This is a genomic window from Demequina mangrovi, from assembly GCF_000759715.1.
GTDB lineage: Bacteria > Actinomycetota > Actinomycetes > Actinomycetales > Demequinaceae > Demequina > Demequina mangrovi.
Genome location: NZ_BBLU01000002.1, coordinates 223049 through 280719 on the forward strand (window position 1 = coordinate 223049; position 57671 = coordinate 280719).

Sequence of the window (57671 nt, forward strand, 5' to 3'; positions counted from 1 at the left end):
GCCGCCGCCCGACGTCCTGCCGCGTAGCCGACCAGGAAGGTCGTGAGCGGCGCCGCCGGCCTCACCACCGAGTGCGCCGCGTCGCGTGCCACATCCAGCAGCGCCTGCACATCGACCTCGCCGAGGTCGAGTTCGAGCTCATCGGCGAGCGCGGCCACCCAACGCTCGAGGTTGCTCTCCGTCATCCCAGCCGCTCCTTCCAGAACCGCACGTCGTCCCAGGTGTCGACGTCCTTCGCAAGCCCATCGCCGTCCGTGATCTCTCGCATGTCGAGGCCCGCGACCAGCCTACGCAGCGAGGCCCCGCCCAGATCCTCACCGCACCGCGCCGACAGCGCCCCCGTCGGATACGCCGCGACCAAGTACTGCGGGATGCCCTCGAGGTCGACCAGCCATGCTCCCTGCGACGGGCCGGCGGCCGCGATGAGCCTCGGCACCGCCACCGCCGCGAGAGGGGTGTCCACGCCGAGCACCACGGTGACGGAGGCCGGCTCCCGGTCGCGCGCGAGCTCGGCGAGCCCCGCCGCGAGCGCCGCCGCGGGTCCCGAGCCTGGCGGATTCTCGACCGTCCACCGCGCGCCCTCGCGGCGCGGACCGCCCACAACCACCGCCGCATCGGCCCCCGCGACCGCGGCGAGCGTCCGGTCGAGCAGCGGCTCTCCCCCGACCACCAGGTCCGGCTTCGACTCCCCGTCCAGGCGCGAGCCGCGGCCGCCCGCGACGATCACCGCATCCCACCGCGCGTGAGGAGCGGACTCTGCCGGGACGCCGGAACGGTCGCCAGGCTCAGCGGAGGTCACGCGCTCACTCCGCGTCACGCCTCCACGACCCCGACTTGCCGCCCTCCTTGGCAAGCAGGCGGATGTCACGGATCGTCGTGCCCTTGTCGAGCGCCTTCACCATGTCGACCACGTTGAGCGCCGCGACGGACACCGCGGTGAACGCCTCCATCTCGACCCCGGTCCTGTCCGCGGTCGAGACGGTCGCCGTGATGCGCACGCCCTCGTCCTCGACCGCCACGTCGACCACCGCGCCGTGGACGCCGATGACGTGCGCCAACGGGAGCAGCTCCGGCGTGCGCTTGGCCGCCGCGATACCCGCGATCCGCGCGAGCGCGAGCGCGTCGCCCTTGGGGACCGTCCCGTCCCTCAGCGCCGCCACCACGTGGGCCGCGCACGCGACGAAGCCTTCGGCCGTCGCCGAGCGGACCGTCGGCTGCTTCCGGGTGACGTCGACCATGCGGACCTCGCCGCGGGCGTCGAGGTGGGTGAAGGTGGGCGGAGTGGGGACAGTCATACGGTGAACCTCCTGACGGCGACGATATCGCCCGCCGCCACGGCATCGGCCTCGGCTCGCACCCGCGCGAGCCCGTCCGCGGACGCGAGTCGCGCCGCGAGATGCGAGCCCGAGCCACCGGAGGTCGCCGGTCGCACCCCTTCGGAGTCGATCGTCACGGGCATCACCTGCTCGCGCCCCGGCGGGCATCGCCAGGCCTCGAGCGCCCGCATCGGCGTCCACGGGGGCTCCGCCACGCCACGCATCGCGCGCACCGCGGGCGCCACGAAGACCTCGACGCACACCGCGACCGCGACCGGGTTGCCCGGCAGGCACACCACCGGCACCCCACCGATCCGTCCGAGCCCCTGCGGCTTCCCCGGCTGGATCGCCACCGTGAGGAACGACACCCCCGCCGGGGCGAGCCCTGCCTTCACCGGATCGTGCTCGCCGACGCTCGCGCCGCCGGTGGTGACCACGAGGTCGGCGTCGGCGCCGGAGACGGCCGCGAGCACCGCGTCCGGGCTGTCGCCGACCGCGCCGAGGTCCACCGGCACCGCGCCGAGCGCCCGCAGCGCGGCCTCGAGGTACACCGCGTTCGACTCGAAGATCTGCCCCGGCGCGAGCGTGCCGCCGGGTGCGACCAGCTCGTCACCGGTGACGAGGAAGGCCACCCGCGGCGCCGGCACCACCACGACCTCGCCCACCCCGGCGGCCGCCGCGGCCGCGAGATGACGCGGCCGGAGCCGGACCCCGGGCGGCACCACCAGGTCGCCATGTTGGGCGTCCTCGCCGCGGCGCCGCACATGCGCGCTGAGAGCGGCGGGTGCAGGGAGGAGGACCGCGTCCCCGGCGGCGGAGTCTCCGGCGGCGGCATCCCCGGCGGCTGCACCCCCAGCCACGGCACTCCCGGCGACGGCGCTCCCGGCGGCGGCATCCCCGGCCACGACACTCCCGGCGGCGGCATCCCCGGCGACAGCACCTCGGTCCACCACGACCCGCTCCTGCGGCACCACCGCATCGGCCCCGGAAGGCATCGGCGCACCCGTCATGATCCGCACCGCCTCGCCCGCAGCGAGGGTGCCGGGCCACGGATGCCCCGCGGCAGACTCCCCCACCACCGCGAGCCGCACCGGCGCACCCTCGCGGGCCTCGGCGGCATCGGCGGCGCGCACGGCGTAACCGTCCATCGCCGAGTTGTCGAAGGGCGGCAGGTCGGTGGCCGCACGGACCTCGACCGCGAGAACAGCATCGAGGGCGTCGGCGAGCGGCACCCGCCGCGGCTCGGGCGGCTCCACAAGGGCGAGCACCTGCGCGAGGTGCTCGGCGGCGCTACGCACGTGCCCCGCCGGCCACCGGGAGGCTCCGCCACTCGCCGTCGCGCGCGTCGATCACCTGCAGCGTCCCCGCCAGACCACGGCCCGCACCCGAGAGCAGCACCACGGCCTGCGACGCCATCGCCGCCCCCACCTGCCCGCACAAGGGGCCGAGGACGCCCCCCGCGTCGCAGACCCCGAAGTCCGGTGCCGGCTCCGTCGGGAAGATGTCGCGCAGCGAGCGGCCGTCCGCGAACACCGTCACCTGCCCGAACCAGCCCTGCACCGCGCCCCACACGAGGGGCACCCCGAGCGCGACCGCGGCATCGTCCACCGCGAGCCGCGAGGGCCAGGTGTCGGTGCAGTCCAGGATGAGGTCGTGCCCCGCGAGCGTGGACGCTGCGGACGCCGCGGTGAGGCGCGACGGCACGGCTTCAATGGCCGTGCCCGGCGCGATCCGCGCGAGCGCCTCCGTCGCCGCCGACACCTTGAGGCGGCCCACGTCGGACGGCCCGAAGAGCACCTGCCGGTGGAGGTTCGACACCGCGACGATGTCGCCGTCGATGAGGGTCAGCGCGCCGACGCCGGCGGCGGCGAGCTGCAGCGCGGCCGGGCAGCCGAGACCGCCGACGCCGACGATCGCGACCCGCGCGCCCGCGAGCGCGTCCTGTCCGGCGGCACCGAAGCCCGGCAGGGCGCGCTGCCGGACGAATGCGTCAGCTCCCACCCGCGTCACGGTACCGGTCGAGCACGATCTCCACGAGACGAGGATGCGGCGCGAGCGGCGCAGTCACGTAGTCGGCCCCGGCCTCGCCCAGGCGCTTCTGGAAGAAGCCCGGTGCCAGGAGGAACGATGCGACCGCCACCACCCCGTCCTCGCCGTACGCACGCGCCTCGGTCACCGCATCGGCGACGGTCGGGTGGATCCCCGCCGCGTAGCCGATGCGGACCGGGCCGCCCCAGCGCGCCCGCAGCATCTCCGCCGCGGCTGCGGTGTCCGCCTCGCTGCGCGGGTCCGAGGAGCCGGCGGCGGCGAGCACCAGGGTCGCCGTCTCCGGCACATGCGCCTCGTGGATGCGGTCCATGACGATGTCGATGAGGCGCGGATCCGGACCGAGCGCGGGCGCGGCCACCACGTCGCTGCGGCCGTCGACGGCCTCGGCGATGTCGTGATAGACGTGATAGCCGCCCGCGAGCAGCAGCGGCACCACCACCGCGGACGTGCCGTCCGCCTCGGCGACGTCGGCGACCACGTCCTTGCAGTAGGGCCCGTGGACGTCGACGTACGCGTCGCGCACCTCGTGCTGCGGCAGCGCCGCGCGGACGTCGTCGACCACCTGGAGGATGGTCGCCTGACCGTCCTCGTCCCGTGTGCCATGGGCGCAGGCGATGAGCATGCTCATGCGGCGCTCACCGCCAGCGCGTAGCCCCTCTTCACGACCGTTCGAACCAGCATGGGTGCCCCCGAGTTCTCCCTCAGCCTGTTGATCGCCGCCTCGACCGCGTGCGGCCCCGCCTGCGCTCCGGGGAGCACCGCGGCGAGCTGCTCGCGCGTGAGGACGTTTCCCTTCGCGGCCGCGAGGGCGCGCAGGATCTCGAGGCCGGTCGGCGTGAGCGGCAGCACCCGCCCCGCGAGCACGGCCGTCGTCGCGCGCATCACCAGGGGCCCGTCGGGCGTGGTGATGCCTACCGCGGTCTCGGTGAACTCCTGCACCAGCAGCCGCACGAGCGCACCGAGGCGCCAGCGGTCGGGATGCCTGACCTCGAGCCCCGCCGAGATGAGCGGCCCCGCGGTGACCGGCCCGACCGCCGCGATCACCAGCTCGCCGCTCGCGGCGCGGGCCGCGATCGCGTCGAGCGCACCCCGCTCGCGCGCCGTGGCGAGCCAGGACTCCGCCGCGGGCGCCGAGGTGAAGAGCACCGCATCGGCCCCGCCGCAGGCCGCCTGGTCGATCCATTCGACGTGGCTCGCGGGGCTGAGCGGCTCGCCCCAGCCGTAGACCAGCAGGCTCTGCACGCGCGCTCCCGCCGCCGTGAAGGCCTCGTCGAGCCCGTCGGAGCCGTTGCCGTGATGCTGCACCGCGACCCGGAGCCCCTCCACGCCCTCGGCGAGCAGGTAGTCGCGGAGCTCCGCCGCGGTCTCCGACTCCGCGACCCAGTCGGCCTCGAGGCCGGCCTGCTGGATCGCGCCGCGCGCCTTCGGTCCCCGCGCGATGAAGCGCGCGTCACGGAAGGCGTCGAGCAGGTCGTCCAGCAGCCCGGCGGCGTCGGCCGCCTCGATCCAGCCGCGGAAGCCGATGCCCGTGGTGGCGACGACCACGTCCGGCGGGTCCTCGATGAGGGCCCGGGTGTCGGCGATGAGCTGCGCGTCGTCGAGGTGAGGGATGGTGCTGAGCGCGGCCGCGTGCTTGATGATCGCGCCCCGCCGCTCGAGGGCCGAGGCGAGCTCGCGCTTGCGACGGTCCGCGGTGATGACCATCACGCAGCCCGTGAGCGGCTCCCCCACCACTGACAACTCGGCCTCCTCGTCACCCGGACCGCGGCGGCGTCGCCGCGATCTGCGAGGCCAGCAGATCCGGCCTCGCCACGTTTCCGACGACGATAACGGCGGGAGGTTTCACCCCTGTTTCACCTGCGAAACGAACGATGTCCGCGAGGGTGCCGCGTGTCACGCGCTCCTCGACGGTGGTGCCGCTCTCGACGATCGCGACCGGGGTCGCCGGATCGGCACCCCCGGCCAGACCAGCGGTGACGATGTCAGGCAGGGCCGCGACGCCCATGAGGACCACCACCGTGGTCCCCTCGGCCATGGCCGTCACCGCGGTCGCATCGGCCCCCGCGTGACCGCTGGTGACGAGGACCGCGGTCGACAGCCCGCGCTGCGTCACGGGGATGCCCGCGCGCGCCGGCACCGACAGCGCCGAGGTCACCCCCGGCACCACCTCGACGGGCACGCCCGCGGCGATGCAGGCGTGCGCCTCCTCGCCTCCGCGCCCCAGCACGAACGGGTCGCCGCCCTTGAGCCGGACCACCGTCCGTCCCGCGAGCGCATGCTCGACGAGGATCGCGTTGATCCGGTCCTGCGGGACGGGGTGGGTGTCGGGCGACTTGCCGACGTTGATCACCTCGACGTCGTAGGGCACCGAGACGAGCAGCTCGGCGGTGCCGAGGCGGTCGGCGACCACCACATCGGCCTCCGCGAGCGCCTGCCGGCCGCGGACCGTGACGAGGCCCGGATCGCCCGGGCCTGCGCCCACGAGGATGACGCGCCCGTGTCCCTCGCGCCGCCGGCGCAGGTCCACCTCCCCGGCGTCGACATGCGCCGCGAGCGCGTCGCGCACCGCGCGGATGCGCCGCGGGTCGGGCGTGCCCGTCGAGATCACGCCGATCGCGAGGTCGCCGTGGCGCGACAGCGCCGCCTGGCGCGCGGAGCCGTGCGAGGCGTCCGAGGCGTCGATGCAGAACACGCGACGCGCCTCGGCCCACGCGGCGACACGGTCGTTGACCTCGGGCGCGTCCGTCGCGGCGAGCACGAACCACGCCTCGGCGAGGTCGGCCTCCTCGATCCCGCGCTCGTGCCACACGAGGTCGCCGTGCTGCGCGTGCTGCCGGATGTCCGCCGTCGCCACAGGGGCGACGACCACGAGGTCGGCCCCCTCGGCGAGGAAGCGCCGCACGCGCCGCGACGCGACGTTGCCCGCGCCCGCGACGACGACGCGCCGGTCCTTGAGGTCGATGCCGAAGAGCGCGGTCACGCGCGGCCTGCCAGGTTGCTCATCACGGCGCCATTGTCGTGGGGAACGCCGCTCGCGACCAACTCCCGTCGCGCCGGCCGCCCCGGATGGCCGCTCAGGTCGGGCCGTCCGTCGGGCCGTCCGTCGGGCCGTCCGTCGGGCCGTCCGTCACGCCGACCGTCACGCCGACCGTCGAGCCGACCGTCACGACCACCGCCCCGTCGATCACGTCGACCGGGTAGACCCGCAGGTCGGGTGCGAGCCCGTCCTTGGGCGCCTTGTCCATCGTCACCAGGCACGAGCCGTCGAGGAGCGAGAACACCTGCTTGTAGATCGGCGAGGCGATCGTCGGCACGTCACCCTTGGAGCCGGTGATCCCGCGCGACAGCACCGATGCGCCCGAGAACGGGTCGAGGTTCTGGACCGCGTGCACGCTCCCGTCGGCGAGGCGGAAGATCGCGACCTGGACCCCACCGACGAGCGCCGCGACGCCGAGCTCCGGCGTGAGCCTCTCGTACGCGCACACGGCCGCCGTGACGGTGGAGGATGCGGTGACGGCGGACGATGCGCGGGCCGCGGACGCCTCGGGCGCGGCGGACGATGCGGCGGTCGTGGTCATGAGCGGACCTCCAGGGTGGTCGGGGCGATGAGGACCGCGCCGTCGGCGCGCTCGGCGGGGGTGGCCGGGCGGCGCTGGCCGCGCTGCTCGACATAGGCGAGGGTCGGGTCGGCCTGGTCGGGCGCGTTGACGAAGCTGGTGAACTGCTGGAGCCGCACCGGGTCGTTCAGCACCGCCTTCCACTCGTCCTCGTAGCTGTCGATGTGGCGCGCCATGTGCGCGTCGAGCTCCTCGCCCAGGCCCAGCGAGTCGTCGACCACGATCTGGCGGATCCGGTCGAGCCCGCCCTCGTGCTCCTGCTGCCACGGCGCCGTCCGCTGCAGACGGTCCGCGGTGCGGATGTAGTACATGAGGTAGCGGTCGATCACGCGGAACACCTCCTCGTCGGGGACGTCCTCGACCAGCAGCTGCGCGTGGACCGGCGTGAAGCCGCCGTTGCCGCCCACGTAGACGTTCCAGCCCTTGTCCGTCGCGATGACGCCCACGTCCTTGCCACGCGCCTCCGCGCACTCGCGCGCGCAGCCCGACACGCCAAGCTTGAGCTTGTGAGGGCTGCGCAGGCCGCGGTACCGGAGCTCGAGCGCGATCGCCATGCCCACCGAGTCCTGCACGCCGTAGCGGCACCAGGTCGACCCGACACAGGACTTCACCGTGCGCAGCGACTTGCCGTACGCGTGGCCCGACTCCATGCCCGCGTCCACCAGCCGCTTCCAGATCGACGGCAGCTGCTCGAGCCGCGCGCCGAACATGTCGATCCGCTGCCCGCCGGTGATCTTCGTGTAGAGCCCGAAGTCCTGAGCGATCTGCCCGATGAGGATGAGGTGCTCGGGGAGGATCTCTCCGCCCGGCACGCGCGGCACCACCGAGTACGTGCCGTCCTTCTGCATGTTCGCCATGACGCGGTCGTTGGTGTCCTGCAGCGCCGCGCGGTCGCCCGTGAGGACGTGCTCGTTGTAGAGGCTCGCGAGGATCGAGCCGATCGTCGGCTTGCAGATGTCGCAGCCGCGGCCCGTGCCGAAGCGCTCGATCACCTCGGAGAAGGTGGTGACCTCGGACACCTTGATCGCGTTGAACAGGCCCGCACGCGACAGCTCGAAGTGCTCGCACAGCGCGTTCGAGACCTCGATGCCCGACTTCTCGAGCTCGGTGCCCATGATCTTCTTCACCAGCGGCAGGCACGAGCCGCACGAGGTGCCCGCCTTGGTGCAGCCCTTGACCGCGCCGAGATCGTGGCAGGCCTCCTCGTTGACCGCGTGACGGATCGCGCCGGCCGACACGTTGTTGCACGAGCAGACGCCCGCATCGTCCGGCAGCTCGATCTCGCCCTTCTCGACCGAGCCCTCGGGGAGGATCCACGCGGCGGGGTCGCCCGGCAGCTCCGCGCCGACCATCGGCCGCAGCGAGGCGTAGGCGCTCGCGTCTCCCACCAGGACGCCGCCGAGCAGCGTGCGCGCGTCGTCGGTGAGCACCAGCTTCTTGTAGACACCGTTGACCGGGTCCGCGTAGACCATCTCGAGCGCGCCCGGGGTGGTGGCGAAGGCGTCGCCGAAGGACGCGACGTCGACCCCGAGAAGCTTGAGCTTGGTCGCGGTGTCCGCGCCGGGGAAGGTCGACTCCCCGCCGAGCAGCCGGTCGACGGCGATCTCCGCCATCGTGTTGCCCGGGGCGATCAGGCCGATGCACGCGCCCTGGATGCACGCGACCTCGCCGATCGCGCTCACGGCCGGGTCCGCGGTGAGGCAGGTGTCGTCGACCACGACGCCACCGCGAGCGCCCATCTCGAGGCCCGCCTGCGAGCCGAGCTCGTCCCGCGGCCGCACGCCGGTGGCGAAGACGACGACGTCGACCAGCTGCTCGGCGCCGTCCGCGAAGGCCATCGAGCCCACGTGCCCGTCCTTGCCCGCGCGGATCTCCTTGGTGGCGGTGTTGCAGCGCACTCCGACGCCCATGCCCTCGATGAGGCGCTTGAGCGCCTCGCCGCCGCCCGCATCGACCTGGAGGTTCATGAGGCGGTCGTTGAACTGGATCACCGTGCTGTGCGCGCCGAGGCCCTGGAGCGCGCCCGCGGCCTCGAGACCCAGCAGACCGCCGCCGATGACCGCGCCGCGCACCGGGCGGCCGAGCGTCGCGCGGCGCTCCTCGACGTAGCCGCGCAGCGCGGCGACATCGTCGAGCGTGCGGTAGACGAAGACCCCGGGGAGGTCCGCGCCGGGCGTGGGCGGCGTCCACGCGTAGGACCCGGTCGCGAGGACCAGGTGGTCGTAGGCGACCTCGCGGCCGCCCTCGACCGTGACGATGCGGCGGTCGCGGTCCACGCCGACGGCGCGGGAGTCGCGGTGCAGCGTCACCAGCGGGTCCTCCCACAGCGCGGGGTCGCCCAGCTGGAGGTCCTCGGGGGCGCGGCCGGTGAAGTAGCTGGTGAGCGCGACGCGGTCGTACGGCGCGCGCGGCTCCTCGGCGATCACCTCGACGGAGTACCTCCCGTCCGCGTCACGGGCGCGCAGCGCCTCGGTGAACCGGTGGGCGACCATGCCGCCGCCCACGACGACGATGTGCTCGGTGGTCATCATGCCTCCCCCATCCCCGCCAGGGCGGGGACCTTGGTGTCGCTCGCGGCGCTCGCCGCGAGCAGCTCCTTCACCTGCGGCTTGCAGTCACCGCAGCCGGTCGACGCGCGGGTCGCGCGTGACACGTCCTGCAGGGAGTCGCAGCCGTCCGCGATCGCGGCGCAGATGCGTCCCTTCGAGACCCCGTTGCACTGGCAGACGGTGTCGTCGTCGTCCATCTCGGTCACGTTCTTCCGCGCGGGCCCCGCGCCCGGCACGGGCCGGACGATGAGATGAGCCGGGTCGGACGGCACCGGGAGCATGCGCGTGTAGAGCGCCTGCAGCTCGGTCGCGCACGCCTTGTCGCCCACGACCGTCGCCCCGACCAGCAGCCCGTGCGACACCACCACCTCGACGAAGCGTCCGATGGCCGGGTCGGAGAGGCGCACCGCGCGGAGATCGCGCTCGCCGTGATCGAACTTCCCGGACAGGCCCATCGTCACCACGTCGAGACCGGTCGCCTTGACCCGCACCACGTTGGTGGTGTCGGTGTCCTCGCCCCGCGGCCGCGACGTGGTCTCACCGGACCCGGTGCCCGACGCCGCCCACGCGTCCACGAGCCGCGCCGCCTGATCCCAGCCCTGCGCGACCAGCCCGCTGCCGCCCTCGGGCGGCTGCGCGCAGTCGCCGATCGCGAAGACGGTCCCGTCCTCGGGCGAGGCGAGCGCATCGTCCACCACGACGCCCCGCTCGCACGGCAGCCCGGCGCGACGCGCGAGCGCGGTCTCGGGGATGGTCCCCGCGCACATGACGAGCAGGTCCGTGAGCACCTCGGCGCCGTTGCCGAGCAGGACCGCGCTGATGCGGCCGCGCTTCTCGATCACGCGCGTGACGGAGGTGGTGGTGACGACCGAGATGCCGAGCCGCCCGAGCGAGCCCTCCGCGACGGCCGAGGCGGCGCTCCCGAGCTGACGCTCCATGAGGCGGTCCGCGTGATGCACCAGCGTGACGGACAGCCCGCGCGCGGCGAGGCCCGTCGCCACCTCGAGGCCCAGCACGCCGGCGCCCAGCACCACGGCGCGGCGCGCCTTGGGGAGCGCGCCGAGGATCTGCTGCGCGTCGGCGAGGTCCTTGAGGACGCTCACGCCGGGCACCAGCCCGTCGGGGGTGGCGACGTGCTGGATCTGCGGGATGCGGGCCGCCGAGCCGGTCGCGAGGACCAGCCGGTCGTAGCGGTGAAGCGAGCCGTCCGACGCGGTGACGATGCGCCGGTCGCGGTCGATCTCCGTGGCGGAGACCCCCTGGCGGACGTCGATGCGCTCGTGCGGGGGCGCGTCGAGCGCGATCCCGTCGGCGGCGGCCTTGCCCGCGACCACGCTCGACAGCAGCACCCTGTTGTAGGGCTCGTGCGGCTCGCGGCCGAGCACCGTGACGTGCGCGTCGGGGATGCGGGTCGCGGCGTCCTGCGCGAAGCGCGAGCCCACCATCCCGTGGCCAATCACGACGATCCTCATGACAGCGCCCCTTCCTTCTCGCGGATCCCGTCGCGCAGCGCGGCGCGGATGTGGACGGCGGTGACCTTGAACTCGGGCATCGACGAGGTCGGATCCGTGACGTCGTTGGTGAGCCGGTTGGCGCTGCCCTCGCCCGCCCAGTGGAACGGCATGAACACGGTGTCGACGCGGATGTCCTCGGTGAGCCGCACCGGTGCGCTCGCCTCTCCCCGCGCCGTCGTGAGGATCGCGACGTCGCCCGCGGCGAGGCCGAGCCGGTCGGCGAGCAGCGGGTGCATCTCGACGAAGGACTCGGGCTGGGCCTCGGCGAGCTCCGCGACGCGGCGGGTCTGCGCGCCCGACTGGTAGTGCTGCAGCACGCGGCCCGTCACCAGGTAGGTCGTGGCGCCGTGGCGCACCTCGTCGACCGGGCCGCGGTGCGCCACGGCGATCATGCGTGCGCGTCCCGACGGCGTGGGGAAGCGCTCGAGGAACGGCCGGGGCGTGCCCGGGTGGGCCGGCTCCCCCGGGGACGATGCGGGGCACGGCCAGAACAGCTCCTCGCCGGCGTCGAGGCGCGCGTACGTGATGCCGCTGTAGTCGGCCTTGCCTCCGGCGGAGGCGCGCGCCATCTCGTCGAACATCGTCTCCGCGTCCTCGCTGAAGACCGCGTCGCAGCCGAGGCGCCGCGCCAGCTCGCCCAGGATCCACAGCTCGCTGCGCGCCTCGCCGGGGGCCTCGACGGCGGCGCGGCGGCGGATGATGCGGCCCTCGAGGTTGGTCATGGTGCCGTCCTCCTCGGCCCACTGGGTCACGGGGAGGATGACGTCGGCGAGCATCGCGGTCTCGGACGGCACGAGGTCGCACACCACGAGCAGGTCGAGCGCCCGCAGGCGCTCCTCGACGCGCGTCGCGTTCGGCGCGCTCACCACCACGTTGCTGCCGTGCACCAGCAGGGCGCGAGGGCCGTCCGGCGTGCCGAGCGACGTGAGCAGCTGCACCGCGGGCACCCCGGGGCCGGGGATCACCGCCGGGTCGACGCCCCACACCGAGGCGACGTGGGCACGCGCGGCGGGGTCCGTGATCATCCGGTAGCCGGGAAGCTGATCCGACTTCTGACCGTGCTCGCGGCCGCCCTGACCGTTGCCCTGCCCGGTGACGGGCCCGTAGCCCGAGCCCTCGCGGCCGACGAGCCCCAGCGCGAGCGCAAGGTTGATCGCGGCGTTGACGCAGTCGGTGCCCTGAGCCATCTGCTCGACGCCGCGCCCGGTGAGGAGGTACGCGCCCCGGCCCTCGCGAGATGGGGACGCAGCGGCCAGGAGGCGCGCGACGTCGCGGAGCGTGTCCGCGGGGATGCCGGTGACGGCCTCGGCGCGCTCGGGCCACCACTGCGCCACCGAGCGGCGAACCTCGTCGAGGCCCTCGACGCGGGCGGCGAGGTAGGCCGCGTCCTGCATGCCCTCGGCGAGCACGATGTGCAGCAGAGCGAGCAGCACCACCATGTCGGATCCGGGGACCGGGGCGAGGTGGATGCCCGCGCCGCCGTCCGTGAGCTTCGCGGTCACGGTCGCCCGAGGGTCGACCACGACCAGGCCGCCGCGCGACCGCACCCCCGCAAGGTGCTGGACGAACGGGGGCATCGTCGTGCCCATGTTCGATCCCAGGACGAGCACCGCATCGGCGCCGCCGAGGTCCGCGAGCGGGAACGCGAGCCCGCGGTCCATGCCGAGCGAGCGGTTCGAGGCCGCCGCGGCCGACGACATGCAGAAGCGGCCGTTGTAGTCGATGAGACGCGTGCCGAGCGCGAGCCGCGCGAACTTGCCGAGCGCGTACGCCTTCTCGTTGGTGAGGCCCCCACCGCCGAACACCGCCACCGCATCGTTCCCCGACTCGGCCTGCAGCGCCGAGACGCGGTCGGCGACCAGGCCGAGCGCCTCGTCCCACGAGGCCTCACGGAAGCCGCCGTCCGCCGTGCGGATCATCGGCGCCGTGATGCGGTCGGCGGCGCGGAGCACCTCGGCCGAGGTCCAGCCCTTCTGGCACAGGCCCCCGCGGTTGGTGGGGAACTCGCGCCCCGCGACCGCGACGGGGAGCCGCTCCCCCGCCGTCACGGTGAGCGTCTGCGCGCACTGGAGCGCGCAGTAGGGGCAGTGGGTGGCCACGGAGGCGGCGGCGTGGGGAGCCGCCGCCACCGTGGCCGGCTGGGGGGCCGTCATGTCAGACGTTCCTCATCGTCGCGCCCTTGCGCAGGTAGAACACCCAGGTGAGGGCCGCCATCACCAGGAAGACGACGACGTAGATCTGGAGGGCCGGGACGATGGTGCCCGACTGCTCCTTGGCGATCTTGTAGATGAACGGGATCGCGAAGCCGCCGAAGGCGCCCACCGCGGAGATGATGCCGACCGCGCCGGCCGCCTGACGCTTGTAGTCGAGGCGGCTCTCGTCGGTGTCGGCGCCCTTCGCCTGGTGGAGGCGCCCGAAGATCGACGGGATCATCCGGTACGTCGACCCGTTGCCGATACCGGTGGCGAAGAAGAGCACCATGAAGCTCGCGAAGAACAGCCCGAGCGACTCGTTCTGGACGCCGATCACCGCGGTCAGGCCGGCGATCGCCATCACCACGAACGCGCCGACGGTGATGATCGCGCCGCCCACGCGGTCCGCCAGCTTGCCGCCGTACGGACGCGACAGCGAGCCGATGAGCGCGCCGAGGAAGCCCCAGCTGAGGGCGATGTCCGAGCGCTCGAAGACCACGGTGAGGAGCGTGGGGAACGCCGCCGAGTAGCCGATGAACGAGCCGAACGTGCCGATGTAGAGGAAGGCCATGAGCCAGGTGTGGCCGTGCTGGAGCGAGGCGGCCGTGGGCCGCGGGTCCGCCTTGGCCTCGCGCAGGTTGTCCATGAAGAGGAACGCGAGGATCGCCGCGGCGACCGCGAGCGGGACGTAGACGAGGCCGGCGGCCGAGAGCCCGAGCGCGCCGATGCCGATGACGAGCGGCACCAGCTTCTGCGCCACGGCCACGCCGATGTTGCCGCCCGCGGCGTTGAGGCCGAGCGCCCAGCCCTTCTCCTTGTCGGGGTAGAAGAACGAGATGTTGGCCATGGACGAGGCGAAGTTGCCGCCGCCGAAGCCCGCGGTCGCGGCGATCGCGACGAGGACCCCGAACGAGGTCTCGGGGTGCTGGACCACCCAGGCGAGGCCGAGGGTCGGGATCAGCAGCAGCAGCGCCGAGATCACGGTCCAGTTGCGGCCGCCGAAGATCGGCACCGCGAAGGTGTAGGGGACGCGCAGGAACGCGCCGACGCCGGAGGCGACGGCCAGGAGCGTGAACCCCTGACCCGCGGTGAGGGCCCAGCCGTTGGCGCCGGCGGTGACGAGCGCACCCGCGTCGTCGTACGTGCCGTACATGCGGACGACCACGATCGACCACAGCAGCCAGACGGAGAAGCCGATGTGCTCGGCGACGATGGAGAACACGAGGTTGCGGAACGCGATGGACTTGCCGCGGGCCTCCCAGAACAGAGTGTTCTCAGGCTCCCAACGCTCGATCCACCGGCCCTTGCCGATCACGCCGGGCTCGAGAGCCTCGACGGCGGCCTTGTCGGATACGGTCATTGCCCCTCCCAGGACTTGTGTCCGACCGGGGCGGGGACCCCGAGTGAACCGGACACTCCTGAAGGTAGGAGCCGTGTGTTTCGCCTGACGGCGCGGATTGTGAACCCTGCGGCAACTCTTCCTCACCCGCGCGGGCCGCGCGCTGTGAGGTGTTTCACCGACCTCGACCGAGGGTGTGAGATCGGCGATCTGCCAGGCGTGTTGCTACGCGCCGCGCGAATCCCTCTCGGACTGCGCCCACGCGGCGACGGTGGCGACGATGTGGTCGACGTCGGACGCGGTGTGGGCCGCGGAGACGAACCAGGCCTCGTACGCGCTCGGCGGCAGCGCGACGCCCTCCCGGCGCAGCGCGTGGAACAGCCGCGCGAACGCCGCCGTGTCCTGCCCCGCGACCTGCTCGAAGGTCACGGGCGCCGACTCGAGGCCGAGGAAGATCGAGAAGAGCGTCCCGGCGCTCCCGACCGCGTGGGTGATCCCGGCCGCGGTGAGCGCCCCGGACACACCGTCGCGCAGCGAGGTCGCGGCCTCCGCGACCCGGCCGTGGACCTCGTCGGTGAGCAGGCGCATCGTCGCGAGGCCCGCCGCCACCGCGACGGGGTTACCCGACAGCGTGCCCGCCTGGTAGACCGGCCCGAGCGGCGCGAGCTGCTCCATGAGGTCGCGGCGTCCGCCGAGCGCGGCGACGGGCAGGCCGCCGCCGATGACCTTGCCGAAGGTCACGAGGTCCGGCGTCCAGGGGTCGAGATCCGCGGCGACGTCGTGATCGCGCTCGACGCCCCAGTACCCGGCCGGGCCGGCGCGGAAGCCGGTGAGGACCTCGTCGAGGATCATCACGGCGCCCTCGTTGCGGCAGAGCGTCGAGATCAGGCGGTTGAAGCCCGCCGGAGGGGCGACGACGCCCATGTTGGCGGGCGCCGCCTCGGTGATGACAGCCGCGACCTCCGAGCCGTGCTCGGCGAAGGCCGCGGTGAGCGCGGCCTCGTCCCCGTACGGCAGCACGATGGTGTCCTGCGCCGCCCCGGGCGTGACGCCGGCGGAGTCGGGCACGCCCGAGGTCGCGAGGCCCGAGCCCGCCGCGACCAGCAGCGCGTCGGAGTGGCCGTGGTAGCAGCCGGCGAACTTGATGAACTTGTGACGGCCGGTGGCGGCGCGCGCGAGGCGGATCGCGGTCATCGTCGCCTCGGTACCGGTGGAGACCAGGCGGACCCGCTCGGCGGGCGCGTAGCGCTCGCGGATGAGCTCGGCGAGCTCGACCTCGGCCTCGGTGGTGGCGCCGAAGCTCAGGCCCCGCGCCGCGGCCTCCTTGACCGCGGCGACCACGGTCGGGTGCGCGTGCCCGAGGATGGCCGGACCCCACGAGGCGACCAGATCGATCATCTCTCGACCCTCGGCGTCGACGATGCGGCTGCCGTGCGCCTCGACGATCGGCACCGGCTCTCCCCCGACGCCGTTCCACGCGCGCACGGGCGAGTTCACGCCGCCGGGCAGGATGGCGCGGGCGCGCTCCGAGTACGAGGACATTCAGTTCTCCTTGAGCCAGGCGGCGAGCTCGAGCGCCGCGTAGGTGACGATGATGTCGGCGCCGGCGCGGCGCATCGAGGTGAGCGCCTCGAGGTGCGCGGCGCGGCGATCCAGCCAGCCGTTCGCCGCGGCCGCCTCGATCTGCGCGTACTCCCCCGACACGTGGTACGCGGCGACGGGCACGCGCGACTGCGCGGCGACCTCGGCCACGACGTCGAGGTACGGCAGCGCGGGCTTCACCATGACGATGTCGGCGCCCTCGAGCTCGTCGAGCTCGGCCTCGCGCAGCCCCTCGCGACCGTTGGCCGGGTCGAGCTGATACGTGCGGCGGTCGCCCTGGAGCTGACTGTCGACGGCCTCGCGGAACGGGCCGTAGAAGGCCGAGGCGTACTTCGCGGCGTAGGCGAGCAGGGCGACGTCGGTGAAGCCCTCGGCCTCGAGCGCGCCGCGCACCGCGGCCACCTGGCCGTCCATCATCCCGCTGAGCCCCAGCACGTGAGCGCCAGCGCGGGCCTGTGCGAGGGCCATCTCCGCGTAGATCTCGAGCGTCGCGTCGTTGTCGACCCGGCCGGTGCCGTCGAGCACGCCGCAGTGGCCGTGGTCGGTGAACTCGTCCAGGCAGAGGTCCGCCATGACGACCAGCCGGTCGCCCGCCGACTGCGCCGCGGACGCGATCGCGCGGTTGAGGATGCCGTCGGGGTCGACCGCCCCGGAGCCCTGCGCGTCGCGGACGGACGGGATCGCGAAGATCATGAGGCCGCCCACGCCCGCCTCGATCGCGCGGTCGACCAGCGCCGGCACCGCGGCGAGCGGATGCTGCGAGACGCCGGGCAGCGAGCCGATGGGCCGCTCCTCGGCGAGGTCCTCGTGCACGAAGATCCCCCACACCAGCTCGGAGGCGTGCGGTCGCACCTCGCGCACGAGGCGTCGCATCGCGGGCGTGGCGCGCAGGCGGCGCGGGCGGTGGCTGATCATGCTGTCCCTCAGGCTTCCGTGACGGGCTCGAGCGCCGCGTCGAGCGCGGCGCGGATCCCAGCGTAGGTGGGCGTCTCGGCGACCGCATCCACGCGCAGACCGGCGGCGCGCGCCCCCGCCTGCGTGGTGCGACCGATCGCGATGACGCGGACGGAGGGCGCCACCTCGGGGCAGGCCGCGGCGAAGCGCTCGGCCACGGATCCCGAGGTGAGCAGCACGGCGTCGAGCTCCCCCGCCGCGACGCCCGCGACGGTCGCCTCGTCCGGGCCCGGGCCGTCCACCGTGCGGTAGGCCTCGACCGTGTCAACCGCCCAGCCCTTGCGCGCCAGCCCGCGCGCGAGCACCGGGGAGGCGAGGTTGCCGAGCGGGACCAGCACGCGGCCCCCTGGATCCGGAGCCTCGGGGAAGTCGGCGACGATGCCGCGCGCGTCGTGGCGCTCGGTCGGCACGAGGTCGATCGCGAGCCCGACGGACGCGCACACGCCGCGCGTCGCCTCGCCGACCGTGGCGACGCGCGCGCCCGGCTGCGGCTCGCCCAGCGTCCGACCGGCCGCCCGGGCCAGGCGGTCCATCGCGAGCACGGCGTTGCGGCTCGTCACCGCCATCCAGCCGTAGGCGCCGTCGCACCACGCGGCCGTGGCCTCCTCGAGCGCGGCCTCATCGGAAGGCCCGGCGATCGCGATGAAGGCGACGGGGGTGACCTGGGCGCCCTCGGCGACGAGCTCGTCCGCGAAGGCGGTTCGCTCGGCCGTGACGGGGACCAGGAGGCGGCGCCCGGCGAGGCTCATGCGCGGCCCATGAGGCGCTCGGCGCCGCGGCCGAGCAGCGAGAAGCCGCTCGACCGTCCGACCGAGGCGGCTTCCTCGAGCACGTCGGAGTTGCGCTCGTTGAGCGCGAGCGTGCCGTCGTGGCCGATGACCCGCGTGTGGAGCGTGAGGCGGCCGCGCGACACGGTCGCGTGCGCGGCGACGGGGGCGGCGCAGCCGGCGTCGAGCACCCGCAGCGCCTCGCGCTCGGCGGTCACGCACGCGCGGGTCTCCGCGTGGTCGAGCGTCGCGAGGAGCGTGCGCAGCTCGTCGGGCGCATCGTCCCTGATCTCGATCGCGAGCGCGCCCTGGCCGGGAGCGGGGACCATCGCGGTGACGTTCAGCGGCTCGGTGGCGTCCGCGGCCCGGCCCAGGCGGTTGAGGCCGGCGGCGGCGAGCAGGACGCCGTCGAGCCCGTCGCCGATGCGCCCGAGGCGCGTGTCGACGTTGCCGCGCAGCGGCCGGATGTCGAGGTCGGGGCGCATCGCGAGCATCTGCGCGGCGCGGCGCGGCGAGCCGGTCCCGATCGCGGCTCCCTGGGGCAGCTCCTCGAGCGAGCGCCCGTCCGTGCACAGCACGTCGCGGGGATCCTCACGCTCGGGGATCGCGACGACCTCGAGCCCCGGATAGGGCTGCGTGGGGACGTCCTTGAGCGAGTGGACGATGAAGTCGCACTCCCCCGCGAGCAGCGCCTCGCGCAGCGCGGTGACGAACACGCCGGTCTGCGACAGCCCGACCAGCGAGCCGCGGTCGACGTCGCCCTTGGTGGTGACCTTGTGGAGCTCGACCGTCGCCTCGACGCCCGCGGCGGAGGCCGCGGCGACCACCGCGTCGGCGAACTGCCCCGACTGGGCCGTCGCGAGCGCGGATCCACGGGTGCCGAGGCGAAGATTCATGCGCACCAGGGTAACGAAGCGGTGGCGCGGGGCCGAACGGTCATCGGCGGTAGCCGGGCCCGACGAACACGAGCACCACGGCGACGAGCGCGAGGACCAGCGCGACCCAGGCCGGCGCGACGAAGCCCCAGCCGAGCCCGATGACGATCGCGCCGAGGCCCGTGCCCACCACCGTCGCGGCGTTGAGCGCGGAATGCGCGATCGCCGCGCCCAGCGACGGCGACGTGTGCGTCGCGTCCATGAGGTGCGCCTGCGCGGACTGCGAGAACACCTGGATGCACGCGCCGAGCACCACGAGCGCGATGACCACCGGCCACCCGAGGGTGCCCACGAGGCCGAGAGCGAGAAGCATCGCGGCCACACCGATGATGCCGATGCGCGCGGTCAGCACCGGCGAGCGGTCGGTGAGCCGCCCGCCCGCGAAGGCACCCGCGGTCATGCCGAGCCCGAAGATCATGAGGATCACGGTGACCGCGTCGCTCGAGAAGCCGTTGGTGTCCTCGAGCAGCGGCACGATGTACGACTGGACCGCGCCGAGGCCCGCGAAGCCGACGGTGACCGTCCCGATCGCGGTCCAGAGCACGCGCCCGCGCAGCGCCGCGAGCTCGGTGCGGAATCCGACGCCGCGCGTGCCCTGCGCGGACGGGACGAAGGCCCACATGAGCACGAAGCCGGCCGCGCCGACCAGCGTGACCACGAGGTACGAGGCGCGCCAGCCGGCCTGCTCGGACAGCCACTGCATACCGGGCACGCCGATGACCGCGGCCCCCGTGAGCCCGTACATCAGCGTCGCGATCGCCTGGCCGCGGCGCTCGGCACCGAGCGCGAGGACGCCGATGTACGTCGCCGAGCCCAGCAGCGCGCCGTGCGGCAGCCCGGCGAGGAAGCGGATCCCCAGCAGCGCCTCGACCGAGGGCGCGACGACGGTGAGCGCCGAGGTGACGACGAAGACCGCGGACATCGTCAGCAGCAGGCGCCTGCGGTTCCACGCCGCGAGACCCACCATGATGACGGGCGCGCCGACCACGACCCCGAGCGCGTACGCGACGATGGTCCAGCCGATCATGTCCACGGTGGTGTCGAGCGAGCGGACCTGGTCCTGGATGACGCCTGCGGCGCCCTGCTGGGACAGGCCGATCGCGAAGGCCGCCACCACGAAGCCCGCGAGCACCAGCCCGGGATGCGCGGCGTGAGCGGTGCGGGGCATGCGCCAGCGCGGAGTGCCGGCCTCGGAGGTCGGGGGCAGAGCGGTCATCAGGAGCCTTGCGGGACGAGCCACACCGCGTCGGCGGTGGCGGGCGGGACGGTGAGCGCGGTCGCCTCCGCGGTCTCCACCCGGATCCCGCCGGAGCCATCGGGGCCCAGCACCCGTATCGAGGCGTCCAGGTTCAATCCTAGGGTCGCGAGGTCGCGCAGCACCGCGGGATCCGCATCGGACAGCCGCACGACCACCCAGTCGCCCTGCTCGGCCTCGGCGAGGTTGGTGCCGGGGACCAGGTCGATGCGGCCGCTCGCGGACGGGATGGGGTCGCCGTGGGGGTCGCGCGTGGGGTGGCCGAGGCGCGCGTCGATCGCGTCGATCATGCGCGACGAGCAGGCGTGCTCGAGCACCTCGGCCTCGTCGTGGACCTCGTCCCAGCCGTAGCCCAGCTGCGTCACCAGGAAGGTCTCGATGAGGCGGTGCCGGCGCACCATGTCGAGCGCGCGCCGCTCCCCCTCCGCCGTCAGCGTGATCGCGCCGTAGGGCTCGTGGTCCAGCAGCCCCGCCGCGACGAGCTTGCGGACGTTCTCCGACACCGTGGGCGCGGAGACGCCGAGGCGCTCCGCGAGCGCCTTGGTGGTGACGCGGGCATCGGACCACTCGGTGGCGTTCCAGACGATCTTGACGTAGTCCTGCGCGGTCGGCGTCAGCGGGGTCTCGGTCATGAGGTCAGTCCTCCCGGCCGCGGCGCAGCGCGATGGTGAGGGCGACGGCCGCCGCAGCGACGGCGCCGATGATGACGTAGACCGCCGGATTGGGGCCCACCTCCTCGTACACCGTGACGTGCGGGTCGGGGCTCGTGGTGATCGCCGGTCCCGCCTCCGCCGTGGCGGTGATGGTGACCGAGACGCTCGTCTCGGGGCTCGCGGTCGAAGACGCGGCGGGCTCCTCCGGGGCGTACGTGAAGGTCACCTCGCCCTCGATGGGATGGCCGTCCGATGCGACCACGCGGAAGACCAGCGTGTTCTCCCCCGCCGCCAGCGCCTCGTCCGGCACCGCCGCGCTGATGGTCTCGGTGACCGGCTCGTCGACCACCAGCGCGGTACGCGTGCCGTCGGGGGCCACGATCGCGAGCTCGTTGCCGATCTCGAGCAGCTCCTCGGTGAACTCGAGCGAGACCTCCGCGAGCTCGGACACGGTCGCCCCCTCCTCGGGGTCGGAGCCGACGAGCGCGGTGTGCGCGGTCGCGGGCGCGGCGACCGCGAGGGCCGCCGCGAGGGCGGCGAGGAGCGAGAGGACGACGCGGGGCATGGCTCGATCCTCCCACGCGGCCCCGATGAGCCTTCACGGAACCGTCATACGACCGTCATGCGACATCAAGCACCACGCAACCGATGGTTCGCCCGGGCCCCGAAGACTGACGCATGTGAAGGTCGCGCTGGTAGCCGAATCATTCCTGCCGCACACGAACGGCGTCACCCACTCGCTGCTCCGGGTGCTCGATCATCTCGCCGACCGCGGCGACGAGGCGGTCGTCATCGCCCCCGAGGCCCCCGGTGCCCCCGACGAGGTCGCGGGCGCGCCCATCGTCCATGTGCCGGCGGTCGGCTGGCCGGGCTACCGCGACGTCCGCGTCGCGCTGTCGAGCGTGCGTCGCCTCAGCCGCCTGCTCGAGGAGCTCGCGCCCGACGTGGTGCACCTCGCCTCGCCCTTCATGCTCGGGTGGGCGGCGGTGCGCGCCGCCGCGGACCTCGGGCTGCCGACCGTGGCGATCTATCAGACGGACGTGCCCTCGTACGCGGCCGCGTACGGGATGCCGTGGGGCGAGCCTCTCCTGTGGGCCCGCGTGCGCCACATCCACACGGCGGCGGACGTCACGCTCGCGCCCTCGACCGCGGCGATGGAGCAGCTCGCGGCGCTCGGCGTCGACCGGCTGCAGCTGTGGCCGCGCGGCGTCGACACCGCACGCTTCAACCCCGCGCACCGGGACGATGCGCTGCGCGCCTCCTGGGCGCCGCACGGCGAGGTGGTGGTCGGCTACGTCGGGCGGCTGGCGCCTGAGAAGCGCGTCGGCGACCTCGCGGGGATCGCCGCGATGCCCGGCGTGCGGCTCGTCATCATCGGCGAGGGCCCGGAGGGGGCGCGCCTGCGCCGGCTCATGCCGCGCGCGGAGTTCGCCGGCTTCCTGGGCGGCGGGGAGCTCGCGCGGGCCGTCGCGAGCCTCGACGTCATGGTCCACCCCGGCGAGCTCGAGACGTTCGGCCAGTCGGTCCAGGAGGCGCTCGCCTCCGGGGTGCCGGTGGTCGCGCCCCGGCGCGGCGGTCCGGTGGACCTCATCGCGCACGGCTCGAACGGCCACCTCTACTCCCCTGGCCGCATCGACCACCTCGAGGCTGCCGTCGAGGAGCTCGTCGCGCTCGAGGACCTGCGCCTGCTCCAGGGCGCCCACGCGCGCATCTCGGTCGAGGGACGCACGTGGCCGCGCGTGTGCGCCTCGCTCATCGGGTACTACGAGGCGGCGATCGCCGCGAGGGCGGTGTCGCCATGAGGATCGCGCAGGTCGCCAACTTCTACGGGCCGCGCTCGGGCGGGCTGCGGACGGCTCTCCACCACCTCGGGCGGGGCTACATCGACAGCGGCGACGAGGTGCTGCTCATCGTCCCCGGCGCCTGCGACGACGAGCGGGAGACCGCGCACGGCCGCGTCCTCACGCTCCACAGCCCCGTGCTCCCGGTCACGGGCGGGTACCGCGTCATCACGCGGCTCGCGGCGGTCACCGACGCGCTCGCCGCCTTCTCCCCCGACGTGCTCGAGGTCTCGGACCGCACCACGCTCGCCGGGCTCGGACCCTGGGCGCGCGAGCACCGCGTGCCCGCGGCCTTCCTCGCGCACGAGCGCGTCGACGGCGTGCTCTCGACCGTGCTGCGGGGTCGCATCCCCGGGGTCACGGAGATGCTCACCGACGCGCACTCGCGATGGATCGCGGAGCGCTTCGACACGGTCGTCGCGACCACCGCCTACGCGGGCGCCGAGCTCGCGGGGGTCGGTGCGCGTGTCGAGACCGTGCCGCTGGGCGTCGACCTCGACCGTTTCCACCCGGGCCGCGCGAGCGCCGAGGTGCGCCGCCGCCACGCCCCCGACGACGTGCCGCTGCTGGTGATGGCCTCGCGGCTGTCCCGCGAGAAGCGCCCCGAGCTCGCGATCGAGGCGGTGCGCGAGCTCGGCCGCCGCGGGCGTCCCGTCCGGCTGGTCGTCGCGGGCACGGGACCGCTCGAGAGGCGCATCCGCCGCGCGGCCGCCGGGCTCCCGGTCGAGATGCTGGGCTTCGTCAGCGATCGCGACCGCTTTGCCTCGCTGCTCGCCTCGGCCGACGCGGTGATCGCCCCGGGGCCGATCGAGACGTTCGGGCTCGCCGCGCTCGAGGCGCTCGCCTCCGGCACCCCGACCATCGTCAACGCGGCGTCCGCGCTCCCCGAGGTGGTGGGCTCCGCGGGGATCGCGGCCGATGGAACCCCGGCGGCCTTCGCCGATGCGATCGGGACGATGCTCGCCCGGGACGGTCGCGCGCGTCGGGTCGCCGCGCGCGAGCGCGCGGTGCTCTTCCCGTGGTCGGCCTCCGTCGCGCGGATGCGCGCCGTGCACGCGCGATCCCTGGCGGCCGCGCGATGACCGGGCCGCGCATCGTCGCCCTCGGGGACTCGATCACCCTGGGGATCGGCGACGGCGTCCAGCGCTCGAACGGCGACGTCGGGTGGGCCGCGCACACCGCGGCCGCGCTCGGGGCCTCCTCGTTCGCGAACCTCGCGGCGAACGGCGTCCGCGCCCGGGACATGCTCGCGTCGCAGGTCCCTCGCGCGCTCGCCGAACGTCCCGACGTGGTGCTCCTCACGGTGGGCGGCAACGACGTGCTGCGCGGCGACTTCTCGCCGCTCGAGGTCGAGCTCGCGCTGGGCGAGGCGGTCGATCGTCTCGAGCGCCCCGGTCGACGAATCCTCACGGTGTCGCTCGACCGCATCGGCCTGTTCGACCTCGCGCCTCGCCGCATCGCCGACGCGATGGCCCGCCGGGTCGGCGAGGTCAACGCGGCGATCGCGCGCGCCGTGGCGCACACGGACGTCGAGGTGATCGACGGTGCGACGCTGCTCGCCTCGCTCGGCCGGCACGCGTGGCACATCGACCGCATCCACCCGTCGCCCCTCGGGCATCGTGCGCTCGCCCGCGCCGCCGCGACGATGCTCGTCGACGACTGGGCGTGCCGCGCCGCCGTCCCGGACCCGCCCGCGCCGCCGGGACGCGCCGCCGTGGCCGCCTGGCTCGCCGTCAACGGCCTCCCCTGGGCCGTCAAGCGCAGCCGCGACCTCATCCCTCAGGTGACGATGGTCGTCGCGCGCGAGCTCCGCGACGAGCGCCGGGCGACGCGCGGCCCGCTCGACGGACGCGCCCAGGCCTCCGACGCCTGAGGGATGGCGGCACGACGAAGGGGCGAGGCCCCGCGGCCCCGCCCCTCCTGTCAGCCGGTCAGACCAGCCAGCTCTTCTCTCCCACGAGGCCGCGCCACCATCGCCCGAGGCCGATGCTCTGGTGCTCGAGCTCGACCCACACGACGGCGAAGATCGTGAGGATGTAGATGATGTGCTCGTCGAGGATCGGGTTGGTCGACGGCAGCATCTGCGTCATGTACATGAACAGCAGCATGAGGCCGCCGGCCCACGCTGCGACCTTGGTGCCGATGCCCAGCATGAGCGCGAGACCCACGCCCAGGAGGCCGAGCATGAACGGCCAGTCCGTCCAGCGCTGACCGCCCAGATCGACGAAGAAGTCGTGGAACGGGCTGTTGACGTTGCCCGCGTAGACCAGGTAGCCCTCGGTGATCGGGGCGCCGTTGATCCATGCGCTGTCGCAGAACGAGTCGATGGTGAAGCTCCCGTCCTCCGCCGTGGTGCGGCAGGTCGAGAATCCGAGCCCCAGGAACTTGTCGAGGAAGGCCCAGAGGAAGTAGAAGCCGAGCGCGATGCGGGTGATGCTCAGCATCACCCAGCCGAAGCCGCTGCGCGTGCTCGTGCTGCTCGTCGTCGTCGATTCGGTCGTGTCCATCTCTGCCTCCCGGGGGTGCGATCAGGTGCGTGCCAGGGCTCGGGCGCCCTGAGGACGCCGTCGTCCGTGATCCCCACGCTACTCCCGGAACCTCACATCCGCGCTGGAAGCGGACGAAAAGCGCATGAGCGCACGAGGGCCCCGCGCGTCGCGCGGGGCCCTCGTGCGGCGGGCGGTCAGACCAGCCAGGCGTTCTTCTTCACGACCTCGAGGCTCCTCCACCACGAGCCGAGCCCGATCGCCTGCCGGCTCAGCTCCACCCACACGATGCCGAAGATCGCGAGGATGTAGACGATGTGGTCGTCGAGGATCGGGTTGGTGCTGGGGAGCATCTGCGTCAGGTACATGAACAGCAGCATGAGGCCGCCCGACCAGGCCGCGATCTTGGTGCCGATGCCGAGCATGAGCGCGAGCCCGACGCCCGCCAGTCCGAGCATGAACGGCCAGTCCGTCCAGCGCTCGGCGCCGAGGTTCACGAAGAAGTCGTGGAACGGGCTGTTGACGTTGCCGCCGTACACCAGATAGCCCTCCGTGACGTGGCCGCCGTTGACCCACGCCTTGTCGCAGAGCGCGTCGATGGTGAAGCTGCCGTCCTCTGCGGTGGTGCGGCAGGTGGAGAATCCGAGCCCCAGGAGCTTGTCGATGAACGCCCACAGGAACACGAATCCGAGCGCGATGCGGGTGACGCTCAGCATCGCGAGGCCGAACTTGCTGACGGTTGCGGTCGCCGTGTCGGCGACCTCCGAGTTGACTGCCATTGTCATTCTCCTTCGTCGCGGGCCTCGTGGGCCCTGAGCGCCGGGGTAGCGCCTGTTCCGAACCTAGGGAGCAGATGATCCCCCTGGTAGGGACCGAGGTCCCGACCGGTGACGCATCAACGTTATGGCGCTGGATGTCAGGCGAGCTGCGTGTCGAGGTAGGCCTCGAGCAGGCCCGCCATGTCGACCTCGGGGTCGAGCAGCCACTGGACCTGGAGCCCATCCATGAGCGCGACGAGCTGACGCGCGGCGACCGACGGATCCGTGCGGGCGGCGAGCTGCCCGCCTGCCGCGAGCTCCGCGAACCCGCGCGTGAGGTCGGCGACCAGCGACGCGTAGCGGCGGCGGAAGTACTCGTGCGCGGGATGGTCCCGGCCCGTCGCCTCGGCGGACAGGGTCGCGTACAGCTCCACCACGCCCCGCTGCGTCGCGTTGAGCCGCGCGGTCGCAACCAGGTGCTCGAGCATCGCGTGCGCGCCGAGGTCGCCGAACCCGTCGCCCCCGTCCGCCTGGTCGCGCCGCGAGAGCACCGCCATGAGCAGGTCGGCCTTGGTCGGGAAGTGGTAGAGCAACGCGGGATGCGTGAGGCCGCACCTCGCGGCGATCTCGCGCACCGAGGTGCCCCGGAAGCCCGCCTCGGCGAAGGCCTCGAGGGCGGTGTCCAGGATGAGGGTGCGCGTCTCCGCGCCCCGGTCCGAGAGCTCGCGCGTCGCCTTCACGCCAGGCGTCCCCGCCATCGCCACGCCCTTGACACCCCGCGTCCCCGCCATCGCCACCCCTTTCATCCCGACGCATCCCGGCTCATCCCGACGCGCCGGCGCTATCGGTTGCAACGTTTCGACAGTCGTTTTTACCATGTGGTAGAACTCGCATCAGGATATCTCCCGCATCGCGCGAAAGGAACCGTCGTGACCTCCCCCTACCTCGACCCGAGCCTCCCGACCGCGGACCGCGTCGCCGACCTGGTCGCGCGCATGACGCTGCCCGAGAAGGTCGGCCAGATGATGCAGATGCACACCTACGACGGCGTGCCTCACCTCATCGAGGAGATGCATGTCGGCTCGATCCTCCACGCCTCGCCCGAGCGCCTCGACGTCGCTCACGCGCTCGCCGCCCGGTCACGCCTCGGGATCCCGCTGCTCATCGGCGAGGACTGCATCCACGGGCACTCGTTCTTCGAGGGCGCGGAGATCTACCCTACGCAGCTGGGCATGGCGGCGACGTTCGACCCCGCCCTGCTCGAGCGCGTGGCCCGCGCCACCGCGGTCGAGGTCGCGGCGACCGGCATCCACTGGACGTTCTCCCCCGTGCTCTGCATCGCACGCGACCTGCGGTGGGGTCGCGTGTCGGAGACCTTCGGCGAGGACCCGTACCTCCTCGGCGAGCTCGGTGCCGCGATGGTGCGCGGCTACCAGGGCGAGGGCCTCGCGGACCGCACCGCGATCCTCGCGACCGCGAAGCACTTCGCCGGATACTCGGAGACCCAGGGCGGGCGCGACGCGTCGGAGGCGGACATCTCGCGCCGCAAGCTCCGCTCCTGGTACCTGCCCCCGTTCGAGCGGATGGCGCGCGCGGGTTGCGCGACCTTCATGCTCGGCTACCAGTCGACGGACGGCGTGCCGATCACCATCAACGACTGGCTCCTCAACGACGTCCTGCGCGACGAGTGGGGCTACGAGGGCACCCTCATCACCGACTGGGACAACGTGGGCAACCTCGTCCGCGAGCAGCGTCTGTTCCCGGACTACGCGCAGGCCGCCGCCGCCGCGGTGAACGCCGGCAACGACATGATCATGACGACGCCCGCGTTCTTCCAGGGCGCGCAGGACGCCGTCGCGCAGGGCCTGCTCGACGAGTCGCGCATCGACGAGGCGGTCGCGCGCATCCTCACCCTCAAATTCGACCTCGGACTGTTCGAGGACCGCCGCCTGCCCGACCCCGAGCGACAGCGCGAGGTGATCGCGAGCCCCGCGCACCGCGCCCTCAACCTCGAGGTCGCCCGCCGGTCGCTGGTGCTGCTCGAGAACGACGGGACGCTGCCGCTCCCCTCCGACCGCCCGCTGCGCCTCGCGGTGGTGGGCCCCAACGCGGACGACGCGGACACCGCCCTGGGCGACTGGGCCGGCGCGTCCGGCCAGGCCGACTGGCTCATGCACGGCCACCCCCGCGACCTGACCACCACCGTGCTCGACGGCGTGCGCGCGCACGCGCCCGCCGGCTCCGAGGTGACCTACGCCAAGGGCGCCGAGATCATCACGACGGGCCCGGACCCCAAGGGCGCCTACTTCCCCGACGGGCAGCCGCGCCCCCACATCGCCTTCCCGGTCGAGCCCGACGCCGGCATGATCGCCGAGGCCGTCGCCGCCGCCGAGGGCGCCGATGCGGTGGTCGCCGTGCTGGGCGACCGCATCGAGCTCGTCGGCGAGGGCAAGTCGACGGCGACCCTCGAGCTCCTCGGAGGGCAGGTCGCGCTGCTCGACGCGCTCGTGGAGACCGGCACGCCCGTGGTGCTCGTGGTGCTCGCGTCGAAGCCTCACGTGCTGCCGCCGTCGGCGGACCGCGCGGCGGCCGTGATCTGGGCCGCGAACCCCGGCATGGCCGGCGGGCACGCGGTGGCCGAGCTGCTGCTCGGCGCGATCGAGCCGAGCGGACGTCTGCCGATCTCGTGGCCCCGCCACGTGGGCCAGCAGCCGACGTTCTACAACCAGATCGACGCGCAGCACGGCTACCGCTACGCGGACCTCACGCAGGAGCCGCGCTGGGTGTTCGGCGACGGGCTGTCGTACTCGAGCGTCGCGTACGCGGACCTGCGCCTCGCATCGTCCGCCCTGGGCCTCGCCGACACGATCGAGGCGACCGTCACGGTCACCAACACCGGATCGCGTCCCGTGCTCGAGACCGTGCAGGCCTACGTGCGCGACGTCAACACCTCGGCCACGTGGGCCGACCGCGAGCTCAAGGGCGTGACGCACGTCGCGGTGGACCCCGGCGAGTCGGTCGACGCGACCGTGCGGATCCCCGTCGCGGACTGCAGCATCGTGAACGCGCGCGGCGAGCGCGTGGTCGAGCCCGGCGCGTTCCAGGTGCTGGTCGGCCCGACCTCGCGACTGGACGACCTCCTGGTCGCGGACCTCTCGGTAGCGTGAGCGCATGACGTCCAGCCCCGCGCGCGCCACGACTCCGCCGCACCTCAGGCGCGCGCGCCTCGGCGTGTCGGTGATCTTCTTCACCAACGGCATCGTGCTCGGCGGATTCGCACCGCGCGTGCCGGAGATGCGCGACCAGCTGGGCGTCTCGTACGGCACGCTCGGCGCGGCGATGGCGATGTGGTCGGTCGGCGCGCTGCTGCTCGGGCTGCTGGCGGCGCCGCTGATCCGCCGCTTCCGCTCGTCGCGCGTAGCCACCCTCTCGATGGTCGCCTCGGCGACGGCGCTGCTCGCGGCCGGGCTGTCGCAGAACGTCTGGCTCTTCGGGGCCGCGCTGTTCGTCGTGGGCGCGACGGACGCGTTCGTCGACGTCGCGCAGAACGCCCACGGGTTGCGCGTCCAGCGCCTGTACAAGCGCTCGATCTTCAACGCGTTCCACGCGCTGTGGTCGGCGGGCGCGGTCTCGGGCGGCCTCATCGGCGGCCTCTCCGCGGGGCTGGGCGTCTCGGTGGGATGGCAGTTCGCGCTCCTTCTCGCCGTCGTCGCGGTCGCGAACGCGGCCGTGTACCCGATGCTGCTGCCCGGACCCGAGCCGCAGCACGCCGGCGAGGAGGGCGCCGACGAGGCCGCGATCCCCCATGCGCAGCACCTGCCGCTGCGCCACGTGCCGGTGCGCACGTGGGCGCTGCTCGGCGCGCTCACCGTGATCGCGATCGCGGGTGGTTGGGCCGAGGACGCCGCATCCACGTGGTCCGCCAGCTACATGCGCGACGAGCTCCTCGCGGGCGCGACGCTCGCGTCGCTCGCCTTCGTCGCGATGCAGGGCTGCCAGTTCGTCGGGCGCCTCCTGGGGGACGGGATGGTCGACCGCTGGGGCCAGCGCACGGTCGCGCGGTGGGGAGGCGCGCTCGTCGCGGTCGGGATGGGGCTCGCGCTCGCCTTCCCGTCGCCCTGGGGCACGATCGCGGGCTTCGGCGCCGCGGGCTTCGGCGTCGCGACCCTCATCCCCGGCGCGATGCACGCCGCCGACGAGCTTCCCGGGCTCCGCACGGGCACGGGGCTCACCATCCTGTCGTGGCTGCTGCGCCTCGCGTTCCTCCTGTCGCCTCCGGTGGTGGGCTGGATCGCCGACGCGACCAGCCTGCGGGTGGGCCTCACGCTCGTGCCGGTCTTCGGCCTGCTCGTGGTGCTGCTCGCGGGCGCGATGGCGACCCGCAAGGCGCCCGCCGCCCACCAGGACGCCTGACCCCGACACCCCTCTCCCCACCCCCACCCCCTCCCACCACAACCCGAACCCGAACCCGCTCGGGACACTCGGTACCGGTCGTGGCGCTGCCGGCGGCGCTCGCGGGACACTGAGGTCCGATGACCCACGTCAAGACCAGCCGCACCGCCCCTCCCGGCTTCTACGAGGCCGAGGCGGCGGGCCTGCGCTGGCTCGCGGCCGCGGGCGGCGCGCGGGTGGCGCGGGTGCTGGACGTCGGCCCCGGCCGCATCGTCCTCGAGCGCATCGAGCACGCTCCCCCGACCGCGAGCGCGGCCCGCGCCTTCGGCCGCGACCTCGCCGGAACCCACGCCGCCGGCGCGCCCGCGTTCGGTGCGCGCCCGGGGGGCTGGGAGGGCCCGCTGTTCATCGGCAGCCGCGAGATGCCGGCGCTCGTCCACGAGAGTTGGGGCGCGTTCTACGCCGAGGCACGCGTGCGACCGTTCCTCGCCCCCGCGCTCGAGGCGCGATTCCTGCGCGAGGACGAGGCCCGCATCGTCCACGAGGCCTGCGACGTCATCGCGGGCGGCGTCTTCGACGACGATGCCCCGCCCGCCCGGATCCACGGCGACCTGTGGGCCGGCAACGTGCTCTTCTCGCCCGACGGCGCGGTGCTCATCGACCCCGCCGCGCATGGCGGTCATCCCGAGACCGACCTCGCGATGCTCGCGCTCTTCGGGCTGCCGTTCCTGGACGATGCTCTGGCCGGCTACCAGGAGGCGTCGCCGCTGCGGCCCGGCTGGCGGGCGCGCGTGCCGCTGCATCAGCTCCATCCGCTCGCGGTCCACGCCGCGGGCCACGGGCGCGGCTACGGGGTCGCGCTCGCCGAGGCCGCACAGGCGGTCCTGCGCCTGGCCTAGATCTCCACGGACTCCCCCGGCGCGAGGTGCTCGACGTCGACCTTCACGAGCGCGCCCGCGCTGAGGAACCGCGTGGCGGACGCGATCCCGATCTCGGAGAGCATCGCGTCGTGGATCTGGATCGCGCGCGCGGGCGCGACCGCCCGCACGAGGTCCGCGGCGTCGCCGAAACGGGCCCACGGCCCGCTGACCGGCACCAGCAGCACCTCGACCCCGACGCCCGGCGCCTCGTACGAATCGCCCGGGTGATAGATCCGGCCGTCCACGAGGTACCCCACGTTGACGAAGCGCGGGAGGTCCGGATGGATGACCGCGTGAAGCCCGCCGTGCACCGTCACGTCGAGCCCGCCCGCTCCGAAGGCGTCGCCCGGGGCCACCGCGACGACCTGCGCCGGGAACCGCGCGACCCACTCCCCGACCACCGCCGCGGGGCCCCAGACGCGCAGACCGGGGCGCGCCGCCAGCGCGGCGAGGATCGCCTCGGCATGGACATGGTCGGGATGCTCGTGGGTGAGGAGGATCGCGTCGGTCTCGGCGATGAGCTCGGCCGCCTTCGGCGCGTAGACGCCCGGGTCGATGAGCACGTGGCCGTCGTCCGTGGAGATCTCGACGCAGGCGTGGGCGTGCTTGGTGAGGCGCATGGGCCCAGTCCATCACAACGGTCCACCAGACCTGAGCGTCCCGCCGGGCTGCGGAAGGGACGCAGGACCAGTACTGGGCGTCCCGACCGGGGAGGTGGAGGGACAGACGGGAATGAATCCCGCACGGTCGCGTTAGTTACATGCGTACGCATATAATCGGCGGCAGCGACCGGAACCCTTCCGGCACGAGCAGCCCTCAATCCCCCACGGAGGCACACCATGCAGTTCGGCATCATGTCCGTCTCGGACATCACCCGCGACCCGGTCAGCGGCCGCACGCCCTCCGAGGCGGAGCGCATCGAGAACATCGTCAAGATCGCCGTCCACGCCGAGGAGGTGGGGCTGGACGTCTTCGCGATCGGCGAGCACCACAACCCGCCGTTCTTCAGCTCCTCCCCCACCACGCTGCTCGCGCACATCGCGGCGCTCACGAAGACCCTCACGGTCACCACCTCCACCACGCTCATCACCACCAACGACCCGGTTCGCCTGGCCGAGGAGTATGCGATGCTCCAGCACCTCGCCAAGGGCCGCATGGACCTCATGCTCGGCCGCGGCAACACCGCGCCGGTGTACCCGTGGTTCGGTCAGGACATCCGTCAGGGGCTCCCGCTCGCGCTCGAGAACTACAACCTGCTCCACCGCCTGTGGCGCGAGGACGTGGTCGACTGGGAGGGCCAGTTCCGCACCCCGCTGCAGGGCTTCACCTCGACCCCGCGCCCGCTCGACGACGTCCCGCCGTTCGTGTGGCACGGCTCGATCCGCACCCCCGAGATCGCCGAGCAGGCCGCCTTCTACGGCAACGGCTACTTCGCGAACAACATCTTCTGGCCCAAGGAGCACTACAAGCGGCTCATCACCTTCTACCGCCAGCGCTTCGAGCACTACGGCCACGGCACGCGCAAGCAGGCCGTCGTCGGCCTCGGCGGCCAGGCCTTCATCGCGAAGAACAGCCAGGAGGCCCACGACCAGTTCCGCCCCTACTTCGACGAGGCGCCCGTCTACGGCAACGGCCCGCGCATGGAGGACTTCGAGGAGATGACGCCGCTCAGCGTCGGCAGCCCGCAGGAGGTCATCGACAAGACCCTCACCTTCCGCGAGGCCTTCGGCGACTACCAGCGCCAGCTGTTCCTCATCGACCACGCCGGCCTCCCCGTCGACATGGTCCTGCACCAGCTCGACATGCTGGGCGAGCACGTGGTGCCGGTCCTGCGCGAGGAGCTCGAGTCGCGCCGCGACCCCGAGGCCCCGTCGAACCCGCCGTCGCACGCCGACCTCGTCAAGGCCAAGTACGGCGACGCGACCCCGCGCCAGCCGCGCCCCAACGCCAACCGCGGCGACAACGTCACGGGCGGCTCGCCCTACCAGGACTCGGAGTCGGCCGTCGACTCCTACCCCACTCTCTAGGCCATGGAGACCCGGACCCGCGGCCGCACGCGGCTCGCGAACGATGCGTGGGAGGCCGCGCTGGGCGCGCACGGCGTGCTCATGCGGCGCTTCACCGCGGAGGACGTCTGGCACGGCCTCACGATGCGCGAGTACGACGTCCTCTACACGCTGTCCAAGTGCGACAGCCCGCAGCGGCTCGGCGACCTCGGCGGCCACGTGCTGCTGAGCCAGCCGGGGCTGTCACGGCTGGTCGACCGCCTGGTCGAGCGGGGGCTTGTCTCCCGCTGCGCGGACCCCCGCGACGCGCGGGCCGCCAACCTCACGCTCACCGACGAGGGCCGCGCCCTCCAGCGGCGCATCGGCCGCGCGCACGGGGCCTCCGTCGCCGCGGCCCTCACGTCCCGCCTCACCGACGAGGAGCTCGCGCTCCTCGAGTCCCTCTCCCTCAAGCTCACGATCGACCCCGAGGAGCTCCCGTGACCGACTTCCGACTCGTGGTGGTGAGCGCCGGCGTCTCCGACCCGTCGTCCACCCGCCTGCTCGCCGATCGCGCCACCCAGCGCGTCACCACCCTCGCGAAGGAGCGCGGCCACGCCGTCTCCGTGACCACCATCGACCTCCGCGAGCTGCTCCAGGAGCTGCCCGCGGCGCTGTCGAGCCAGCTGCTGGGCCCGCGCTTCGCGCGCGCGGTCGACGCCCTGCTCGCAGCCGACGCGGTCATCGCCGCGGCGCCGGTCTACAAGGCGGGCGCCTCGGGGCTGTTCACCAGCTTCTTCCAGGTGCTCGACAACGACCTCCTCATCGGCAAGCCCGTGATCCTCGCCGCGACCGCGGGGACGGCGCGCCACGCGCTCGTGGTCGACGAGGAGATGCGCGCGCTCTTCGCCTACCTCCGTGCGCTGCCGGTCCCGACCAGCCTGTTCGCCTCCACGGAGGACTGGACGGACACCGCGCTCGCGACGCGCATCGACCGCGCCGCGCGCGAGCTGGTCCTCCTCATGGAGTCGGGCTTCGCCCGGGCCGTGAGGGACGACGCCTGGGGCGCGTACCAGCACTCCTACGGCTCGGGCGGCGGCACGGAGCTCGGCATCGACCTCGGCTCGGACCTCATGAGGCTCGCGACTGGCGGCTCGCTGCGCCCGAGCACCGACGACGACCCGTTCGACCCCCGCAAGGGCTGACCGCGGGACCGGCCGCGGAGGTCACCCCTCCGTGGCCGGCTTCTCCGCGTGCACCACCCGCAGCTCGTCGGAGCCCACCAACGCCCGGCTGATCGCCTTGCCCCTGGCGGAGTCCCCTCCCGAGCCGTAGACCATCCTGACGTCGGCGAAACCGACCTCCTCGAACATGAGCCGGATCGCGTCCTCGTCGGACGGGTCCACCGCGTCCGACGTCGGATGCATCACATGCTCAGGCATCCCGTCCGGCCAGCGCATACCCAGCTGGACAGCCGCCCGACCGCCGGGTGTCAGCACCCGCAGCATCTCCGAGAAGGCACGAGCCGGGTCCGGGAGGAACGGGAACGCATCCATGAGCGTCACCACCATGAAGGTGTCGGCCGGCCACGGCAGCACGGTCGCATCGCCGTGAACCACCTCGGCGGTGCCGTCGAGGATCCTCTCGGCGAGGCGCCTGCGGGCGAGTCCGACCTTGGCCTCCGACCAGTCGATCCCCGCGACGCGGCGCGCCTGCGCGGCGTAGTCGACCAGGAACCCGCCCCAGCCGCATGCGACATCGAGGACCGAGTCGTCGGGACCGATCCCCGCCGCCTGCGCCATCAGCCGGTACATGGGTCGCCCCATCTCGGAGTTGATCCAGCTGCCGACCCGTCCAGGCAGAGTGCCCTCGGCGAGGTGCGCTTTCATCGGTCTCACCGACGCGGCGACGGCCATGCCGCCCGCCACCACCGTGCCCGCCACCACTGCAGACCTGTTCATGACCATGCCTCCTTCCAGGCCGGTCCGGAGGTGTCCGGGTCCACGGGCGGAAGGGCTTGCTCCTCCTTTCAGGCTACGCCGATGCGCGAGAGCGTGGGGGGCAGGCTCTCGCCTGGCAGACCGCCGCGTCCGGGACGAGGATGGAGGCATGCCTCTTCACGAGCTGCCGGACATGCCCGAGCACACCGTCGGGTTCCGGGCGACCGGGCTGGTCTCCGCCGAGGACTACCGCGCCGTGTTCGATCCCGCGCTCGACCGGGCGATCGCCACGGGCACCCCGGTCAACGTGGTCTACATCCTCGGCCGCGAGTTCGACCGCTACTCGGTCGGAGCGCTGTGGGAGGACCTCCGGCTCGAGGCGCAGCCGCACGACTCGTGGGGGCGCCTCGCGCTGGTGACCGATCACGCTCTGATCGCCGAGGTGATCCACCTGCTGTCGTTCGTGCTCCCGGGGCACGTGCGGATCTTCCCCACGGACGCCGAGCGCGAGGCGGTCGACTGGGCGAGCGCCTCGCCCGAGTGAGCGACGGCTCGACGCACGGGTGACACGTCTCGCCGCCGGTCCCTCGCCGAGGGCGGAGCTCTCCCCCGGTCACGGGATCGCGTGCGGATCGAGGCGCGCGACCCCTCCGCGGATCGGGGTCCGGTCGGGGTCCACCGCAGCGGGCGGGATGAGCCACGGCAGCCCGTTCCGAAGCTCCAGCTCCCACTCGGTCGAGTGCAGCCGGACGTGACATCCCGTGCAGAGGAGCACGCCGTTGTCGAGGTCCGTGCCACCGCCGTCGCTCCAGAACCTCACGTGGTGGACGACGCACCATGTCGGCGGGGCGAGGCACCAGGCGCACCCTCCATCGCGTTCGGCGATGGCCTTGCGCTGCGGTGCGGCGAAGAGACGCCGGCTGCGACCCCAGTCCAGCGGGAGGCCGTCACCGCCGAGCACGGAAGGGATCACAGCGGCATCCACGGCCATGAGGCGAAGGGTCGAGGCGCTGATCGGCCCGCCGAGCGAGTCGCACGTGCCGACGCCGAGACCGGTCTCGAGCGCCTCGTGGTCGAGCCGTACGACGACCTCGGAGCGGACCCCGCTCCCCGGCTCGGCGCATCCGAGGCAGTGCTGCGCCAGCGCCACCAGCGCATCGGCCCGGATCTGTCCCGCGGTCCTCGCGTCACCGGCGGCGGCCACGCGGTCGTCACGGCGTCGCTGGAGCACGTCCCTCACCTGAGCGTCGAGCAGCGCGAGCACGGGCGCGGCCGATGCGGCGTCGAGCCGGGCCCGCAGGGTCACCATGCCGTCGTGGTCGCGGCCGACCAGCAGCTCGCGCTGGTCACGGTGCCGGCGCTCCTTCTCCTCGAGCGAGGCACGGTCATGCAACGCGATCGCCTGCTCGCACGCACGACGCAGCTCGCGCAGCGTGAGCCGTTCCGCCTTTGCGACGAGCCGCGCCTCGAGCCCCTCAGGGACGTCGCCGATCGTGTCGAGGGTGCGCTCGAGCACCTCGACCGCGGCGGCACCGATGCGGCCGCCGCGGAACGCTCGGCGGACCACCTTGTGCCGCGACGCCTCAGGATCGCCACCCGCGTCGATGAACTGCTGGGCGCCTCGCTCATCGATCCCGAGGCGCTGAGCCGTCTCGCGGCGCCGCCCCTTCACATCGCTGGGCTTCGGTGAGCCGTGCGCGCCGCACGAGCGCCGCATCGACTCGGCGGCGCCCGCCGCGACCGCGACGCCGGCATGGCGGTACACCGCCGCCGACGCCTCCTCGAACAGGGCGAGCTCCTCGGCGGACAGCGCCCCGAGGTCGCGCCCCTCGAAGCCGCGCAGCGCGGCGATCGCCGCCACCAGTCGAGCCGCAGAGAAGGTCATGAGGCAAGTTCATCACGGGGGTCTGACACTCGACCTCGGATATCATCCCTGGTACCTGTGGATTTGCAGACTGTCTTCCGGCCTGGGGACATCGCCGCCGAGGCCCACGCCGAGGCCCACGCCGAGGCCCTCGCAGGGGCGCACGCCGAGGCGCACAGCGCCCGCCACGTCCGACGCGCGTCAGCCGATCTCGACCTGCGCGCCCACCGTCAGCGCGGTACGGCTGAACGGCACCTTGCCCTCGGCGTCCCACGCGGTCGAGCCGTCCTTGCCCGTCCAGGCGTTGACGTTCGCGCCGAGCGTCCCGCGCAGGTACCCCCGGATGCCGTGATCGCCGGGGACGCTGCTGTCGAGGTCCTCGAGATCCCACTCGACCGGGAACTGCGCCGTGCCACCGGCGTGGAGACGGGCCTCCGCGAACGGCGGCAGCGCCGAGCGCAGCGCCTCGGGCGACGTGCCCACCGGCGCGGCCACGACCCCCAGGTCGGTCTTCACCGGGCCCGCCGCATCGGCCCGCTGAAGCGCATCGTGCTGCGCCCGGGTGAGGCCCAGGACGCCGCCGTGCTTGGTCGACACGCGCAGGTGATAGCGCTCGCTCTCGAGCGGCACCCACGGCGTCGGCGCCTCGAGGTCCGTCGACACCATCGGGCGGTAGCCGATCGACGGGATCACGTCGACGTAGAGGTACCAGCGGTCCTCGCCGTGCGCCTTGAACATCGTCGGGCCCTCGACGCCGTGGCCGGCGGCGTAGCCCTCGCCGATGCGGGTCTGGACCTCGCGCCACCGCGCGCCCGGCTCCCACCACCGCTTCTCGTCGGTGACCTCCATGAACAGGCCGCGACGCGTCGCCCCGTTGTCCTTGGTCACGCGGTAGGTGCGGCCGCCGTGCTGGATCATCGTGGTGTCGATCGTGTCGTCGCCCTGGTCGAGCAGCACGCCGCCGAAGGCCCAGGTCTCCTGGGTGAAGTCGGTGGTGGTGCCCCACAGGATCACCTGGTGGTCGCCCACCGTCGAGGTCCAGTACACGACGAACGCGCCCTGGCCCTCGCCGTGGAAGTCTTCGACGTATGTCGTCTCGGCGGCCCACATCATGCCCATCTCGGGCGCCCCCTCAGCGGGCTCCCCCGACGGGCCGAGCGCGACGTCGAGCTGCCGCAGCGGCGACCACGTGATGAGGTCGCGCGACTCCCACACGTTCATCCGGGTCGAGTAGCCGCGCGACCACGCTCCCCAGCCCGCCTCGTCCCCGCCGAAGACCCGCAGGTCGGTGCCGAGGATGAAGTACGTGCCGGTCTGCGGGTTGTACGTGAGGTGCGGGTCGCGCACGCCCGTGGTCCCGAGGTGCGAGGCGAGGATGGGCCGTCCGCCGTTGAGCGGGAGCCATCGCTCGGGGTCGTCGCCGTCCGAGAGGTCGAGGTAGATCTTCTCGGCGTAGCCCTCGGGGTCCTCGAGGAAGTGGACCATGAGGTAGCCGTAGGGCTGATCGCCCTCGGGATGCGGGCTCATCGCACGGTCACCGTCACGGCGACCTCGCGAAGCTCGGGCAGGAGCTCCTCGTCGGTCTCCATGTCGAGCACGGGCATGCCGTCCGAGGCGAAGTGGACGCGGCGCACGAACATGTCGCGACCGGTGAGGCCCTTGTGGTCGGTGCGCGCGTGGAAGACGTAGAGCAGGTTGCCGTCCTGGTCCTCGGACCACATGCCGTGGCCGGTGCCCAGCTGCATCTCGCCGTTGAACGGGCCCGACTTCTGGATCGGGTAGTTGAGCCGGGTCCACGCGGCCGGGTCGGTGAGGTCGACGCCCTCGCCCGCCGTCGCGGTCACCAGGCCGGTGGTGTAGCTGTCGCCCACGGTCGAGCCGGAGTAGAGCATCCACAGGCGGCCGTCGCGCACCAGCACGTTCGGGCCCTCCGCGATGAAGTTGTCCCACGCGTACTCGGGAGCGATGATGCGGACCGGCTCCGAGGTGAGGCGGGTCGGCTCGGCGGGGTCCATCGTGGCGATGAACACGCTGCCGAGCATCTGCCAGGCGTAGTAGTGCGTGCCCGAGTCCTCGAAGTACGTCATGTCGAGCGAGATGCCCTGGATCTTGTTGAGCGCCGAGCCGTCGGCGCAGACGACGTGGCGCGTCGCCGTCCAGTGCTCGGGCACGGTCGGGTCGAGGTGGTTCCCCGCCTCGTCCTTGCGCAGCTGGACGATGCTCGCGCGACCGGTCCACATGTCCGTCGGGTCTCCGTAGGACGGCATGAAGAGGATCGACAGCGTGCCGTCGATCATGTGGATCTCGGGCGCCCAGAAGCAGCCGGTCATGGGCTCGCCCTCGGCGTCGAGCGAGCCGTGGACCAGCAGGTCCACCTCGGTCACGCGGCCGGCCTCGAGGGCGTCGTCGGAGAGGTCCTCGATGCGGTCGGCCATGCGGATGGGCATCCCGACGGGCTCTCCGGCGTTGCTGACCGGATCCATGTGGAGGTCCTTGGTCGCGATCATGAGGAACTTCTCGACGCCGTTGAAGTCGAAGCGGTAGACGCTCGGGTCGGCGCGCTCGTCCGCGAACGGGGTCGGGTAGACCTCCTGGCGGACGCGACCGGTCACCTCGTACGTCCCGGGGACGGCCGTGTCGACGGCCACGAGCGCGGCGGCGTCCCATGCGATCGCGAGGGAGCCCGCGGAGCCGTCGCTGTAGTCGAGCTCGAGGCGCGCGGGCAGGTCCGCGACCGTCACCTCGGCGCCGGGCGCGACCTCGACCGCGGGCAGCGCGCGCGCGCCGGTGTTGACGATCGGGCCGAAGCGCACCTCGAGGCCGCGCGCGACCTCGGCCGAGGCCGCGACGGGGGCGCCGTGCTCGAGGCCGTCGACCGCGCCGGGCTCCGCGGGGCTGACCGATGCCGCGTCGGCGAGATCGCCGACCGCCGCGTGCCAGGCCTCGCCCGCATCGTCCGTCCAGGACACGAGGTAGGTCTTGCTCTCCGCGTCGTAGCGTGCGGCGGGACGATGCACGCCGCCGGTCGTGCCGAGGTCGAGCAGCCCGAGCTCGGTGTAGGAGAGCAGGTCGGGCGACGTCGCGACGAGGACGCTCGACCGCTCCGTGCCGTCGGGCTCGCCGCCGCGCAGCACGCGCGTCGCCACGACGCCGAAGCCGCCGTCGGCGAGGTCGAACAGGTGCGGGTCGGTGAGGGATCGCATGATCTCCTCGGTGGTCCCGGCCGCCGCGGGGGTCTCGGACACGAGCGGGAAGAAGATGCCGTAGTCGTCGAAGAGAGGCGCGAAGCCGTCGGGGCCCTCGAGCGCGAGGTGCATGCTGAGCGCGACGTCCTCGTTGTTCGCCTCGGCGGTCGTGGTGGGCGTGCGGTGGTAGGCGCGGACGCGGCGCTCCATCGAGTCGGTCACTGGCGCTCTCCTTCGAGTCTGAGGTGCGGGCGCCCGCGCGGCGCGGGGGATGCGCGGCGCGTGCGGGCTGAGAAGAATTTACATCGTTTACCGCCGGGGCTCCAACGCTGCCGGGCGGCCGCATCGGCCGACGTGAAGAAGGTCACCCGGAGAGCGTGCGCGCGAGGCGCCGCCCGGCCTCCTCGAGGCACCGCTCCGCATCCGCCATCGCCGCCTCGCGCGAGCCCGCGAGCGCGGTCAGCTCCACGGACGGCACCCCTGGGTCCGCCGCGATCTCGCCCGCGATCACCGCGACGCGCGGGAAGGTCGCGAGCGCATGCCCCGCCACCTTGCCCATCGACGACTGCGCGTCGAAGCGCCCCTCCCCCGTGACGACGACCCCGGCGCCCGCCCCCTCCCGGTCGAGGCCCGTCACGCGCGCGACCTCGGGCGCACCCTCGACGAGCGTCGCGCCCCACGCGAGCAGCGCGTAGCCGACCCCGCCCGCGGCGCCCGCGCCCGGGGCGTGCGGATCCGCGCCCAGCCGAGCCGCGACGGACCGGAGCCGCGCCTCGAGCGCGACCACGTCCGCGGCCGACGCCCCCTTCTGGGGCCCGAACACCGCCGCCGCGCCCCCGGGGCCGAGCAGCGGCGCGCGCACGTCGCACAGCACGGTCGCGCCGCCCGGCGGCGGGCGCCGATCCCCGAGCGCCTCGAGCACCGGCAGCCCGCCGTCGGTCGAGGCCGAGCCACCGAGCGCGATCACCAGCCGCGTCGCCCCCGCGTCGATGGCATGCGCCATCACCTCCCCGAGACCGCGCGACGTCGCGCCTAGCGGATCGGGCCTCGCCATCAGGGTCAGCCCCGCGACGGTCGCGAGCTCGCACACCGCGGTGCCGTCCCCGAGGTCGAGCCACGCGCCCGGCACCTCCGCTCCGTCCGGTCCCGTCACCGGCCCCGCATCACGCAGCACCGCCGCGGGCAGCGCGCCACGGACGGCCTCGAGGGTGCCCTCGCCGCCGTCGGCCTGCGGGATCTCGACCACCGCATCGTCCGGCCTGACGCCCCGCCACCCGCGGGCGATCGCGGCCGCCGCACGCTCCGCGGGACAGGTGCCCTTGAACGCGTCCGGGGCGACCACGACGCGCATCGTCAGCCCCGGCTCCGCGCCCGTGCGACCACACGCCCCCGCTGCGAGCGCGGGAAGCGCGCGAGCATCTCGCGCAGCTCCTCGGCCGTCGCGTCGGAGCCGAAGGCGTCGGTCGGAGGCTCGAAGGCCACGCCGGCCGCGAGCGGGCCGGCGTCGACCGGGTCGAAGCCGAGCGCGTCGACCAGCGCCGCGACCGCGGCCCTGTCTCCCGGATCGTCACCCGCGACCGCGATGCCTCGGCGGTCCGGGTGCCCGGCGGGCAGCGCGAGGTTCTCCAGCTCCCACACGCTCGCGTGGTTGAGCGCCTTCACCACCCGGGCGCCGTCGAGGAACGCGGCGACGGTCTCCGAGGTCGACGTGGTCGGGTCGTCGAGCTCGGGACGGGCGCCGTCGAGCTCCCACCAGTAGTTCATCGCGTCGACCACGAGCCGCCCGCGCAGCAGCGGCGCGGGCAGCGTACGGAACCTCCCGAGCGGGATCGCGAGCACCACCACGTCACGCGTACATGCCTCGGCCGGGTCGTCCGCGGACGATGCGGTGGCGACGTCGAGCCCCGCGTCCCGCGCCAGGCGCGCGAGGACGGCGCCGACCCTGCCCCGCCCGAGGATCCCGACGGAGGCGGGCACGGGCGCGGGCCCGCCCACGTGCGCATCGTCCACGCGCCCGAGGCTACCCGCGGGTCAGAGCTTCTCGATCTCGATCAGGGCGTACACGCCGTCGTCGGTGAGGTAGGCCATCGCGTCGGCGACGGCGATCCCCGCCTGCCGGATCAGCGCCGCGACGTCGTCGAGCGACCACCTCGGCGCGACCGGCCACGCCGCCCCGGAGTCCGCCGCGGGCCTGTCCGCGAGCATCGCGGACATCACCATCGCCCCTCCCGGACGGACCAGGGAGAAGACGTGGGACAGCGCCTGCGCGGCGGCCTCGCCCGAGCGCTCGACCAGCAGGTCGAGCGCCTCGACGAAGTCCTGGGACTCCGTCTCGATCGGCGGATCGAGGGAGGCGAGCGCTTCGCCCCTCGTGAGGAAGCGATGCTGCTCGGCGTCCACGCTGTGCGCGGCGAGCAGCCGCCTCGTCACCCCCAGCGAGTCCTCGCAGGTGTCCACGAACGTGACCCGAGGGTCGGCGCCCGCCTCGCGCGCCTCGGCGGCGCCGGCGATGAGCGCGACCGCGGGGCCGCATCCGAAGCTGGTCCACCGCACCGGGCGCCCGACATCGATCGCCGAGCGCACCGCGAGCCACTGCGCGAGACGGGCACGGGCGCGCAGCGCGACGGCGTCGCGGGCGACCGTGAGGTAGCGCCGCGTGAGCGCATCCACGGGTGCTCCCGTGAAGACGGTCGGCCCCGCACCCGGCCGCGACAGGCGCGGCGCCTCGGGCATGTAGACGTTGGGCATCGCGGCGGCCGTGCCCAGGCGGGCGGACCACTCCGCGAACGCCGGGGTCGAGACCGGCGAGGGATGCGCATCGGCATCCTGCCTCCCGACGGCGGACTCGTCGTCCACCGCCACTCGCAGAACCCTCAGCCCTGACGGGTCCAACGCGGCCCCGTTCATCCGCACGTCACGCTTCGCGAAGCGCAGCGCGGCCCCCTCAGCCGTGTGCACCATCAGAACCTCCGCATCCCCCGCCGGCCGGCGGTCCCCCAGGACGAGAATGCCGACGGGTTGCCCCGCCGGCGTCGGTATCACGATGTTATGACCGCGCTGGTGTTTCGGCAAGGCGAACGGATCGCGGGCCTTGATCCGCCTCACGGATCGACCCCGGGTCAGGCGTCCCTCCCCCCGTTGTCGGAGGCCGGGCGCACAATGGCGGGATGACCGACGACCTCGCGACCCGCGATCCCGAGCCGCGCGGCCGCCCGGCGCCGCCCGCGGGGGTCCCGCACGCGGTCTCGCGACGCGACAACGCGGTGATCTGGGTGCTCATCGTCGCGGCGTTCGTGGTGATCCTCAACGAGACCGTGATGAGCGTCGCGATCCCGCACCTCATGGAGGACCTCGCGATCTCCGCGGTCGACGCGCAATGGCTCACCACGGCCTTCCTCCTCACCATGTCGATCGTCATCCCGGTGACAGGCTTCCTGCTGCGCCGCTTCCACACCCGGCCGGTGTTCCTCACCGCGATGTCGCTTTTCGTGTCCGGCACGCTCATCGCGGCGCTCGCCCCCGGCTACGAGGTGCTCCTGATCGCGCGCGTGGTGCAGGCCTCCGGCACCGCGATCATGCTGCCGCTGCTCATCACCACCGTCATGCAGCTCGAGCCGCCGGAGACGCGCGGGCGCCGCATGGGCTCGATCTCGGTGGTGATCGCTGTCGCGCCCGCGATCGGTCCGACCATGTCCGGCCTCATCCTCAGCGTGCTGCCGTGGCGCTTCATGTTCGTCTTCGTGCTGCCGATCGCCGGTGCGGTGCTCGCGCTCGGGTGGCGGCTCGTGCGCAACGTCACCGAGCCCACGGACGTGCCCATCGACATCCTGTCCGTGGTGCTCTCGGCCCTCGGCTTCGGCGGGATCGTGTTCGGGCTCAGCCGCATCGGCGAGGCAGGTGGCGGTTCCGTGCCCGCCTCGGCCTTCGCGTCGCTCGGTGTCGGCGCGGTCGCGCTCGCGCTGTTCGTGTGGCGCCAGCTGGTGCTGCAGCGCATCGACGACGCGCTGCTCGATCTGCGCACCTTCCGGGTGCCCACGTTCGCGGTGTCGATCGTGATGTTCGTCATCCTCATGATGTCGCTGTTCGGGATGATCATCCTGCTGCCGCTGTTCATGCAGAACGTGCTGGGGCTCACCGTCCTCCAGAGCGGCCTGCTGCTGCTGCCCGGAGGCCTGCTCATGGGCCTGTGCGCGCCGGGCATCGGCCGCGCGGTGGACAGGATCGGTCCACGCCCCCTGCTCATCCCCGGCGCGGCGCTCGTCGCGGGCGTCCTGTGGTCGTTCGCGTTCGTGCTGTCGGAGTCGACCCCGTGGTGGGTGCTCCTCGCGTGCCACGTCACCATGAGCGCCGGGCTCGCGCTCATGTTCACCCCGCTCTTCGCGGCGAGCCTCGGGTCGCTCCCCCCGCACCTCTACGCATACGGCTCGGCGACCGTCTCGACCGTGCAGCAGGTCGCCGGCGCCGCGGGCACCGCGCTGTTCGTGTCGACGATGGCCGCCGTCGCGGCCTCGCAGGAGAGCGCGGGGGTCGACGCCGTCATCGCGGAGGCCACCGGGATCCGCGCCGCGTACCTCGTGGCGGCCATCCTCGCCACGGGCGCGGTCGCCGCATCGTTCTTCATCCAACGGCCGGCGGACTCGCCCGGACCCGGCCACGCCGCCCATTGAGCCTGTGCGGACTCACGCCTCGAAGCGGGTGACCTCGTCGCCCGCGAGCACCGCCGCGACGCGGTGCCGCATCTCGAGCGACAGCGGCGGCAGCGCGTCCTCGTCGAACCACGCGACCTCGGAGTTCTCGCCGTCCGCAGGATGAGGCTCGCCGCTCACGTAGCGGCAACGGAACGTGAGGTCGAGGAACTGGACCCGGTCGCCGTTGGGGTAGATCGCGGGCTCCTGCACGTGCACCCAGGCGAGCGCCTCGGGTTCGGCGACCACATCGGCCTCCTCCAGGCACTCGCGCGCGGCCGCGACCGCGGGCTGCTCCCCCGGGTCGATGATCCCGCCGACCGTCGCCCACACCGCGAAGTCGGGCCGATGCGCGAGGAGCACCTGGCGGACGCCCGGCCGGTCAGGCGAGGGACGGACCACCACGGCCGTCGCGCTCATGATCCACAGCGGGTGCGAGCCGACCTTCCGGCGCAGCTCGAGGATGAACTCGGGGGTGGCCATGCCTCACGCTACCGAGGGGAGCGCCGCGTCACCAGGCCCACGCGCACACGTCGCCGGGGGCGGCGCCCGCCGCGACCCGGGCCGCCATCTCCTCGGACATCTCCGGCAGCGCGTCGAGCTCGAACCACGCGGCCTCGAGGTTCTCGCCGTCCGCGGGATGAGGCTCGCCGCTGACGTAGCGGAAGCGGAACGTGAGGTCGAGGTACTGCGAGCGGTCGCCGTTCTCGTAGGTCATCTCGGGCAGCGCGTTCACCCGCTTGAGAGCCTCGGGCTCCGCGACGACCGCGGTCTCCTCGAGGCATTCGCGGGCGCCGGCCACCGCCGGCTCCTCGCCCGGATCGATGATCCCGGTCACGGGCGTCCACGCGCCGTTGTCCGCACGGCGGACCAGCAGCACCTGGCGCCCGCCCTCACGCTCGGGCGAGGGCCGCAGGACCACGGCGGTCACCCCGGGGAGCCACAGGAGGTCGGTGCCGATCTTCTCGCGCAGATCGAGGATGAACTCGGGTGTCGCCATGCCGCCACGCTACCGTGCGCGCCTCAGCCGCTCGGGGCCTCGATCCTGGTCCACCCGGGATGCTTGGGGGTGCGCCCGTCGCCCGACGAGCGGCCCGTCAGGCGACGCCCGATCCACGGCAGCACGTACCGGCCCACGTAGCGCGCTTCCTCGACGACTCCGGGGCGTCGCGGGTCGCCGGCCGGCGCGACGGGGAGGTCGCTCTCGACCCCCATCGCCGCGAGCACGCGCGCGGCGACCCGCGAGTGGCCGAGCGGGTTGAGGTGCAGACGGTCCTGGTCCCAGTACGCGGCCCGGCGCATCTCGGGATCGCGGTAGTTGTCGACGAAGGTCACGTGCGCGTGCTCCTCGGCGATGACGTCGATGAGCGACATGAGGACGTCGGCGCGCTCGGAGAACATGCGCCCGCGCGGCAGCCGCTCGGTCGGGTCCGGGCCCGACAGGATGACGAGGCTCACGCCGGCCTCGGCGGTGCGGTCGACCACGCGCCGGGTGAGGGCCTCGATGCGCGCATCGTCCCAGCCGGTCCGCATCATGTCGTTGCCGCTGCCGTTGAAGGTCATGACGTCGGGCAGCGGGTCGAGCGCGAGCGCCGCGTCGCACTGCTCGGTCGCGATCGGCTCGAGGAGCCGCCCGCGGATCGCGAGGTTCGCGTACTCGACGTCGCCGTGCGCGGACGCGAGGCCGATCGCCACGAGGTCCGCCCATCCGCGCATCGTCCCGTCGGGCCGGGGGTCCCCGACTCCCTCGGTGAAGCTGTCTCCGATCGCCACGTATCTCACGCCAGCCGACCATAGCGGCTCGACGGGCGGGCGAGCAGCGCGGCGGCCACGGAGCCCCGTGGCCGCCGCCCCACTGCATCAGGCCTTCGCGGACTCCTCGGCGGGTGCCCCGACCGCGCGGTCGGTCGCGTCGCCGAGCCCGATCTCCGCCGCACGCGTCGCAGCGTGACGGCCGGCGAGGTAGCCGAAGACGAGCGCCGGGCCGAGCGTCGAGCCCGCACCCGGATAGGTGCGACCGCAGACCGAGGCCGACGTGTTGCCCGCCGCGTACAGGCCCTCGATGACCTTGCCCTTCGCGTTGATCACGCGCGCGTCCTCGTCGGTGAGCAGGCCGCCCTTGGTGCCGAGGTCGCCGAGCACGATCTTGAGCGCGACGAACGGGCCGCGCGCGATCTCGCCGAGGTTGGGGTTGGGGCCGTGCGTCGGGTCGCCGTAGTAGGTGTCGTAGGCGTCGTGACCGCGCCCGAAGTCCTCGTCGACGCCCTTGCGCGCGAAGCTGTTGAAGCGCTGGACGGTCGCCTTGAACGTCGCCTTGTCGACCCCCATCTTCTCGGCGAGCTCCTCGAGCGTGTCCGCCTTGACGGCGACGCCCTCCTCGTAGAAGGTCTTCGAGCCCATGAGGAACGCGTTGTTGAGGTAGCGGCGGCGGTGCCGCACGTCGAGGATCATCCAGCTGTGGTTCGTCCGCTCCAGGCCGCGCTCGATCATCGCGTGGCCGAAGTCGACGTAGCTGGTCGACTCGTTGACATAGCGGCTGCCCTCCTGGTCGACGACCATCGAGAACGGCATCGACCGCTCGGACACGATGAACGTCGGACCGCCCTTGCTGGTGGGCGCGACCGAGGGGCCCCACCACGCGTCGTCCATGAGCGCGACGTCGGCTCCGTGCCGCATCGCGATCTCGATCGCACCCCCGAGGTTGGCGGGGTTGCCGGACGACTGCTCGTCGTCGAGGCCCTGGTACGTCTTGCGCCACTCGGCGTTGTGGTCGAAGCCGCCCGCGCCGAGGTGCACGCCCACGCGCGTGCGGATGCGGCGATCGCCCTCGGGACCGCCGATCACCGCGCCGACCACGACGCCCTTCTCGACGACGAGGTCGACCAGCGGCGACTCGAGCCGCACCTCGGTCCCCTGCTCCTCCTTCGCGATGTACATGAGCCGCGCCGCGAGCGACATGCCCAGGCCCGTGAGCTTCTTGCCCGTCACCGCTCCGCCCAGCGCGCGGAACACGAGGTTGGCGCCGCCGATCATGCCCGAGAACGTCGACCACGACCGCGCGAGCAGGTACGTGTCGCCCGCGAACAGCGGCAGCCCCGGGGGCAGCGTCTCGCGCGCGTGGCCGTACCAGGCGCCCAGCTTCTTCACGTCGAACGGGGCGGGCTCGACGGTCCGTCCGCCCGCGATGCCGCCGGGCAGATCCGGGTAGTACTCGGGGTACTTCTTCGCGGTCTTCCACACGAGCCCGTGATCCTCGAGCCAGGAGTGCACCACGGGAGCGGTCCGCACGAAGGCGTGACGACGCTCGAGGGACGATGCGGGTCCGACCTCCTCGGGCGCGCCGACGCACGCGTCCATGTAGGTCAGCACCTTGTCCTCGGAGTCCTCGACGCCGATCTCCTTCATGCCCGGATGAGTGGGCAGCCAGCAGCCGCCGCCGCTCATCGCGGTCGATCCGCCCCACTTGTCGGAGGCCTCGACCACCAGCACCGCGAGCCCCTCGTCCGCGGCCGCGATCGCCGCGGACATCGCTCCGGCTCCCGTGCCGACCACCAGGAGGTCGACCTCCTCGTCCCATTCCGCCATGTCGCTCCCCTTCGAGTCAGCACCGGACAGCGTTGTCCGGTTGGTGGTCACGACATTACCGGACAGGGTTGTCCGGTTGAAGGGCTGGGGCGATTCCCAATGACACGCGTGAACCATGATGCGCAAGGGACGATGCGACGACCTCACCAGCCCCACGGAGCACGTGCGGCACATGCGTCATTGGGAATCGACGCGCGACGGGCGGGCTCAGCCCATGCGCACCACGAGCGAGCCGCGGGCGCGACCCTCGCGCAGGTCCGCGAGCGCGTCCGGCACGCCCCCGAAGCCGTAGGTGCTGACCGCGGGCGCGAGCCGCAGGTTCCGTGCGAGCGCGAGGAATTCGGCACCGTCCGAACGTGTGTTGGCCGCGACGGAGCGCAGGTCGCGCTCGTAGAACAGCGAGCGGTCGTAGTCGATCTCCGGGATGGGCGACATGTGGATCCCCGCGCTCACCACGGTCCCGCCCCGCACGGTGGCGTCGAGCGCCTGGGTGAGGATCGCACCCACGGGCGCGAACACGATCGCGGAGTCGAGCAGCTCGGGCGGGTTCGCGGCCTCGTCGCCGACGAAGTCGACCTCGAGCTCGCGCGCGAGCGCCTGGTTGCGCGCACCCCGCGTGATCGCGACCACCGTGGCGCCGGCGGCCTTCGCGAGCTGCGCGGTGATCGACGCGCTCGAACCGAAGCCGTAGATGCCGAGCACTCCCCCGGGAGGCAGGTTCGCGCGGCGCAGCGCGCGGTAGCCGATGATCCCGGCGCACAGCAGCGGCGCGAGCGCGAGCGCCTCGTCGTCATGCGGCATGGGGTAGGCGTAGGCCTCGGGGACGGTGAGCAGCGCGGCGTAGCCGCCGTCGTGGTCCCAGCCGGTGAAGGTCGCCTCGGGGCACAGGTTCTCGCGGCCGGAACGGCACCACCGGCACGTGCCGCAGGTGCGGTGGAGCCACGCGACGCCCACGCGGTCGCCGAACCCCACCGACCGCACCGCGTCCCCCGCGCCGACCACGGTGCCGACCACCTGATGGCCGGGGATCACGCCGGGACGATGCACCGGCAGGTCGCCGTCGATCACATGGAGGTCGGTGCGGCACACGCCGCACGCCTCGACCTCGACGAGCAGCTCGTCGGGACCCGGGACGGGGTCGGGCACGCGCTCGCGAGCCAGCGCGCCGTCGCGGGTCACCCATGCCTCCATGGACACCTCCGCCACCAGTGAAGCACCGGTGCGGCGCTCGCGCGCGTCCGCGCCTGCCCCCGAGACGGCGCCCGAGCGGCGCCTCCCCTCGCCGCGCCGAACGGCGGCCGAGGCCTCGTCGAAGCATCGTCGAAATCCACCCCTTCGCCCCTCTTGCCCCAGGTTCTACATCGTTGTAGGGTCGCGGCGGGACGAGGTCGACGACGACCCCGCCCGTCTCTGTCCAACGATGAACAGGAGATGACGTGGCCCTCAGCCGCAGCACACGCCTCGCGTTCGGGGCGGCCGCCGCCACCGCGAGCCTCGCGATCGCCGCACCCGCCTGGGCTGCCGTCGCGACCGGCAAGCCGGATCCGAGCGCAGCACCCGCACCGACCTTCTCCGAGGTCACGGTCCACGACCCCTCTGTCGTCACCTCGGGTGACGAGATCTGGGTCTTCGGCTCGCACGCCGCCTCGGCGTACACGACCGACCTCATGAGCTGGACCCAGCACTCGGTCGACCTCAGCCAGGACCCGGACAGCCCGCTGTTCGAGGACATCTACGCGGAGCTCGCGGAGACCTTCGAGTGGGCCCAGACCAGCACCCTGTGGGCGGCGGACGTCATCCAGCTCGCCGACGGGAAGTACTACATGTACTACAACGCCTGCAAGGGCGACTCCCCCCGCTCGGCGCTGGGCGTCGCCGTGGCCGACGAGGTCGACGGTCCGTACGAGGACCTCGGCATCCTGCTGAAGTCCGGGATGTGGGACGAGGAGTCGGAGAACCCCGGCGAGATCTACGACGCGACCGTCCACCCCAACGCGGTCGACCCCGACGTCTTCTTCGACGCCGAGGGCGGCCTGTGGATGGTCTACGGCTCATACTCCGGCGGCATCTTCATCCTCGAGATGGACCCCGAGACCGGCAAGCCGCTTCACGGCCAGGGCTACGGCCAGCACCTCGTGGGCGGCAACCACGCCCGCATCGAGGCGCCGACCATCCGCTACGACGAGGAGACCGGCTACTACTACCTGTTCCTGTCCTACGGCGGCCTGGGCGCCGACGGCGGCTACGAGGTCCGCGTCGCCCGCTCCGAGAGCCCGGACGGCCCCTACGTCGACGCCAACGGCCACGACATGTCGACGGTGAAGGGCGCCGAGGGCACGCTGTTCGACGACGACTCGATCGAGCCGTACGGCGTGAAGATCATGGACGGCTACCTCTTCACCCGCGAGGTCGGCGACCCCGGCACGGGCTCCGGCTCGGGCTACGTCTCCCCCGGCCACACCTCGTGGTACGACGACCCGGACACCGGCGACTCGTACATCGTCTTCCACTCGCGCTTCCCCGACACCGGCGAGGTCCACAACGTCCGCGTCCAGCGCATGTACATGAACGAGAACGGCTGGCCCGTGGTGTCGCCGCAGCGCTACGCGGGCGAGACCGACCGCAAGGTCAAGCGCGACGAGGTCGTGGGCACGTGGCAGATCGTCGACCTCGGCACCGAGATCAGCGCCGAGCCGGCCCTCCCCGTCGACGTCACCCTCACCAAGAACGGCAAGCTCACGGGCGGCCTCACCGGCACCTGGAAGCTCACCGGTCACGACACCGCCGAGCTGCGCACCTCCGACGGGACCTACGACGGCGTGTTCGCACCCGTGTGGGATCCGGACCTCGAGGAGTGGACGGTCGGCCTCACGGTCCAGGACGCCCACGGCGTCTCGCTCTGGGGCCGCCAGGTCGAGACCCTCGCGCCGCAGGCCGCCGTCGACGCCGTCGTGGCGGACCTCGACCTCGGCGACACGTCCGCCGTCGTCGCCGACCTCGACCTGCCGACCACCGGCACGAGCGGCACGGCCATCTCCTGGGAGTCCTCCGACCCGGCTCACCTCTCCACGACCGGCGACGTCACCCGCCCCGCCCAGGGCGAGGACGATGCGACGGTCGCCCTGACCGCGACCATCGTCAACGGCTCGGCCTCCGCGACGGTCACCTTCACCGTGGTGGTGAAGGCCCGCCCCGCGGCCGCCCAGGTGGGCGCGTGGTCCTTCGAGGAGACGCTCCAGGACGATGAGGGCGCGCTGGCCGCACCCACGGTCACGGGCGACCGCATCGACAACACCGGCGGCGCGATCTCGTACGTCGCCGACGGCGTCAGCGGCTCGGCCCTCCACCTCGACGGCACCGCCGGCGTGCGGCTGCCCGACGGCCTGATCCAGGGCGACACCTACTCGGTGTCGATGTGGCTGCGTCCGACCGCCTTCACCCCGTACACCACGGCGTTCTTCGCGGCGAGCTCGGGACTCGAGTTCCTCAGCGTGGTCCCGCAAGGCTGGAACGGCGAGACCATGCTCTGGTCGAACAGCAACGGCACCTGGTACGACGGCTTCACCGGCGAGCTGATCCCGGCGAACGAGTGGACGCACCTCGCGTTCACGGTCGACGCGGGCGAGGTCACGCTGTACGTCGACGGCGTCGACGTCGGCGCGAACAGCGCGTTCAACGACGTCCTCACCAGCCCGACCGCGGTCTTCGCGCTCGGCGTCAACTGGTGGGACACCCCGTTCCAGGGCGACATCGACGAGCTGCTCCTGTCGACCGCCGTCCTCACCCCCGAGGAGGTGGAAGCGCTGGCCCAGGGTTGATCCTCCCCCGGCTCCCCTGAGCCCTCCCGAGGTCTCTCCCCCGAGACCTCCACGACGGGTGGGGACGAGCGCCCGAGCGAGCGCCGTCCCCACCCGTCGCCCCATGTCCGGCCCGAGCCCGGGATCGCGCGGTTTGACCCGCCGATTTACAACGATGTACTGTCGCGGCAGCTCCCCTCGCGCGGCACCGGTCGCGCGCACTGTCCGACGACGCACAGGAGGTCCACGTGACCCGTACCCGAGCCACCGCCGCGGCCGCCACGATCGCCGCCGCCACCATGACGCTGACCGCGTGCAGCGCATCGGCCCCCTTCGAGGACCTGGCCGCCCCGACCTTCTCCGAGGTCACCGTCCACGACCCGTCGGTCGTCACCTCGGACGACGAGGTCTGGGTCTTCGGCTCGCACGCCGCCTCGGCCTCCACGACCGATCTCATGAGCTGGACGCAGAACAGCATGAGCGTCGGCGACGCCGATGCCGCGGGCCTGTTCGACGACATCCGCGCCGAGCTCGCCGAGACCTTCGAGTGGGCCCAGTCCGACACCCTCTGGGCCGCTGACGTGGTCGAGCTGCCGGACGGCCGCTACGCGATGTACTACAACGCCTGCGAGGGCTCGTCGGCGCGGTCCGCGCTGGGCCTCGCGATCGCCGACGAGGTCGACGGACCGTACGTCAACCAGGAGATCCTCCTCAAGTCCGGGATGTGGGACGAGGAGTCGGAGAACGCCGGCGAGATCTACGACGCCACGATCCACCCCAACACCGTCGACCCCGACGCGTTCTACGACGAGAACGGCGACCTCTGGATGGTCTACGGCTCGTACTCCGGCGGCATCTTCATCCTCGAGATGGACGAGGAGACCGGCCTGCCGGTCGAGGGCCAGGGCTACGGCGAGCACCTCGTCGGCGGCAACCACTCGCGCATCGAGGCGCCGAACATCCGCTTCGACGAGGAGACGGGCTACTACTACCTGTTCCTGTCCTTCGGCGGCCTCGACGCCGGCGGCGGCTACGAGCTGCGCGTCGCGCGCTCCGAGACCCCCGACGGCCCCTACCTCGACGCCGAGGGCAACGACATGTCGACCGTCGCGGGCGCGCCCGGCACGGTCTTCGACGACGTCTCGATCGAGCCGTACGGCGTCAAGCTCATCGGCGGCTACGAGTGGGCCGACGGCTCCGGCGTGGGCGGCGACCAGGGCTACGTCTCCCCTGGCCACAACACCTGGTACGACGACCCGGAGACCGGCGAGTCGTTCCTCATCTTCCACTCGCGCTTCACCGGCACCGAGGAGATGCACAACGTCCGCGTCCACCAGCTCTACATGAACGAGGACGGGTGGCCCGTCCTCTCGCCCGCGCGCTACGCCGGCGAGAGCCTCACCGAGGTCTCGACGGACGAGGCGGCCGGCACCTACCAGGTGGTCCTCTTCGACAAGGTGATCTCGCCGCTGGTGCCGACCTCGGTCGAGACGACGTTCGCGGAGGACGGCACCGTGTCCGGCGGCATCGAGGGCACGTGGGAGCTGGGCGACGATGCGGCCGTCACCGTCACCGCGGGCGACGCGACCTACTCCGGCGTCCTCGCCCCGGTGTGGAACCCGACCGCGGAGGCCTGGACCTGGGGCCTCACCGTGGTCTCCGAGCAGGGCGTCCCGCTCTGGGGCCGCCAGGCGGTCGACGCCTCCTAGCCACGACAGCACAGGGGCCGGGCGCGCATCGCGTGCCCGGCCCCTGCGTGTCTGCCCGGTCAGCCCCGGGAGGTCAGCGTCGACACCGTGATCCGGTCGATGACCGGGGCGGTGTCGGCGCGGAGCGGGATCCCCGGCCAGTCCTCGTCGGCGTACGTGACGCCATCGAAGTTGGGCTGCTCCTCCGACGCGAAGGCGATGGTGTTCTCCCCCGCCGCGAGGTCGAGCACAAGCGTCCGCTCCCAGAAGCTGTTCTCGTGGAACGTCGGCACGAAGAGCACGGACTCCGCCGTGCCACCGTTCACCGAGATCAGCGCGCGACGCGCCATCGGGTTCGGGTTGTAGTGCGTCGCCGGCACCTGCTCCGGGTTGGAGAAGCGCACCACCACGGCATGCGGGCCGGCCTCGGCCGCGGTCACCGCGAACGTGAGCGTGCTCCCGTTGCCCGGCTCCCCGCCGATGCCGTCCACCGCCTGGCCGCCCTCGGCGAGCGAGAGATCGACCACGTGGGCGTCGCCCGCGACGGTCGCGTCCTCGGCCTGGTAGTCGACCGCGTCGAGACGCCCCTCGGAGGCGCCCACCAGCAGCCGGTCCACCGTCACGGGACCCGTGACGACGACCTTGTTGACGCCGCCCATGAGGTGCACCGCGGCCTCGGTCCCGGTGCGCAGGTCGAGGACCTGCTCGCCGTTGACCGTGACCGAGCCCTTTGCGACGCCGCTCGTGTCGAGCGACAGCGAGTGCTCGCCGTCGACGTCGCCGTAGACCCAGAAGGTCGCGGTCTCGCCCGACTTGAGCTGCACCGCGCCGGAGCCCGAGACTCCGCCGCGGTACTTCGGCGCCACCGAGGTCTCCGCGAGCTCGGCCTCGTAGGCGTCCACCGCATCGTCCCCCGCCGCGCGGGTGAGGGTGATGCGGTCGACGATGGCGTCGCCCTGGGTCACGCCGGTGCCGTCGAGGCTGCGCGCCGACAGGGTGAGCGTGTGCTCGCCGGCCGTGAGGTCCACCGTGGTGTCGGTGTGGTCCCACACCACCCACTTGTAGCCGAGCGTGAGGAACAGCTCCTGCTCGTCGGCGCCGTCGACCGTGAGGAAGACGTTGGTGGGGCCCTGCTCCGCGACCAGCCCGAAGGTGTTGAGGCTGTTGGCGAAGACCGACAGGTCGTAGGCGCCGTCCTCCGGCACGTCGACCGTGAAGTCGAGCGCGACGTCGGAGCCCGTGCGCAGTCCGCCCACGTTGTAGGCGCCCGAGGTGTAGAACAGGTCGACCCTCACGGGCGAGCCCTCCGGACCGTTGACGGAGTAGCCGTCGCCGCTGAGCGCGGCGTCCTCCGCCTCGTACGACGCCGACCACGCCGGCGACGCGGAGCCCGTGGCGGCCGAGCCCTGCGGCGTCACGACGATCTCGTACGCCGAGGACTCCTTGAGCTCCGGCAGACCGCCGGCGCCGAAGTCGAAGGAGACCTTCCCGTCGACCACCGGCATCACGGTCTCCGCGAGGACGGTCGGCGCGGCGGAGTCGCCGATCTGACCGGTCCACGCGATCTCCTTGACCCAGACCCTGACCTTCCCGGTGAAGGACTCCGGAAGGTTCACCAGGTCCACCGGTGCGGCACCGTCGGCACCGCCGATGATCGCGCGGAGCTGCTTCTTGTCCTCGTCGAGCGTCGCGACGCCCTGGAGCGTGTAGTTGTCGCCCGGCCACGGCGGGGTGACCGCGAGGGTCTGCCCCGACATCTGCGCGTACGCCCGGTAGAGCCACCACTGCCCGTTGCCGCGGTTGGTCTGGACCGCGGAGTCGGACAGGTTGCCGTTGATGTTCCAGAAGGCGATCATCGCGTCGACCTTGGAGTCCTCGATCGCGGAGATCCACTGGATCATCTGGCCCGGCACCGACGTGTGGTAGTTGAAGGCGTACTCGTTGATGTTGATCGGGAGCACCGTGCCCTCGTAGGAGGTCCCCGAGAAGGCGGTCGCCTCCCAGCCCCGGAAGCGCTCCACGGAGTCGCGGATCGCCTGCGGGTGTGAGAGCTCGTGCCACGTGATGATGTCCGGGACGGTGCCCTCCTCGACCACGTGGGCGAGGTATCCCTGCATCTGACCGAACAGCACCGAGGTGCCCGGCCCGGCGACCCGCAGGTCGGGGAACGCGGACTTGATGGTGCGGTACGTCTCGTCCCAGGCGGCGAAGTAGTCCGTCGGGTCCGAGAGCCACGAGGTGCCGTCGAGGCTCCACTGACCCGTGCCGAACATGTTGCCCTCGGGCTCGTTGAACGGCTCGATCACCAGGTGAGCCCGCTCGTCGGCGGGGATCTGCGCGATCATGTCGAGCTGCTCGGCCAGCACCTCGCGGTACGAGTCGAGCTTCTCCTCCGGGGTGTCGCCGGGCCACTGGTACGGGAAGCCCCGGTACCAGTCGGTGACGCGCAGGTAGACGTCGCCGCCTGTGGTCTCCGCGAGCGTCGGGAGGATCTCGAGCGCGTCGGATCCCGGGTGCTGCGACCCGTCCTGCGCCTTGGTCGCGACCGTCCGGACGTTCATGCCCTCGAGCAGGTTCTCCGACGGCATGCCGTCGCCGTAGAGACCGTAGAGGACGCCCGAGGCGCCACCCATGAAGTCACCCGTGGTAGCGCCCGCGTCGATGGTGATCTGCCCGCGGTGCACGGTGACCTCCGCCGTCACGGGGTACCCGCCCGCGTCGCCGGAGACGGTGAACGTCCCCTCCGCGGCGTACGCGTCCGCCGGGACCTCGTCCCACGCGATCGCGACGTCGCGGTCGTAGCCGTCGGAGAAGGACGCCGATGCGGCCGTCGGCAGCGCCGGGGCCTCGCCCACGAGCGTGCGGACGGCGAACGAGTCCTCCGCGAGCGCCTCGAGCGTCGGGATCGCTCCCGTCACCAGCGAGGCGACCTCCTCGGACGTGAGCGCCGCGCGGTACACGCGGAACTCGTCGATCGCCCCGTCGAAGGCGGGATCGGGGTAGAACGAGCCGCCGATGCGGCCGGCGTTCGCCGCGCTCGCGCTGAGGAGCTGGCCCGCGGTGATGTCGGTCGCCACGGACGCGAGCCCGACGCCGTCGAGGTACGTCGTCATGACGCCCGCCGCGGTGTCGAGCGTCGTGGTGACGGTCGCCCACTCCCCAGTGCGCAGCGCGCCGACGCCGGTGACCTGGTCCTCCGCGGACCCGCCTCCGCCCGTCGTGATGGCGGTGCGCATGTTCCCGTCGGAGTTCGACGGGGTCCAGAACAGATACCGGGTGGTGTTGGTGCCGAGGCCGTAGAGCCACTGCCACGCGGCCCCGCCGTCCCAGCGGATCCGGCTCGACACGGTGAGGTCGGTGGCATCCTCGAGGATGCCTCGGGGAACGGTCACGGCGCCGCCGGTGAGGTCGAGAGCGTCACCCTCGACACCGGCGACGATGCCGGTCGAGCCGGCGATGGTCCCGTCGAGGTTGTTGCCCGAGGAGTCGGGCACGATGCCGTCGGCGACGTCGTCCATCGTGTAGAGCAGGTCGGGTGCGGCCAGCGCGCCCGGCTCGAGGGACTCCACCTGCGCGGCGGTGAGCGCCCCGCGGTAGATGCGGAAGTCGTCGACCTCGCCGTCGAAGGTGGGATCCCACCAGAACACCGAGCCGCCGAGGTAGCCGCCGATGTCGCTCGCCGGGTCGGCGAGATCGTCCGCGGTCACCGTGGTCGGCGCCGAGCCGACGGCGACGCCGTCGACGTAGGTGGTCATGAGGTCGGCGGCCGTGTCGAGCGTCACCGTGACGGTGCTCCACTCGTC

50 protein-coding genes (2 of these 50 running past the window's edge) are annotated in these 57671 nt (G+C 72.9%); 13 read left to right on the forward strand and 37 right to left on the reverse strand.

The genetic code is table 11. From position 1 onward, the window contains the following. From TR42_RS02930 to TR42_RS03025, 20 genes are all read right to left on the reverse strand, one after another. Window positions 1–185: the 5' portion of a DUF6457 domain-containing protein gene (locus TR42_RS02930; protein WP_042212853.1), read on the reverse strand. The gene continues 67 nt to the left of window position 1, outside the view; 185 of the gene's 252 nt are visible here — the first part of the coding sequence; the start codon lies at window positions 183–185; its stop codon lies beyond the left edge, outside the window. After that, on the reverse strand, window positions 182–799 hold the full coding sequence (gene mobA / locus TR42_RS02935) for a molybdenum cofactor guanylyltransferase (protein WP_161786611.1): 618 nt from the start codon (window positions 797–799) through the stop codon (window positions 182–184). Before mobA ends, TR42_RS02930 begins: the two co-directional genes overlap by 4 nt. Window positions 800–803: 4 nt before the next feature. Then, a complete protein-coding gene (gene moaC, locus TR42_RS02940; protein WP_042212856.1) occupies window positions 804–1295 on the reverse strand; it encodes a cyclic pyranopterin monophosphate synthase MoaC in 492 nt (163 codons plus the stop codon). Continuing rightward, window positions 1292–2614 carry a molybdopterin molybdotransferase MoeA gene (locus TR42_RS02945; RefSeq protein ID WP_042212858.1) on the reverse strand — a complete coding sequence of 441 codons (1323 nt, stop codon included), beginning with the start codon at window positions 2612–2614 and terminating at the stop codon, window positions 1292–1294. The genes moaC and TR42_RS02945 overlap by 4 nt, the downstream gene beginning before the upstream one ends. After that, window positions 2607–3317 (reverse strand): HesA/MoeB/ThiF family protein, encoded by a 711-nt coding sequence (locus TR42_RS02950; protein ID WP_052405536.1) that lies wholly within the window; start codon window positions 3315–3317, stop codon window positions 2607–2609. Before TR42_RS02950 ends, TR42_RS02945 begins: the two co-directional genes overlap by 8 nt. Then, window positions 3307–3993 (reverse strand): sirohydrochlorin chelatase, encoded by a 687-nt coding sequence (locus TR42_RS02955; protein ID WP_236623312.1) that lies wholly within the window; start codon window positions 3991–3993, stop codon window positions 3307–3309. The genes TR42_RS02950 and TR42_RS02955 overlap by 11 nt, the downstream gene beginning before the upstream one ends. Beyond that, window positions 3990–5099: a uroporphyrinogen-III synthase gene (locus tag TR42_RS02960; protein ID WP_042212861.1), complete on the reverse strand. Its 1110-nt coding sequence runs from the start codon at window positions 5097–5099 to the stop codon at window positions 3990–3992. The genes TR42_RS02955 and TR42_RS02960 overlap by 4 nt, the downstream gene beginning before the upstream one ends. Before the next feature lie 19 nt (window positions 5100–5118). Beyond that, window positions 5119–6345 (reverse strand): uroporphyrinogen-III C-methyltransferase, encoded by a 1227-nt coding sequence (gene cobA, locus TR42_RS02965; RefSeq protein ID WP_042212863.1) that lies wholly within the window; start codon window positions 6343–6345, stop codon window positions 5119–5121. A gap of 94 nt (window positions 6346–6439) precedes the next feature. After that, complete coding sequence (nirD, locus tag TR42_RS02970; protein WP_074789118.1) at window positions 6440–6943, reverse strand: nitrite reductase small subunit NirD; 504 nt, start codon at window positions 6941–6943, stop codon at window positions 6440–6442. Further along, window positions 6940–9510, reverse strand: a complete 2571-nt coding sequence (nirB, locus tag TR42_RS14055) for a nitrite reductase large subunit NirB (protein ID WP_052405554.1) — start codon at window positions 9508–9510, stop codon at window positions 6940–6942. Before nirB ends, nirD begins: the two co-directional genes overlap by 4 nt. Continuing rightward, entirely contained in the window at window positions 9510–11003 is a 1494-nt protein-coding gene (locus TR42_RS02980) for an FAD-dependent oxidoreductase (RefSeq protein WP_052405537.1), read from the reverse strand. Before TR42_RS02980 ends, nirB begins: the two co-directional genes overlap by 1 nt. Next, complete coding sequence (locus TR42_RS02985) at window positions 11000–13198, reverse strand: molybdopterin oxidoreductase family protein (RefSeq protein ID WP_042212866.1); 2199 nt, start codon at window positions 13196–13198, stop codon at window positions 11000–11002. Before TR42_RS02985 ends, TR42_RS02980 begins: the two co-directional genes overlap by 4 nt. A 1-nt stretch (window position 13199) precedes the next feature. Next, the gene (locus TR42_RS02990; protein WP_042212867.1) at window positions 13200–14597 is read right to left on the reverse strand and encodes an MFS transporter; all 1398 of its coding nucleotides are present in this window, start codon (window positions 14595–14597) and stop codon (window positions 13200–13202) included. Window positions 14598–14801: 204 nt separating this feature from the next. Continuing rightward, entirely contained in the window at window positions 14802–16118 is a 1317-nt protein-coding gene (hemL, locus tag TR42_RS02995) for a glutamate-1-semialdehyde 2,1-aminomutase (protein WP_042212869.1), read from the reverse strand. Then, a complete protein-coding gene (gene hemB, locus TR42_RS03000) occupies window positions 16119–17093 on the reverse strand; it encodes a porphobilinogen synthase (RefSeq protein ID WP_042212871.1) in 975 nt (324 codons plus the stop codon). A gap of 8 nt (window positions 17094–17101) precedes the next feature. Beyond that, entirely contained in the window at window positions 17102–17881 is a 780-nt protein-coding gene (locus TR42_RS03005) for a uroporphyrinogen-III synthase (protein WP_052405538.1), read from the reverse strand. Continuing rightward, window positions 17878–18795 carry a hydroxymethylbilane synthase gene (gene hemC, locus TR42_RS03010; RefSeq protein WP_042212873.1) on the reverse strand — a complete coding sequence of 306 codons (918 nt, stop codon included), beginning with the start codon at window positions 18793–18795 and terminating at the stop codon, window positions 17878–17880. Before hemC ends, TR42_RS03005 begins: the two co-directional genes overlap by 4 nt. Window positions 18796–18835: 40 nt before the next feature. Further along, window positions 18836–20050, reverse strand: coding sequence for an MFS transporter (locus tag TR42_RS03015; RefSeq protein WP_052405539.1), 1215 nt, complete (start codon window positions 20048–20050; stop codon window positions 18836–18838). After that, the gene (locus TR42_RS03020; protein WP_042212874.1) at window positions 20050–20721 is read right to left on the reverse strand and encodes a metal-dependent transcriptional regulator; all 672 of its coding nucleotides are present in this window, start codon (window positions 20719–20721) and stop codon (window positions 20050–20052) included. The genes TR42_RS03015 and TR42_RS03020 overlap by 1 nt, the downstream gene beginning before the upstream one ends. A 4-nt stretch (window positions 20722–20725) precedes the next feature. After that, window positions 20726–21307, reverse strand: coding sequence for a copper resistance CopC family protein (locus TR42_RS03025; protein WP_052405540.1), 582 nt, complete (start codon window positions 21305–21307; stop codon window positions 20726–20728). Window positions 21308–21422: 115 nt separating this feature from the next. On the opposite strand from TR42_RS03025, the gene TR42_RS03030 reads away from it, so the two are divergent. From TR42_RS03030 to TR42_RS14060, 3 genes are read left to right on the forward strand one after another with little or no spacing between them, the layout of a single operon-like run. After that, the gene (locus tag TR42_RS03030; protein ID WP_042212876.1) at window positions 21423–22544 is read left to right on the forward strand and encodes a glycosyltransferase family 4 protein; all 1122 of its coding nucleotides are present in this window, start codon (window positions 21423–21425) and stop codon (window positions 22542–22544) included. Next, a complete protein-coding gene (locus TR42_RS03035) occupies window positions 22541–23665 on the forward strand; it encodes a glycosyltransferase (protein ID WP_042212877.1) in 1125 nt (374 codons plus the stop codon). The genes TR42_RS03030 and TR42_RS03035 overlap by 4 nt, the downstream gene beginning before the upstream one ends. Further along, on the forward strand, window positions 23662–24456 hold the full coding sequence (locus tag TR42_RS14060) for an SGNH/GDSL hydrolase family protein (protein ID WP_143058879.1): 795 nt from the start codon (window positions 23662–23664) through the stop codon (window positions 24454–24456). Before TR42_RS03035 ends, TR42_RS14060 begins: the two co-directional genes overlap by 4 nt. A gap of 58 nt (window positions 24457–24514) precedes the next feature. Here the strand turns inward: TR42_RS14060 and TR42_RS03045 are convergent, their stop codons facing one another. The 3 genes from TR42_RS03045 to TR42_RS03055 form a co-directional block, all read right to left on the reverse strand. Then, a complete protein-coding gene (locus tag TR42_RS03045; protein WP_042212879.1) occupies window positions 24515–25090 on the reverse strand; it encodes a hypothetical protein in 576 nt (191 codons plus the stop codon). A gap of 176 nt (window positions 25091–25266) precedes the next feature. Continuing rightward, the gene (locus TR42_RS03050) at window positions 25267–25848 is read right to left on the reverse strand and encodes a hypothetical protein (RefSeq protein WP_052405542.1); all 582 of its coding nucleotides are present in this window, start codon (window positions 25846–25848) and stop codon (window positions 25267–25269) included. 137 nt (window positions 25849–25985) lie between these two features. Beyond that, window positions 25986–26618 carry a TetR/AcrR family transcriptional regulator gene (locus TR42_RS03055; protein WP_222843178.1) on the reverse strand — a complete coding sequence of 211 codons (633 nt, stop codon included), beginning with the start codon at window positions 26616–26618 and terminating at the stop codon, window positions 25986–25988. A gap of 138 nt (window positions 26619–26756) precedes the next feature. Between TR42_RS03055 and TR42_RS03060 the strand changes: the two genes are divergently transcribed. From TR42_RS03060 to TR42_RS03070, 3 genes are all read left to right on the forward strand, one after another. Further along, window positions 26757–28994 carry an exo-beta-d-1,3/1,6-glucosidase gene (locus TR42_RS03060; protein WP_042212882.1) on the forward strand — a complete coding sequence of 746 codons (2238 nt, stop codon included), beginning with the start codon at window positions 26757–26759 and terminating at the stop codon, window positions 28992–28994. Between the two features lie 4 nt (window positions 28995–28998). Continuing rightward, window positions 28999–30240, forward strand: coding sequence for an MFS transporter (locus TR42_RS03065; RefSeq protein ID WP_042212884.1), 1242 nt, complete (start codon window positions 28999–29001; stop codon window positions 30238–30240). Between the two features lie 119 nt (window positions 30241–30359). Next, a complete protein-coding gene (locus TR42_RS03070; protein WP_042212886.1) occupies window positions 30360–31118 on the forward strand; it encodes a fructosamine kinase family protein in 759 nt (252 codons plus the stop codon). Here the strand turns inward: TR42_RS03070 and TR42_RS03075 are convergent. Next, window positions 31115–31759 (reverse strand): MBL fold metallo-hydrolase, encoded by a 645-nt coding sequence (locus TR42_RS03075; RefSeq protein ID WP_042212887.1) that lies wholly within the window; start codon window positions 31757–31759, stop codon window positions 31115–31117. The genes TR42_RS03070 and TR42_RS03075 overlap by 4 nt on opposite strands. A 219-nt stretch (window positions 31760–31978) precedes the next feature. Between TR42_RS03075 and TR42_RS03080 the strand changes: the two genes are divergently transcribed. From TR42_RS03080 to TR42_RS03090, 3 genes are read left to right on the forward strand one after another with little or no spacing between them, the layout of a single operon-like run. Continuing rightward, a complete protein-coding gene (locus TR42_RS03080; RefSeq protein ID WP_042212889.1) occupies window positions 31979–33166 on the forward strand; it encodes a CE1758 family FMN-dependent luciferase-like monooxygenase in 1188 nt (395 codons plus the stop codon). A 3-nt stretch (window positions 33167–33169) separates the two neighbouring features. Further along, window positions 33170–33628, forward strand: a complete 459-nt coding sequence (locus TR42_RS03085; protein ID WP_042212890.1) for a MarR family winged helix-turn-helix transcriptional regulator — start codon at window positions 33170–33172, stop codon at window positions 33626–33628. Next, window positions 33625–34329, forward strand: a complete 705-nt coding sequence (locus TR42_RS03090; RefSeq protein WP_042212892.1) for a CE1759 family FMN reductase — start codon at window positions 33625–33627, stop codon at window positions 34327–34329. Before TR42_RS03085 ends, TR42_RS03090 begins: the two co-directional genes overlap by 4 nt. Window positions 34330–34350: 21 nt before the next feature. Here the strand turns inward: TR42_RS03090 and TR42_RS14065 are convergent, their stop codons facing one another. Continuing rightward, window positions 34351–35085 (reverse strand): class I SAM-dependent methyltransferase, encoded by a 735-nt coding sequence (locus TR42_RS14065; RefSeq protein ID WP_161786612.1) that lies wholly within the window; start codon window positions 35083–35085, stop codon window positions 34351–34353. A 148-nt stretch (window positions 35086–35233) separates the two neighbouring features. Between TR42_RS14065 and TR42_RS03100 the strand changes: the two genes are divergently transcribed. After that, the gene (locus TR42_RS03100; RefSeq protein ID WP_042212893.1) at window positions 35234–35608 is read left to right on the forward strand and encodes a SpoIIAA family protein; all 375 of its coding nucleotides are present in this window, start codon (window positions 35234–35236) and stop codon (window positions 35606–35608) included. A gap of 69 nt (window positions 35609–35677) precedes the next feature. On the opposite strand, the gene TR42_RS03105 is transcribed toward TR42_RS03100, so the two are convergent. The 6 genes from TR42_RS03105 to TR42_RS03130 all read right to left on the reverse strand — a co-directional run bounded on the left by TR42_RS03105 (window position 35678) and on the right by TR42_RS03130 (window position 43074). Next, window positions 35678–36949: an HNH endonuclease gene (locus TR42_RS03105; protein WP_081953135.1), complete on the reverse strand. Its 1272-nt coding sequence runs from the start codon at window positions 36947–36949 to the stop codon at window positions 35678–35680. Window positions 36950–37129: 180 nt separating this feature from the next. Next, window positions 37130–38455 (reverse strand): glycoside hydrolase family 43 protein, encoded by a 1326-nt coding sequence (locus tag TR42_RS03110; RefSeq protein WP_074789121.1) that lies wholly within the window; start codon window positions 38453–38455, stop codon window positions 37130–37132. Continuing rightward, window positions 38452–40335 (reverse strand): family 43 glycosylhydrolase, encoded by a 1884-nt coding sequence (locus TR42_RS03115; protein ID WP_052405545.1) that lies wholly within the window; start codon window positions 40333–40335, stop codon window positions 38452–38454. The genes TR42_RS03110 and TR42_RS03115 overlap by 4 nt, the downstream gene beginning before the upstream one ends. A 142-nt stretch (window positions 40336–40477) precedes the next feature. Beyond that, a complete protein-coding gene (locus tag TR42_RS03120; protein ID WP_042212895.1) occupies window positions 40478–41464 on the reverse strand; it encodes a glycerate kinase family protein in 987 nt (328 codons plus the stop codon). A 2-nt stretch (window positions 41465–41466) separates the two neighbouring features. After that, window positions 41467–42123, reverse strand: coding sequence for an NADPH-dependent F420 reductase (locus TR42_RS03125; RefSeq protein ID WP_236623319.1), 657 nt, complete (start codon window positions 42121–42123; stop codon window positions 41467–41469). A 21-nt stretch (window positions 42124–42144) separates the two neighbouring features. Beyond that, a complete protein-coding gene (locus tag TR42_RS03130; RefSeq protein ID WP_143058880.1) occupies window positions 42145–43074 on the reverse strand; it encodes a class I SAM-dependent methyltransferase in 930 nt (309 codons plus the stop codon). A gap of 206 nt (window positions 43075–43280) precedes the next feature. Between TR42_RS03130 and TR42_RS03135 the strand changes: the two genes are divergently transcribed. Next, window positions 43281–44780: a DHA2 family efflux MFS transporter permease subunit gene (locus tag TR42_RS03135; RefSeq protein WP_042212899.1), complete on the forward strand. Its 1500-nt coding sequence runs from the start codon at window positions 43281–43283 to the stop codon at window positions 44778–44780. A 12-nt stretch (window positions 44781–44792) separates the two neighbouring features. On the opposite strand, the gene TR42_RS03140 is transcribed toward TR42_RS03135, so the two are convergent. The 5 genes from TR42_RS03140 to TR42_RS03160 form a co-directional block, all read right to left on the reverse strand. Beyond that, entirely contained in the window at window positions 44793–45281 is a 489-nt protein-coding gene (locus TR42_RS03140; protein WP_042212900.1) for an NUDIX hydrolase, read from the reverse strand. 28 nt (window positions 45282–45309) lie between these two features. After that, the gene (locus TR42_RS03145) at window positions 45310–45798 is read right to left on the reverse strand and encodes an NUDIX hydrolase (RefSeq protein ID WP_042212902.1); all 489 of its coding nucleotides are present in this window, start codon (window positions 45796–45798) and stop codon (window positions 45310–45312) included. Window positions 45799–45821: 23 nt separating this feature from the next. Continuing rightward, window positions 45822–46580: an SGNH/GDSL hydrolase family protein gene (locus TR42_RS03150; RefSeq protein ID WP_042212904.1), complete on the reverse strand. Its 759-nt coding sequence runs from the start codon at window positions 46578–46580 to the stop codon at window positions 45822–45824. 78 nt (window positions 46581–46658) lie between these two features. Further along, entirely contained in the window at window positions 46659–48383 is a 1725-nt protein-coding gene (locus TR42_RS03155; protein ID WP_042212905.1) for an FAD-binding protein, read from the reverse strand. Window positions 48384–48590: 207 nt separating this feature from the next. Further along, window positions 48591–49574 carry a zinc-binding alcohol dehydrogenase family protein gene (locus TR42_RS03160; RefSeq protein WP_042213028.1) on the reverse strand — a complete coding sequence of 328 codons (984 nt, stop codon included), beginning with the start codon at window positions 49572–49574 and terminating at the stop codon, window positions 48591–48593. Window positions 49575–49819: 245 nt separating this feature from the next. Between TR42_RS03160 and TR42_RS03165 the strand changes: the two genes are divergently transcribed. Together TR42_RS03165 and TR42_RS03170 are read left to right on the forward strand one after the other, a co-directional pair. Beyond that, the gene (locus tag TR42_RS03165) at window positions 49820–52201 is read left to right on the forward strand and encodes a family 43 glycosylhydrolase (protein ID WP_052405546.1); all 2382 of its coding nucleotides are present in this window, start codon (window positions 49820–49822) and stop codon (window positions 52199–52201) included. A gap of 227 nt (window positions 52202–52428) precedes the next feature. Then, on the forward strand, window positions 52429–53889 hold the full coding sequence (locus tag TR42_RS03170; protein ID WP_236623321.1) for a glycoside hydrolase family 43 protein: 1461 nt from the start codon (window positions 52429–52431) through the stop codon (window positions 53887–53889). 59 nt (window positions 53890–53948) lie between these two features. On the opposite strand, the gene TR42_RS03175 is transcribed toward TR42_RS03170, so the two are convergent. Then, a protein-coding gene (locus TR42_RS03175; protein ID WP_161786613.1) for a LamG-like jellyroll fold domain-containing protein crosses the window boundary here: on the reverse strand, window positions 53949–57671 show its 3' portion. It continues 1143 nt past the right edge of the window; the window shows 3723 of its 4866 coding nt (coding positions 1144–4866); its start codon lies off the right edge, out of view; it ends in the stop codon at window positions 53949–53951.

What these genes read in the sequence shown, in the direction of transcription:
- moaC (WP_042212856.1), bottom strand. Translation starts at nt 1,295, where the DNA reads ATGACTGTCCCCACTCCGCCCACCTTCACCCACCTCGACGCCCGCGGC.
- TR42_RS02955 (WP_236623312.1), bottom strand. Translation starts at nt 3,993, where the DNA reads ATGAGCATGCTCATCGCCTGCGCCCATGGCACACGGGACGAGGACGGT.
- nirD (WP_074789118.1), bottom strand. Translation starts at nt 6,943, where the DNA reads ATGACCACGACCGCCGCATCGTCCGCCGCGCCCGAGGCGTCCGCGGCC.
- nirB (WP_052405554.1), bottom strand. Translation starts at nt 9,510, where the DNA reads ATGACCACCGAGCACATCGTCGTCGTGGGCGGCGGCATGGTCGCCCAC.
- TR42_RS02980 (WP_052405537.1), bottom strand. Translation starts at nt 11,003, where the DNA reads ATGAGGATCGTCGTGATTGGCCACGGGATGGTGGGCTCGCGCTTCGCG.
- TR42_RS02985 (WP_042212866.1), bottom strand. Translation starts at nt 13,198, where the DNA reads ATGACGGCCCCCCAGCCGGCCACGGTGGCGGCGGCTCCCCACGCCGCC.
- TR42_RS02990 (WP_042212867.1), bottom strand. Translation starts at nt 14,597, where the DNA reads ATGACCGTATCCGACAAGGCCGCCGTCGAGGCTCTCGAGCCCGGCGTG.
- hemL (WP_042212869.1), bottom strand. Translation starts at nt 16,118, where the DNA reads ATGTCCTCGTACTCGGAGCGCGCCCGCGCCATCCTGCCCGGCGGCGTG.
- hemB (WP_042212871.1), bottom strand. Translation starts at nt 17,093, where the DNA reads ATGATCAGCCACCGCCCGCGCCGCCTGCGCGCCACGCCCGCGATGCGA.
- TR42_RS03005 (WP_052405538.1), bottom strand. Translation starts at nt 17,881, where the DNA reads ATGAGCCTCGCCGGGCGCCGCCTCCTGGTCCCCGTCACGGCCGAGCGA.
- hemC (WP_042212873.1), bottom strand. Translation starts at nt 18,795, where the DNA reads ATGAATCTTCGCCTCGGCACCCGTGGATCCGCGCTCGCGACGGCCCAG.
- TR42_RS03015 (WP_052405539.1), bottom strand. Translation starts at nt 20,050, where the DNA reads ATGACCGCTCTGCCCCCGACCTCCGAGGCCGGCACTCCGCGCTGGCGC.
- TR42_RS03020 (WP_042212874.1), bottom strand. Translation starts at nt 20,721, where the DNA reads ATGACCGAGACCCCGCTGACGCCGACCGCGCAGGACTACGTCAAGATC.
- TR42_RS03025 (WP_052405540.1), bottom strand. Translation starts at nt 21,307, where the DNA reads ATGCCCCGCGTCGTCCTCTCGCTCCTCGCCGCCCTCGCGGCGGCCCTC.
- TR42_RS03035 (WP_042212877.1), top strand. Translation starts at nt 22,541, where the DNA reads ATGAGGATCGCGCAGGTCGCCAACTTCTACGGGCCGCGCTCGGGCGGG.
- TR42_RS14060 (WP_143058879.1), top strand. Translation starts at nt 23,662, where the DNA reads ATGACCGGGCCGCGCATCGTCGCCCTCGGGGACTCGATCACCCTGGGG.
- TR42_RS03045 (WP_042212879.1), bottom strand. Translation starts at nt 25,090, where the DNA reads ATGGACACGACCGAATCGACGACGACGAGCAGCACGAGCACGCGCAGC.
- TR42_RS03050 (WP_052405542.1), bottom strand. Translation starts at nt 25,848, where the DNA reads ATGGCAGTCAACTCGGAGGTCGCCGACACGGCGACCGCAACCGTCAGC.
- TR42_RS03055 (WP_222843178.1), bottom strand. Translation starts at nt 26,618, where the DNA reads ATGGCGGGGACGCGGGGTGTCAAGGGCGTGGCGATGGCGGGGACGCCT.
- TR42_RS03065 (WP_042212884.1), top strand. Translation starts at nt 28,999, where the DNA reads ATGACGTCCAGCCCCGCGCGCGCCACGACTCCGCCGCACCTCAGGCGC.
- TR42_RS03070 (WP_042212886.1), top strand. Translation starts at nt 30,360, where the DNA reads ATGACCCACGTCAAGACCAGCCGCACCGCCCCTCCCGGCTTCTACGAG.
- TR42_RS03075 (WP_042212887.1), bottom strand. Translation starts at nt 31,759, where the DNA reads ATGCGCCTCACCAAGCACGCCCACGCCTGCGTCGAGATCTCCACGGAC.
- TR42_RS03080 (WP_042212889.1), top strand. Translation starts at nt 31,979, where the DNA reads ATGCAGTTCGGCATCATGTCCGTCTCGGACATCACCCGCGACCCGGTC.
- TR42_RS03085 (WP_042212890.1), top strand. Translation starts at nt 33,170, where the DNA reads ATGGAGACCCGGACCCGCGGCCGCACGCGGCTCGCGAACGATGCGTGG.
- TR42_RS14065 (WP_161786612.1), bottom strand. Translation starts at nt 35,085, where the DNA reads ATGAACAGGTCTGCAGTGGTGGCGGGCACGGTGGTGGCGGGCGGCATG.
- TR42_RS03100 (WP_042212893.1), top strand. Translation starts at nt 35,234, where the DNA reads ATGCCTCTTCACGAGCTGCCGGACATGCCCGAGCACACCGTCGGGTTC.
- TR42_RS03105 (WP_081953135.1), bottom strand. Translation starts at nt 36,949, where the DNA reads ATGACCTTCTCTGCGGCTCGACTGGTGGCGGCGATCGCCGCGCTGCGC.
- TR42_RS03110 (WP_074789121.1), bottom strand. Translation starts at nt 38,455, where the DNA reads ATGAGCCCGCATCCCGAGGGCGATCAGCCCTACGGCTACCTCATGGTC.
- TR42_RS03120 (WP_042212895.1), bottom strand. Translation starts at nt 41,464, where the DNA reads ATGCGCGTCGTGGTCGCCCCGGACGCGTTCAAGGGCACCTGTCCCGCG.
- TR42_RS03130 (WP_143058880.1), bottom strand. Translation starts at nt 43,074, where the DNA reads ATGGTGCACACGGCTGAGGGGGCCGCGCTGCGCTTCGCGAAGCGTGAC.
- TR42_RS03135 (WP_042212899.1), top strand. Translation starts at nt 43,281, where the DNA reads ATGACCGACGACCTCGCGACCCGCGATCCCGAGCCGCGCGGCCGCCCG.
- TR42_RS03140 (WP_042212900.1), bottom strand. Translation starts at nt 45,281, where the DNA reads ATGGCCACCCCCGAGTTCATCCTCGAGCTGCGCCGGAAGGTCGGCTCG.
- TR42_RS03145 (WP_042212902.1), bottom strand. Translation starts at nt 45,798, where the DNA reads ATGGCGACACCCGAGTTCATCCTCGATCTGCGCGAGAAGATCGGCACC.
- TR42_RS03155 (WP_042212905.1), bottom strand. Translation starts at nt 48,383, where the DNA reads ATGGCGGAATGGGACGAGGAGGTCGACCTCCTGGTGGTCGGCACGGGA.
- TR42_RS03160 (WP_042213028.1), bottom strand. Translation starts at nt 49,574, where the DNA reads ATGGAGGCATGGGTGACCCGCGACGGCGCGCTGGCTCGCGAGCGCGTG.